Source organism: Hymenobacter sediminis, from assembly GCF_003231285.1.
GTDB classification, from domain to species: domain Bacteria; phylum Bacteroidota; class Bacteroidia; order Cytophagales; family Hymenobacteraceae; genus Hymenobacter; species Hymenobacter sediminis.
Genome location: NZ_QKNS01000012.1, coordinates 1 through 55155 on the forward strand (window position 1 = coordinate 1; position 55155 = coordinate 55155).

General features: G+C 61.0%; 56 protein-coding genes and 1 pseudogene (1 of these 57 only partly in view). 25 read left to right on the plus strand and 32 right to left on the minus strand.

Annotated features, from left to right (window positions below):
* Nucleotides 1–120 (minus strand): annotated as a pseudogene (locus DNI29_RS22635) (molybdopterin cofactor-binding domain-containing protein); the annotation flags it as partial.
* 273 nt (nt 121–393) lie between these two features.
* Between DNI29_RS22635 and DNI29_RS22640 the strand changes: the two are divergent.
* Entirely contained in the window at nt 394–1134 is a 741-nt protein-coding gene (locus DNI29_RS22640; RefSeq protein ID WP_110980431.1) for an SDR family oxidoreductase, read from the plus strand.
* Between the two features lie 142 nt (nt 1135–1276).
* Here DNI29_RS22640 and DNI29_RS25195 read toward each other — a convergent pair whose 3' ends face one another.
* The 3 genes from DNI29_RS25195 to DNI29_RS24340 form a co-directional block, all read right to left on the minus strand.
* Nucleotides 1277–1405, minus strand: a complete 129-nt coding sequence (locus DNI29_RS25195) for a hypothetical protein (protein ID WP_262490745.1) — start codon at nt 1403–1405, stop codon at nt 1277–1279.
* Between the two features lie 575 nt (nt 1406–1980).
* Nucleotides 1981–2361, minus strand: coding sequence for a hypothetical protein (locus tag DNI29_RS22650; RefSeq protein WP_110980432.1), 381 nt, complete (start codon nt 2359–2361; stop codon nt 1981–1983).
* Nucleotides 2362–2489: 128 nt separating this feature from the next.
* Nucleotides 2490–3107 (minus strand): peptidase associated/transthyretin-like domain-containing protein, encoded by a 618-nt coding sequence (locus DNI29_RS24340; RefSeq protein WP_123823393.1) that lies wholly within the window; start codon nt 3105–3107, stop codon nt 2490–2492.
* Between the two features lie 336 nt (nt 3108–3443).
* Between DNI29_RS24340 and DNI29_RS24635 the strand changes: the two genes are divergently transcribed.
* The 7 genes from DNI29_RS24635 to DNI29_RS22685 all read left to right on the plus strand — a co-directional run bounded on the left by DNI29_RS24635 (nt 3444) and on the right by DNI29_RS22685 (nt 7299).
* Entirely contained in the window at nt 3444–3590 is a 147-nt protein-coding gene (locus tag DNI29_RS24635) for a calponin homology domain-containing protein (protein ID WP_162303725.1), read from the plus strand.
* 234 nt (nt 3591–3824) lie between these two features.
* Nucleotides 3825–4184, plus strand: a complete 360-nt coding sequence (locus DNI29_RS22655; protein WP_110980433.1) for a DDE-type integrase/transposase/recombinase — start codon at nt 3825–3827, stop codon at nt 4182–4184.
* Between the two features lie 474 nt (nt 4185–4658).
* On the plus strand, nt 4659–4898 hold the full coding sequence (locus DNI29_RS24345) for a hypothetical protein (protein ID WP_123823394.1): 240 nt from the start codon (nt 4659–4661) through the stop codon (nt 4896–4898).
* 200 nt (nt 4899–5098) lie between these two features.
* The gene (locus DNI29_RS22670) at nt 5099–5701 is read left to right on the plus strand and encodes a hypothetical protein (protein ID WP_110980436.1); all 603 of its coding nucleotides are present in this window, start codon (nt 5099–5101) and stop codon (nt 5699–5701) included.
* Nucleotides 5702–5782: 81 nt separating this feature from the next.
* Nucleotides 5783–6049, plus strand: coding sequence for a hypothetical protein (locus DNI29_RS22675; RefSeq protein WP_110980437.1), 267 nt, complete (start codon nt 5783–5785; stop codon nt 6047–6049).
* Nucleotides 6050–6108: 59 nt separating this feature from the next.
* Nucleotides 6109–6411 carry a hypothetical protein gene (locus DNI29_RS22680; protein WP_110980438.1) on the plus strand — a complete coding sequence of 101 codons (303 nt, stop codon included), beginning with the start codon at nt 6109–6111 and terminating at the stop codon, nt 6409–6411.
* 66 nt (nt 6412–6477) lie between these two features.
* Nucleotides 6478–7299, plus strand: a complete 822-nt coding sequence (locus DNI29_RS22685; RefSeq protein WP_110980439.1) for a hypothetical protein — start codon at nt 6478–6480, stop codon at nt 7297–7299.
* Between the two features lie 26 nt (nt 7300–7325).
* Here the strand turns inward: DNI29_RS22685 and DNI29_RS22690 are convergent, their stop codons facing one another.
* The 3 genes from DNI29_RS22690 to DNI29_RS22700 all read right to left on the minus strand — a co-directional run bounded on the left by DNI29_RS22690 (nt 7326) and on the right by DNI29_RS22700 (nt 10396).
* Nucleotides 7326–8270, minus strand: coding sequence for a replication initiation protein (locus tag DNI29_RS22690; RefSeq protein ID WP_227769184.1), 945 nt, complete (start codon nt 8268–8270; stop codon nt 7326–7328).
* 873 nt (nt 8271–9143) lie between these two features.
* Nucleotides 9144–9629, minus strand: coding sequence for a hypothetical protein (locus DNI29_RS22695; protein ID WP_110980440.1), 486 nt, complete (start codon nt 9627–9629; stop codon nt 9144–9146).
* On the minus strand, nt 9629–10396 hold the full coding sequence (locus DNI29_RS22700) for a ParA family protein (protein ID WP_123823395.1): 768 nt from the start codon (nt 10394–10396) through the stop codon (nt 9629–9631). Before DNI29_RS22700 ends, DNI29_RS22695 begins: the two co-directional genes overlap by 1 nt.
* 885 nt (nt 10397–11281) lie before the next feature.
* Here DNI29_RS22700 and DNI29_RS22705 point away from each other — a divergent pair.
* The 5 genes from DNI29_RS22705 to DNI29_RS22725 all read left to right on the plus strand — a co-directional run bounded on the left by DNI29_RS22705 (nt 11282) and on the right by DNI29_RS22725 (nt 16879).
* Nucleotides 11282–11839 (plus strand): BfmA/BtgA family mobilization protein, encoded by a 558-nt coding sequence (locus DNI29_RS22705; RefSeq protein ID WP_110980442.1) that lies wholly within the window; start codon nt 11282–11284, stop codon nt 11837–11839.
* Between the two features lie 7 nt (nt 11840–11846).
* Nucleotides 11847–12881 carry a DUF5712 family protein gene (locus tag DNI29_RS22710; RefSeq protein WP_110980443.1) on the plus strand — a complete coding sequence of 345 codons (1035 nt, stop codon included), beginning with the start codon at nt 11847–11849 and terminating at the stop codon, nt 12879–12881.
* A 26-nt stretch (nt 12882–12907) separates the two neighbouring features.
* Complete coding sequence (locus DNI29_RS25200; protein WP_123823396.1) at nt 12908–15163, plus strand: type IV secretory system conjugative DNA transfer family protein; 2256 nt, start codon at nt 12908–12910, stop codon at nt 15161–15163.
* A 79-nt stretch (nt 15164–15242) separates the two neighbouring features.
* The gene (locus DNI29_RS22720; protein WP_110980445.1) at nt 15243–15515 is read left to right on the plus strand and encodes an antitoxin VbhA family protein; all 273 of its coding nucleotides are present in this window, start codon (nt 15243–15245) and stop codon (nt 15513–15515) included.
* Nucleotides 15515–16879, plus strand: a complete 1365-nt coding sequence (locus DNI29_RS22725; protein WP_110980446.1) for a Fic/DOC family protein — start codon at nt 15515–15517, stop codon at nt 16877–16879. The genes DNI29_RS22720 and DNI29_RS22725 overlap by 1 nt, the downstream gene beginning before the upstream one ends.
* Before the next feature lie 12 nt (nt 16880–16891).
* Here DNI29_RS22725 and DNI29_RS22730 read toward each other — a convergent pair whose 3' ends face one another.
* The 9 genes from DNI29_RS22730 to DNI29_RS22770 all read right to left on the minus strand — a co-directional run bounded on the left by DNI29_RS22730 (nt 16892) and on the right by DNI29_RS22770 (nt 25065).
* A complete protein-coding gene (locus DNI29_RS22730; protein ID WP_110980447.1) occupies nt 16892–17464 on the minus strand; it encodes a hypothetical protein in 573 nt (190 codons plus the stop codon).
* 112 nt (nt 17465–17576) lie between these two features.
* On the minus strand, nt 17577–18788 hold the full coding sequence (locus DNI29_RS22735; protein WP_110980448.1) for an SAVED domain-containing protein: 1212 nt from the start codon (nt 18786–18788) through the stop codon (nt 17577–17579).
* Nucleotides 18785–19255, minus strand: coding sequence for a type II CBASS E2 protein (locus tag DNI29_RS22740; RefSeq protein ID WP_110980449.1), 471 nt, complete (start codon nt 19253–19255; stop codon nt 18785–18787). Before DNI29_RS22740 ends, DNI29_RS22735 begins: the two co-directional genes overlap by 4 nt.
* Complete coding sequence (locus tag DNI29_RS22745; RefSeq protein ID WP_110980450.1) at nt 19255–20481, minus strand: nucleotidyltransferase domain-containing protein; 1227 nt, start codon at nt 20479–20481, stop codon at nt 19255–19257. The genes DNI29_RS22740 and DNI29_RS22745 overlap by 1 nt, the downstream gene beginning before the upstream one ends.
* A gap of 128 nt (nt 20482–20609) precedes the next feature.
* Nucleotides 20610–20831, minus strand: a complete 222-nt coding sequence (locus tag DNI29_RS22750) for a DUF2188 domain-containing protein (RefSeq protein ID WP_202910567.1) — start codon at nt 20829–20831, stop codon at nt 20610–20612.
* 312 nt (nt 20832–21143) lie between these two features.
* On the minus strand, nt 21144–22205 hold the full coding sequence (locus tag DNI29_RS22755; protein WP_162303726.1) for an XRE family transcriptional regulator: 1062 nt from the start codon (nt 22203–22205) through the stop codon (nt 21144–21146).
* 30 nt (nt 22206–22235) lie between these two features.
* A complete protein-coding gene (locus DNI29_RS22760; protein WP_110980453.1) occupies nt 22236–22892 on the minus strand; it encodes a hypothetical protein in 657 nt (218 codons plus the stop codon).
* A 318-nt stretch (nt 22893–23210) separates the two neighbouring features.
* Nucleotides 23211–24215, minus strand: coding sequence for a tyrosine-type recombinase/integrase (locus DNI29_RS22765; RefSeq protein ID WP_110980454.1), 1005 nt, complete (start codon nt 24213–24215; stop codon nt 23211–23213).
* 4 nt (nt 24216–24219) lie between these two features.
* Nucleotides 24220–25065: a hypothetical protein gene (locus DNI29_RS22770; RefSeq protein ID WP_110980455.1), complete on the minus strand. Its 846-nt coding sequence runs from the start codon at nt 25063–25065 to the stop codon at nt 24220–24222.
* A gap of 179 nt (nt 25066–25244) precedes the next feature.
* Here DNI29_RS22770 and DNI29_RS22775 point away from each other — a divergent pair, with 179 nt between their 5' ends.
* Nucleotides 25245–26171 carry a toxin-antitoxin system YwqK family antitoxin gene (locus DNI29_RS22775; RefSeq protein ID WP_110980456.1) on the plus strand — a complete coding sequence of 309 codons (927 nt, stop codon included), beginning with the start codon at nt 25245–25247 and terminating at the stop codon, nt 26169–26171.
* 19 nt (nt 26172–26190) lie between these two features.
* Here the strand turns inward: DNI29_RS22775 and DNI29_RS22780 are convergent, their stop codons facing one another.
* The 15 genes from DNI29_RS22780 to DNI29_RS22845 form a co-directional block, all read right to left on the minus strand.
* Complete coding sequence (locus DNI29_RS22780; protein ID WP_162303727.1) at nt 26191–28680, minus strand: multicopper oxidase domain-containing protein; 2490 nt, start codon at nt 28678–28680, stop codon at nt 26191–26193.
* On the minus strand, nt 28667–29818 hold the full coding sequence (locus tag DNI29_RS22785) for a DUF2231 domain-containing protein (RefSeq protein ID WP_110980458.1): 1152 nt from the start codon (nt 29816–29818) through the stop codon (nt 28667–28669). The genes DNI29_RS22780 and DNI29_RS22785 overlap by 14 nt, the downstream gene beginning before the upstream one ends.
* Before the next feature lie 290 nt (nt 29819–30108).
* The gene (locus DNI29_RS22790) at nt 30109–30318 is read right to left on the minus strand and encodes a heavy-metal-associated domain-containing protein (protein WP_110980459.1); all 210 of its coding nucleotides are present in this window, start codon (nt 30316–30318) and stop codon (nt 30109–30111) included.
* Between the two features lie 187 nt (nt 30319–30505).
* Nucleotides 30506–30847 (minus strand): four-helix bundle copper-binding protein, encoded by a 342-nt coding sequence (locus DNI29_RS22795; protein WP_110980460.1) that lies wholly within the window; start codon nt 30845–30847, stop codon nt 30506–30508.
* 146 nt (nt 30848–30993) lie between these two features.
* The gene (locus DNI29_RS22800) at nt 30994–31614 is read right to left on the minus strand and encodes a helix-turn-helix transcriptional regulator (RefSeq protein ID WP_123823397.1); all 621 of its coding nucleotides are present in this window, start codon (nt 31612–31614) and stop codon (nt 30994–30996) included.
* A gap of 11 nt (nt 31615–31625) precedes the next feature.
* Nucleotides 31626–34853 carry an efflux RND transporter permease subunit gene (locus DNI29_RS22805; protein ID WP_110980462.1) on the minus strand — a complete coding sequence of 1076 codons (3228 nt, stop codon included), beginning with the start codon at nt 34851–34853 and terminating at the stop codon, nt 31626–31628.
* An 81-nt stretch (nt 34854–34934) separates the two neighbouring features.
* Complete coding sequence (locus DNI29_RS22810; protein ID WP_110980463.1) at nt 34935–35423, minus strand: YybH family protein; 489 nt, start codon at nt 35421–35423, stop codon at nt 34935–34937.
* Between the two features lie 16 nt (nt 35424–35439).
* On the minus strand, nt 35440–36585 hold the full coding sequence (locus tag DNI29_RS22815; RefSeq protein ID WP_110980464.1) for an efflux RND transporter periplasmic adaptor subunit: 1146 nt from the start codon (nt 36583–36585) through the stop codon (nt 35440–35442).
* Between the two features lie 13 nt (nt 36586–36598).
* Entirely contained in the window at nt 36599–37222 is a 624-nt protein-coding gene (locus tag DNI29_RS22820) for a hypothetical protein (RefSeq protein WP_110980465.1), read from the minus strand.
* 1 nt (nt 37223) lies between these two features.
* Nucleotides 37224–38474: a TolC family protein gene (locus DNI29_RS22825; protein WP_110980466.1), complete on the minus strand. Its 1251-nt coding sequence runs from the start codon at nt 38472–38474 to the stop codon at nt 37224–37226.
* A gap of 102 nt (nt 38475–38576) precedes the next feature.
* On the minus strand, nt 38577–39122 hold the full coding sequence (locus tag DNI29_RS22830; RefSeq protein WP_110980467.1) for a heavy metal-binding domain-containing protein: 546 nt from the start codon (nt 39120–39122) through the stop codon (nt 38577–38579).
* A 49-nt stretch (nt 39123–39171) separates the two neighbouring features.
* Nucleotides 39172–39882: a DUF305 domain-containing protein gene (locus DNI29_RS22835; RefSeq protein ID WP_110980468.1), complete on the minus strand. Its 711-nt coding sequence runs from the start codon at nt 39880–39882 to the stop codon at nt 39172–39174.
* Nucleotides 39883–39930: 48 nt separating this feature from the next.
* Nucleotides 39931–40896, minus strand: a complete 966-nt coding sequence (locus tag DNI29_RS22840; RefSeq protein ID WP_110980469.1) for a DUF8832 domain-containing protein — start codon at nt 40894–40896, stop codon at nt 39931–39933.
* Nucleotides 40897–40960: 64 nt separating this feature from the next.
* Nucleotides 40961–41092 carry a hypothetical protein gene (locus DNI29_RS25205; protein WP_262510241.1) on the minus strand — a complete coding sequence of 44 codons (132 nt, stop codon included), beginning with the start codon at nt 41090–41092 and terminating at the stop codon, nt 40961–40963.
* A gap of 131 nt (nt 41093–41223) precedes the next feature.
* A complete protein-coding gene (locus DNI29_RS22845) occupies nt 41224–41757 on the minus strand; it encodes a hypothetical protein (protein WP_123823398.1) in 534 nt (177 codons plus the stop codon).
* 362 nt (nt 41758–42119) lie between these two features.
* Here DNI29_RS22845 and DNI29_RS22850 point away from each other — a divergent pair, with 362 nt between their 5' ends.
* The 11 genes from DNI29_RS22850 (at nt 42120) to DNI29_RS22900 (ending at nt 54762) form a co-directional block, all read left to right on the plus strand.
* Entirely contained in the window at nt 42120–44450 is a 2331-nt protein-coding gene (locus DNI29_RS22850) for a heavy metal translocating P-type ATPase (protein WP_317048762.1), read from the plus strand.
* Nucleotides 44451–44490: 40 nt separating this feature from the next.
* Nucleotides 44491–44868 carry a cupredoxin domain-containing protein gene (locus DNI29_RS22855; protein ID WP_110980472.1) on the plus strand — a complete coding sequence of 126 codons (378 nt, stop codon included), beginning with the start codon at nt 44491–44493 and terminating at the stop codon, nt 44866–44868.
* Entirely contained in the window at nt 44865–45500 is a 636-nt protein-coding gene (locus DNI29_RS22860) for a helix-turn-helix domain-containing protein (RefSeq protein ID WP_162303728.1), read from the plus strand. Before DNI29_RS22855 ends, DNI29_RS22860 begins: the two co-directional genes overlap by 4 nt.
* 117 nt (nt 45501–45617) lie before the next feature.
* A complete protein-coding gene (locus tag DNI29_RS22865) occupies nt 45618–46247 on the plus strand; it encodes a DUF305 domain-containing protein (RefSeq protein ID WP_110980474.1) in 630 nt (209 codons plus the stop codon).
* 93 nt (nt 46248–46340) lie between these two features.
* Entirely contained in the window at nt 46341–47348 is a 1008-nt protein-coding gene (locus DNI29_RS22870; protein WP_110980475.1) for a DUF4396 domain-containing protein, read from the plus strand.
* A gap of 137 nt (nt 47349–47485) precedes the next feature.
* Entirely contained in the window at nt 47486–48100 is a 615-nt protein-coding gene (locus DNI29_RS22875) for a DUF305 domain-containing protein (protein WP_110980476.1), read from the plus strand.
* A 384-nt stretch (nt 48101–48484) separates the two neighbouring features.
* Entirely contained in the window at nt 48485–48958 is a 474-nt protein-coding gene (locus tag DNI29_RS22880) for a DUF6122 family protein (protein WP_202910568.1), read from the plus strand.
* Nucleotides 48959–49127: 169 nt separating this feature from the next.
* The gene (locus DNI29_RS22885; protein ID WP_110980477.1) at nt 49128–50378 is read left to right on the plus strand and encodes a type II restriction enzyme NmeDI-related protein; all 1251 of its coding nucleotides are present in this window, start codon (nt 49128–49130) and stop codon (nt 50376–50378) included.
* A 117-nt stretch (nt 50379–50495) separates the two neighbouring features.
* Nucleotides 50496–52268, plus strand: a complete 1773-nt coding sequence (locus DNI29_RS22890; protein ID WP_123823400.1) for a hypothetical protein — start codon at nt 50496–50498, stop codon at nt 52266–52268.
* Between the two features lie 277 nt (nt 52269–52545).
* Complete coding sequence (locus DNI29_RS22895; protein ID WP_110980479.1) at nt 52546–53874, plus strand: ATP-binding protein; 1329 nt, start codon at nt 52546–52548, stop codon at nt 53872–53874.
* 627 nt (nt 53875–54501) lie between these two features.
* Nucleotides 54502–54762 (plus strand): hypothetical protein, encoded by a 261-nt coding sequence (locus DNI29_RS22900; protein ID WP_110980480.1) that lies wholly within the window; start codon nt 54502–54504, stop codon nt 54760–54762.
* A gap of 137 nt (nt 54763–54899) precedes the next feature.
* Here the strand turns inward: DNI29_RS22900 and DNI29_RS22905 are convergent, their stop codons facing one another.
* On the minus strand, nt 54900–55155 hold the 3' portion of the coding sequence (locus tag DNI29_RS22905) for a hypothetical protein (protein WP_110980481.1). The gene runs 134 nt beyond the window's last position; the window shows 256 of its 390 coding nt (coding positions 135–390); its start codon lies off the right edge, out of view; its stop codon occupies nt 54900–54902.

The following is a 55155-nucleotide window of genomic DNA, read 5'->3' on the forward strand; positions in this document are numbered from 1 at the left end:
TTCCAGCGGCAAGCCCAGGGTTTGGGCCGCAATCTGAGTCATGATGGTGTAGGTGCCGGTGCCGATGTCGTTGCTGGCGCTGCTCACCATCAGGTGGCCGGCGGCGGTGAGTACGACTTCTCCGACCACCCCCTGCTGGCCGAAGCCCCGTTTGACATGGACCTGATTGCTACTTGGCAGCCGCCAAGCAAACCGGCGTAGGGCCGAGTCGGAGGTTTTACCCTATTTGTTTAACAACACCCAAAGTTTGGCAATCCATACTGCCCGCATTAAAATCGTTCTCGATAACTACACTCCCACCTTAAATTAGACCACCACCCAAAAAACAACTGCTGTAGCTACCGGTTATCCCCTACATCGCCTTAAGTAAAGCGAGGCCAAACGAGGAACATCATGGAGAATATCGAAAATAAAGTAGTCGTCATCACGGGCGCTAGCAGCGGGCTGGGCGAAACTACGGCTCGCCATTTGGCCAGCAAAGGTGCCGCCGTAGTGCTAGGCGCGCGCCGCCTCGAAAACCTGGAAAAAATTGCTGCCGATATTCGCGCCGCAGGCGGAAAGGTAGAGATTCTGCAAACCGACGTAACCAAAGCCGAAGAAGTAAAAGCCTTGGTTGATAAGGCTGTAGAAGCGTTTAGTCGCCTCGACGTTATCATCAACAACGCCGGCCTGATGGCCATTGCGCCCATGAGTGCCACCAAGGTGGACGAGTGGAACAGCATGATTGACATCAACATCAAAGGCGTGCTCTACGGTATCGCGGCCGCCTTGCCCGTGTTCGAGCAGCAAAAGTCCGGGCACTTTATCAATATCTCGTCGGTGGCGGGCATCAAAGTGTTCAGCCCCGGCGGCACCGTGTACAGCGGCACCAAATACGCCGTGCGGGCCATATCCGACGGGCTGCGCCACGAAGTAGGCGGCAGCATTCGCGTCACCAGCATCGAGCCCGGCGCGGTAGAGTCGGAGCTACAGCACGGCAGCTCGCACGAGGAAAGTGCCAAGGGCGTGGTAGAGTTCTACAAACAGGCTATTCCAGCGTCGTCAGTGGCCCGGGCCATTGCGTTCGCCATCGAGCAGCCCGCCGAGGTAGATATCAACGAAATTGTGCTACGCCCCACGGTGCAGGAGTTTTAAGCACGTCGTCCATATCTGGTAGCTCAAAGCGCCTGTCAGGTTGAGCTGGCGCAGCATCTTCCGTTAGAAATATGATTTCTCACGCGAAAAAATGCTGCGCCAGCTCAGCCTGACAGGCGCTTTAATATAGTAAGTAGGCTGGCTATTTTAGCAGCTCGTGCAGCGCGGTCTGCATCGAGAACGTCCGGTTGCCCGCTTCCTGAATGATAAGTGAGCCCGGCGCATCGAGCACCGCGTCCGAAACTTGGCCTTGGGTAAAAGGTTGGCACAAAAGCTAAACGGGCTGGCCAGTTCGTGCTGAGCATCACCGGCGTGACAAGGCCCGGTCCATACATGTCAGTCATGAGGAGCATTCTCGAGCGCATTCCAGTTCGCGGGTGGCGACGCAGTCTGTTGCGTATCGCTTCGGCAACTGACCTGCTCCCATCAAACTAGACCAAACTAAAGTAGAGAAATCAGGTGGCATGGTAAGATGCAGCTTTCTTAGAATGCCACCTAAGCCCTATTTTCATCAATACTTCATGTTTAACCAACTGGAATCAGCTGGTATATAAAAAACACAGTACAAAAGCGGCTGTGACCAAGTTGCCCGATACCAGTACTCGGGGTCCCACTAGAGTAGGAACGGAAACCAACGCTAAGGAAATCGACGGCAAATTCTCATAAAGTCACCGCCGGCGATGATGGTGAGCCGTTGATTCGTGAGAACAATGAATAAGACAACTTTAACCGTGCATCGGAGGGGTGACCTGGGCCACTTCGGCCGGGCCGAAAAAACGCCCGTTTTCTGAGATACCCCGCCTGCGCCAAAATCCGGCCCGGCGGCCCTAACGGGAATTTCTGTTCTTACTCTTGCGCTACCCCTGTCTGTCCAGTCTCGATTTTTGCTTGTACCCGATCATATAGGTCTGCTGGTGTCGGTAAGGCACTGGTGGACAACGAGGCTTGGTAAAATTGCCAGTACTGCTGTTGCCATTCACTGTAGGTGTTGTTTGGGCTGGAGGCTGTCCCATTAAACGGGTGCGGGTCAGATAGAGGAACGGTTCGGTTCACCAATACTCCTGTCGTGATCCGGCTACCATCCAAGGTGCTGAGAGAGGTAGCTAACTCGGCCACGACATCACCCACGTCTTCTGGATTTGGCTGTGGAGAGGAAACTACTTGCTGCGCCTGGCTGACATAGCTGTAGCCAAGTAAAGTCAGAGAAAAGAATAGTTTTTTCAGCATTTAAATTGAACAAAAGAAAGAAATGGGGGAAAATAAGGCATACAACGCCCTTCCTGTCTGAATAGAAAGGGTATGAGTATTCATCCCTCTGGTAGAAGGATGCTTTAAGAGCAAAGTGCGTTAGGGAACTAGTAGCGAATATCTACACGCATAGTGTCCAGACCGGCCACTCCAGAAGATACCTGATGTGGTGTAGCAGGCTCCGTCCGGCTGCCATTTATCTGCCAAAGCACTAATTGGTTTGGGCTAGCTTTTACTAATCGATAAATGACTGTATCCAATGGTGGTTGTAGAGTAAATGAATCTTGGAATCCCCATACAGCCACATTCACTGCATCCGTGCGGGGAGGAACGTCCAGCAGATGAATACGGACCCACGCCATGGCGGCGACCGGTACTTGTACGCCTTTGTTCTTGCGCCCTCCATTAATTCGTGGCGCGCTTTGGAACTCAGTATCCCCCCGCGAGGAAGATGCTCGCAGGATATAGGCGTTATTTTCCTCCGCTTCGAAGGAGAAGGAGAACTTTCCCTCTCCATCTGTTGGGCGCCAGTCTCCGGCAGGATTGTAGGAGGCGGAGGAGCCACCGCGATGGTTGGCAAATAGACATACCTGTGCATTGGCCACGGCTTGTCCGGTGGCGGAATCGACCACTTGTCCTTCTACAGTAGTTTTTCCGCTCTCCTCAAATAAGGAGCAGCTCGTACAGCCGATAGCAGTAGCCGTCATCAAGTGGACTAGTTTCATGGTCCGGCTAATAAAAAGAGATAAAGCCACCCCACCTCACTTCTAGGCGCGTGAATTAGCTGGGGTATATAGAAAAGATCAAGTATTTCTACGGAAGGGCAGTTAGCCTCCACCGGTCGTGGGGACGTGTAAAAGCCGTGAAATACTCTGTTTGCAGCAACACGAAGACAACTGGTTAAGGTCATCTCAACGAAAGCTTGCGGGCAATAGGGAGATAGTATAGATCGGAACGTGGCGGGAAGATAGGGGAATAGTTCTGCTCTACCAAGATTGAATTGAGGCGGTCTGGTTGACGTGGACAGAGTTCGGACGTACTTTTTCTTTGTTAAGGCAAGTATGCTGCATATCAGTCCGCCAGATAAGCGGCGCAAATTCGACGTGGCATTCAAGGCCGAGCAGGTAGGTATCAGCGAAACGCTGATGCCTACCTGCTGGCGGCGAGCCGAAGCCAAAGCAGCGGCCGGCAGCGCGGCAAAGGCGTAAGACCCCGAGTGGCGAGCGTTGCGGGCCGAGAACCAGCTCTTGGAGCGCAAGGTATCCGTTTTAAAAAAGCCTTGACCATCTTCAGCCGGGAGAGGCCGTGAGACGCTACCGCTCCATCGATCAACACAGTCCCCAAGTGCCGGTGCGCGAGCTGTGCACCCTGCTGCAGGTGCACTCGAACAGTTACTACGCTCGGCGCAACTGGCTTCAGCAGCCGGCCCCAACTAGGTATGGGTGGACGACATTGCGTGCTTGCCCAGGCGGGGCGGAGGCTGGCTCTATTTGGCCAACTGGCTGGACGCCTGCTCGCGCAAAGTCGTGGGTTGGGACGTGCGCGAAACCATGCCAGAAGACCTGGTCAGCGAAGCCTTGCGCCGGGCTTTAGTGGTGCCGCCGCCGGTAGGCCTGATCGTGTGCTCGGATCAAGGCAGCCAGTACACGGCCACGTGCTTCCGCAACCTGCAGGCTAGCAATAGCGCTACGCAGAGCATGAGCCGCCGCGGCAACTGCTACGACAACGCACAAGCCGAACCCTTCTGGAGCCAGCTCAAGACCGAACTACTCGACGGCGGCAGCTTTCCTAGCTTGGAATAGGCACGCCTCGAACTCAGCCATTGCATTGCCTATCACCACGACAAGCGGCGTCACTCCGCCCTTGGCTACCACTCGCCCAAATACTTGAAAATCAACTTGAAACCACGTTCGAAAAGTATCCGACTTAGCAGGAACATCCCACTACCTACTGGACGAGCTGGCAGCCCAGCGTCCGGCGGCTAAGGTACCATTGAGCCAGCTGCAGCCCTACACCGGTACCTACTGGCCGCTAACGATGTACTTAATTGGCAACAAGCTGTTTTGCAAGAATGCTGATGCGGGTAATTTAATTACCGAATTCAGGCCGATTGCTCCCCACCGGTTTGTGTTGGATGATAACGCGCACGTCGAATTTGTGCAAGTCAGCTTCGGCAGATGGTCGCATATCAGCTCTATGTTGGTGACGGCAATGTCTGTGAGGAGCGGCGAAAAGAACGGAACTAATTCATTGGTATTGCCAAACAGAGGTAATGGTTGCGACGCCCGTTTAACTTTTGTACCAAACTTTTAACCAAGGCCGAAGTAGGCTGCGGCAGTGCGCATATCTGGGTGCGGCGCGACGGCGAGCAACAGCGCCTGGCCATCGTGGCCGACCGGCTCACGACGGCTTACCGGGATTGGTTCGAGCCCCTGCCGGATGCGGGAGCCACGAGTCGCACTCCCCGCAAGCAACTGCCTCGTTTGGGGGAGTCGCCTGCTACAGGTCCATCCTGAGCACATCACGAATCAACATAGGAGCCGTTGCCAGAGCCTCCAGTTGCACTTTTTGAGCGCAGTCCCGCAGGGGGCGGTGAGGCAAAGAAGGCTACCTATAAAGAGCAAAAAGATACAAATTATAGGCAAAAAAGAGAACGTGTAGGGCCTGCAATTCGTTTAATAGATAGTAGTAAGATTCAATAAATCAGCCCTGTAGTATGGAACAAGCCCCCTGTTTAATCACCCCTGGACCGCTGTTGTTCAGCCTGCACAATACGGAATTGGTAAAGCCCGTGGGCGCTAGTTTTCCGCTGCCTCCCCGTCTGTTTCTGCGCATTGTCCTCGGTCAGCCGACGCTGATTGTGGCCCTATGCGGCACAACAGGCCAGCTTTTTCCAACGACGACTTACGACCAGGGGCCGTTTCAGGTGGTGGGCGGCCAACTGTACGCCACCCGGCAGGAACTGGGCGTTTACTTCCACAGCCAGCACGCCGGCATGCTGCCGGCCGAGGGAGCCGCCACGCTGCTGGGCGTGGACGGCAGCACGCGCGAGGTGCGCCCCGACAAGGGCCGCAAAAGCTTCGGCTTGGCCCAGCTGCGGGCTGCTTTGGAGGCTGACTACATCGACGTGCACTGCCCCCAGCACGGACCTTACGAGAGGTATATTTTCGTGTTTGATGACGAGGGCAAAAACCGCCGGCTTCCCATCAACCCGCTGGCCACGGCCGCCTGGTACGAAACCTACCCGCTGGAACACTACTCGCCCGTCGATGTGGTAGCTGGCCCGGTGCTGCTGATGAAATCTGACATGCTACGCTAAACCAGCCCGCCGCCCCGGTACCGGGGCGGCGGCCTAGCTGCCAGCTCTTTCTTTCCCTTTTTGCTCCTACTGCTGCTACCCATGTCCGCGAACTTACCTGCACCGGAATCCGCAGCTACTGCCCCGCAGCATGGCCTTGCGGCGTTGCGCGCCGAGCTGCGCTGCATCTTACAGCACCCGGCCATTTCGCCGGAGCGCCGTCAAGCGGCTGAGCCGTTTATTACGCGGTGCACGGAACCGGCCCGGCTGGAAGCGTGGCTGGCCCTGGCCGTAGCCGAGTGCGGCCGCTGGGAGGAGCAAACGCTTACGTCGGAGATTCAAGAGAATTGCCGGCGCCCGAAAGGCTAGACGCTGCGTAAAAGGGTTACCTTACGCACTTTATTCTGTGCCTTTTTAGCCTTTCTCCAATGTCTAAAATACCTGCCCCGACCGTAGCCTTTACCGAGCCCCTGACGAGTCCCCCGCGCGTCCACCACCCCAGCACGTTGGCCGAACTATTGGAAGTGGCTGGCACCCGCAAGCGCATCGTGGAAGCCTGGGGAGTATCGGCCCGCACCTACGACACCCGCAAGCGCAGCCCTGAAACGTGCACCGTGGGAGAACTGCAGCAGCTGGCTCGGGTGCTGGGTGTGGCGGAGGAAGAGTTATTTGCAGTTGTGCGCGCCCAAGCCTCGGCCAGCCAAGCGGGCCAACCGGACGATAAGCAGTAGACTTCTAATTCTTTTAAGCAGTTCTAGTAAGCGGGCATCGCTCGACGCTTAGCCTTTATTGGTAGTATGGAAGCTAACCATGAACTCGATTTTGACCTTTTGCTTAACGGAGCCATCGAAATCGGGAATCGCTTGCAGGGCCAGAAACTGCCCGCTGACATTGCGGGCATCTACTATGCCGAAGGACTGGGCCAAAAAATCATTCACCATTGCCTTTCCGTGCGCCACCTCTTTAAGGGCTACCAGCTACTGACCGCAGAGCAGCTTTATGGCGCCAAAGTGGATTTCGCCTCCATTGCCATCCTGGTAAGAGCCGCCCTTGAGACTTACTTAACCTTGCACCATGTATTCGTGGCCTCACAGGACCCGGAGGAGCTCCGGTTCCGGTTCGCGTGCTGGCATCTCGGCGGCTTTACCGACCGGGCTGAGTTTGACCCTAAGAATCAGTCGCAGGTTGAGTTGAAGAAAAGCGAAGCCAAGGCTATTGCGGATTTGCAGGCGGAAATCAAGGCATCGCCCTACTTTCAAGCGTTGACAGCCAAACAACAAAATATGGTGTTAAAGGGCGAGTGGCGGATTAACAAGGGGTGGGCAGTCCTCGCCGTCAATGCCGGTTTTCAAGAGGCATTTTTTAAGCAGCAGTACAAGTTTCTCTGCGGCTACGCCCACTCCAGTCGCCTCAGCATCATTCAGATTCAGCAGAGCGGCGACCTGCAGCAACAAAAGGAGATGGCTAAGGCCTCGGTTGGCGTGGCCATGGTTGTGCTGGCCAAGTTTATGTTCGACTACATCCACTTGATTCCTGCCTTGCGGGAAGCCAAGCACGAACTGCCCACGTTCCCCATGATTTCCGTTTGGAAAGCATTCGGGGAGGAACTGGCTGCGTAGCGGTTGTCACCGGCTAGGCAGAATGGCTAGCGAAGCCCGCAGATTTTCAGAAACAGGCCCCCGGGGTTCTTGGTGGCTTTCACCTTGTCGGTTTTCAACTGGTAGGTGAATTTGAACAGCTGGTCCAGGTGCTTGGCATCGCCGAGAATGGTGGCCACGAGTTGCGGCTGAGTAATGCCCAGCGCGTCCAGGTGCTGCCGGGCCGCGAAGGCGCGGGCATCCTCCGCCGGCTGCTCGAACGGGATGGGCAGCTGCTGGGGATGTTGGCGGGCGATGGTAAAGCGCACCGCGTCGTAGGCCCTGCCCTTCTTGACCAGCTCGTAGTCAATCTTGAGGTCGGTGTGCTCGCTGACCTGGCGCACGGCAATGTCAAGCACGCGGGCCTTGAGCTGGCTGATATTCTGAAACAGCTCCGGCTCCTTGCCCTTGGGGTCTTTCAGGTGCAGCATCTGCTTGAACTCGTCCAGCGGGTAGGTACGCGTCGAGGTCTTGTCCTTCCACTGGCTCACCAGCTGGTAAATGCGCTTGGCGTACTTGCTGCTCAGCTTCAGGGCCGAGTGCAGCTGGTAGGAAGTAAAGTTTTCCTTGAGGTTGAACAGGTAGGGGCGAATCGGCGCCGCCAGCTGAATCTGCAGGCAGCCTTTGCCCTTAATGTACTCAACCCGCTGAAACATCCACAGCTGCTGGTAGGTGCGCTCGCTTTCCACCTCGAACATCCGCGAGCCCATGTCGGCCGTCGCCTCGCGCAGCTGCTGGTAGTTCCACTGCCGCCCGGTCAGCGCTTCCACGTCCTTCACGTAAATCGTGTATTCTTGGTCGGCCGTGTCGTCCCGGCGTAGCCGGGAGAGCAGGTAGAAGAAGATGTCGAGCTGGCAAGCGGTGTAGTCGTAGCGCGCCTGGGTGATGGCATTGTGCTGGCGAACAACGGGGGTGGGCTCCACCACCACGACGGCAGTTTCTTCGGGCTTCATAGGGTAGCAGATACGGACGCGGGATATGGCAAATGTAAGCCCGCAAAGGATAAAAAACCACAGTGGTAATTGAACGTGGTTTTTGGCTTATAAAACGTGGTCTTTAGGCTTATAAAACGTGAGAATTCGCTTATAAAACGTGGTAATAAAAGGTATAAAAAGTGGTTTTTCGCTTATAAAAAGTGGTTTTATACCTTTATATGCTACTGTGTATCAGCAAGTTATAAGCCCTACAAATAGAACAAGTAATAGCAAATAACTCACAAAGGTTGATGTTACCCCCCTCGATAAGCTTTTAGATGGTCGGCTGCAAACCACCAGCCAAACAAACAAGAAAACAACACAACGAACAGAAGAAAACAGACGTCATTAAGGGATTGCACTTTTTTAAGACGTTAGTTACTGATTCAAAGTTAATCTCACGTTTTATAAGCGACTACAGCTTCTCGAAGCCGAGACGGGAATCGGTGCTCTGCACCACTTTTTATAAGTCATTCCAACTTTTTTCAAGGTCAAACAGATGTTTACTAACTTTTTGCTAACTATTAGCTAACAATGAATTACCACTTTTTATAAGTCCCGGCAGTGCTCCCAGCGGCCAACTAGCACGTTTTATAAGCGCAACCCCAGGCCACTATCCGCAGTAAATGCCCTCTTTTTGCCCTGGGTGCGCGGTTTAGCTCCCTCAGCGGAACACAGCAGTTGCGCCGCCTGCGGGCAAGGGCGGGCTGCCAGACGACCGGCGCTTATAAAAAGTGAGCGCAGCCAGAGGGCATCGCGTGCAGCCTGGCGCCTCCCCTCCCCCACCGCCCAAAAGCAAAGCAGCCCCCGAAGAGGCTGCTTGCACTGAGTCGGCGGAGAGAAGCCCCTCCCCTACTTAACCGGCAGCTTGCCAGACTTACGCAGGTAGGCATCGTAGTGGCGGTGGGCCGCCTCCAAGTAGTTCTTGATGGTAGTCGGGGTGTCCGGACCCGGCGTGGCCAGCAGCAGGCTCATCTTAATCTCCTGCACCACGGATTTGGCGATTTGCACCGTATGCAGGGGCACTTCGGGCTCCGGGGCTGGTGCCGCGGCCGCGGCGGTCTTACGGCCCCGCGTGGAGGCACGCGCCCGAGCGGCTGTCGGTGGTCCTGGTTGCGAGACCGTGGGCTGCGGCGCCATAGCTGCGGGTTCAGGGGCAGGGGCCGCAACTACCGGCGCAGCTGTGGGCGTGGGGGGCGCAATGGGCTCTACCGGCGCCGGCGGCGTGGTGGCCGTGCGGGTGGCCTCCCCTCCCATTCCCGCCCGGGCCTGCTGGCGAGCCTCTTCGGGTACTTCAATGCGGCGGCGCGGCGTGATTTGTGGTTTCTCGAAGCCCATTACTTAGCGGAGGTTGAAGCGGTGGATACGGTGGTAGCCGCGGTAGAACGGCGGTCGGGCAAGCCCAGGCGCTCGATGAGTTCCTCGCACACGCGGCGGATTTCCTCGCTCGTGTCCTTGGAGCCGCCGGCGTAGCGCGACCAGGCCGGGTTAAGCAGGCTGTAAAGCGTCGAGGCCCGGGTGTAGGCCTTGCGGTGGCCTAGGTACGAGTTAAAGCGCGCCAGGCCCAGTCCATCGATATAGTCGTCCATCTCTTTCTCCTCCCGCTGCCCCGCCACGCGCTTGGTGGGCAGGCCGTAGTACTGGAAGTCAATCTGGGCGTCGTCGGCGGCTTTCTTGATGGCCTCCAGGATGGTCATAAATTCGGCCGTAGAAGCCCGGTCCAGGTAATCCGACACCAGGGGCACTATCACCGCGTCGCAGGCCGTCAGGGCGTTGAACACGTCGTCGCCGTCGGCGCGGCCGGGCACGTCGATGATGATGAGGTCGTAGTTGTGCTCGGGATTATCGATGAAGTCAAAAATCTGGCTCAGCTGCCAGGGGTACACGTCGTAGGGATACTGGGCATCGGGGTTGACTTCGCGCAGCTTGGCGAAGTTGGCCGCGTCCACCTGCTCGCGGGTCTTGACAATGCTCTGCTGGTAGTCGCAGTCGAGGACGGCGATGCGCAAGCCGTACTCCGTTGCCAGCGGGGCAGCGAGCACCAGAGCCAGCGTGGATTTACCGGAGCCCCCCTTCTGGGTGGCAAAGCTGATAACCTTGGACATAGTGGGTGTGGGGTTGAGGCGTAGGTAGGTACCGGGGCAACGCGCCGGCAGGACAATAAACCAAAAGTAATAGAAAAGCAGAAAGCCAGAAGCGCAGAACAACACTTTTGCTGAAAAGCAGAAGTGTTTTTAGCCAGAAAAGCATTTCTGCTTTTCTGTCGTCATGCGGTTCTGTCAAGTTGCAGAAAAGTTAAATAACAAAAAAGCAGAATCACACAACAACAGAAAAACAGGTTTGCAGAAGTGTGTTTTTGCAGAACCGCAGCTAGATGGGGCGGGTAGCTAGTGAGTACGTGAATTCAACAGAAATACAAAACAACAGGACAACAGATTTGCACAAAAGCAGAAAGCAGGGAGCCGACGCGTAAGGGCACAGCTGGTAGAACTGTAGAACTACAGAAAAGCAGAATTGCGGCACAAGCGACCAGTTAGAGCTAGCAGGTGCCGTATATCAGCAACAGAAATGCAGAATTGCAGAACTGTTGATTTGAACCCAGCAGCTTAAAACCCGCGTCGGCGTGCCCTTGAGCTGCAATGCGGCATAATTGAATCAAAGCCAGCAACCAGCAATTAGCCAAATCAGGTTTTGGAGGAGCCTGGGTGCATAGTCTGTTGCAACGGGTTTGATTCAGAACCTAGATGGCAAATGAAAGCGAAGTGCCCCGGGAGCTAACACTAATGTTCAAAGCTCCGTACTAGCTTCTTACTAACTTATTGCTAACTGTAGAATGGTCTTAGCAAGAAGAACAACTCAGGCGTAGAGCTAACGTGCTATTCCTGAGTTATTTATAAACCAGCAGAGCTGTTTTAGCGGGCCATCTGAATGTAAGTAATTGGTTTACAGATGTAAATGTGGGCCGCGAGCCTAACAACAACATACATGTCATGAGTACAGCGCTTCGCAAACGGGTTACCCTCGACAGCATTGCCTACCGCAAAGCCGACGCGGCGGCCGCGGAAGTCGGCGCCAGCCTGGGGGCCTACACCAGTGCGGCCGTGGAGTACTTTGCTACCCGAGGGCTCGACCCCCGTGCCACGGAAGCGCGCGAAGGGCAGCTCATCATGCAGCAGATAAAAAAGCTGGGTGACCGGGTCTTCGGCTTCATGCAGGAGCAGGAGCGCACGCTGCTCACGGCCATGCTCGAAGAAATGCTGCGTACCCGCATCACGCTGGAGCGGGTGCTGCGCATGAACGAAATCCTGGTAAGCAACCTAAACGCGCAGCTGGAAACGCTCAGCGAAGCGCAGCTGCAGCGGCAGCAGCAGGCGCTCCAATTGCTGCGCCAGCGCAACGAAGAAGCGGTAGAAAGGCAGGTAAAAGAAGCGCTGCTGACCGCCCGCAAACAGGGCCCGGGAAAGCACCAGGCGCCAGTGGAAAGCCAAGTAAATCCGGGGCAATCGGGAGAAGAAGGAGCTACTTCCAGCGAACTTAAAGCAGGTTAAAAGGCCGATGTACGTCAAACTTATCAACCCCAAAACGCACGGCAAAGCGGCGTATACCAATACCGGCAGCTGCGCGCAAACACTGAATTATCTGCAGCACGAAGCGGTAGGGGAGGGGCAGGAAGCAACGTTTTTTAACGCCGATTCGGACGAGCTCGGCGCTGCGCAGCTGCTGCAACGCATCGACTCCAACGTGAAAGGACTGCGGGCCACGGAGGCCAAATTTTACTCGCTGGTGCTGAGTCCCAGCGAGCAGGAGCTGGCCCACATCGGCAACGACCCCGACAAGCTCAAGGCGTACACCCGGCAGGTCATGGACCAGTACGCGCAGAACTTCCGGCTGCCCGGTGGCCGGCAGCTGGACAGCCAAAGCCTGGTATGGGGGGCCATCCTCCACCAGGACCGCACCCACCGGGGGACGGACCCCGAGGTAGTGGCGGGCACGGCCAAGGCCGGCGCCAAGCGCGCGGGCCTTCAGACGCACGTGCACATCATCGTCAGCGCCCGTGACCGGGAGCAAAAGCTGACCCTCAACCCCGGCGGGCGCCGGCAGCGGTTTGACCTGATGCGCTGGCAAGCGGCGGCCGGCCGGCAGTTTGAGCAGCAGTTCGGCTACGAGGCCCAGGCGCACGAGAAGCTGCGGCCCAAGGCAGCCCGGCCACGCGACCCGGCCTACGATGCCGGCCGGCTGGAGAAGATTGCCGGGCGCGTGGCTGCCATCAACCAGCTGGTGCCCCGGGAGCAGCACCTGGCGCCGGACCGGGTGCAGGCCATTGCCCAGGCCCGGCAGTTTGACAAGACGTTTTACCGGATGCTGCGCCGGGTGGAGGAGCGCGCCCGCGACGGCCGACCCATCGACAACGCCCTGCAGCTGCTGCGCACCGGGCGGGAGCAGGCCCCGGCCCCGCAGCGCCAGGCGGTGACGGCCCTGCACGCGGTCCAACACCTGGTGCGCAACGCCCAAGCTACCCGGGACGAGCGCACCGAGCAGGTGGCCGAGAAGCCCGGGCGCCGCAGCGCCGAGCTGGATATCGAGATGTAAACCCACCCCATCCTATTTCCCCCCCCATGCTAAACCAACCACCCCGGCCCGCGTCCGCTTCACAATCCGTCTTGCTCATCCTGGCCCTGCTGCTGGCGGGCCTGCTGGCCGGCGAGTGGTACGTGCTGCTGCACCCCGCGGAGCTGGCCGCGGCCCGCGCCGCGCAACACCAGGCAGCACAGGCACCCCGGCTGACGCCAGGGCAGCGCCTGGCCGCCCGGCTGGCCGTACTCAACCGGCAGCGGGCCGAAGCGCGGCGCACGCGGCTGCGGCGGCAAGCGGCGCCCGTGGTGGGCAAGCCGGCTGCCGAGCTGGCCACCGCCACGAGTCAGGCCGGTGACCAGGTCGTGCGCACGGGCGGGACGGCGGCCCTGCGCGTGGCCACCGCCGGGCAGGAATTTCAACAGAAGGTACTGGTGAAGGCCGGCCGGTTTTACGACGCGGCCGGCGGGTACCTGCGGGGGCTGCTGCTGCTCGTAGCCCTGGCGCTGGTATTCCTGCAGTCGGCGCCGGCGCGCAAACCGGGGCAGACCCGCCGCAAGCCGTTACGACCCCAGGCCGTGCGCATCGTAGTGGCCAGCTGCGCGGGCCTGGCCCTGCTCAGCGCCTACGTACTGCTCGGCATCACCTCGTACCCGACCGGCTTTATCCGGGTAGGCTACCCCGTGACGGCGGCGTTGGTGCTGGCCAGCGGCTTTGTGGTAGGGCTGCTGCGGGCGCTGACCAAAAGCCCGGACTTTGGGCTGAGCGTGGAGCGCAAGCGGGTGGACACACCCGATGGGTTCAGCCTGCCCACGGAAGGGGGCGGTTGGGTGAACGTACCCAATCCCTACCGGGGCGTGCTGGTGCTGGGCGGTGCCGGCGCAGGCAAAACGTACTCCATCGGGGAGCCCGTGATTGAGCAGCTGGCGGCCAAGAATTTTGCCGGGCTCATCTACGACTTCAAGTTCCCGGTGCTGGCGGAGACGGCGCAGAAGGCGCTGGAGCTGGCCGGGCGCCGGCCGGATGCCGGGCGGCGACTGCCCAACGGGGAGCCCGAGCCGGCGGTGGTGCTGCACGTCATCAACTTCCGCGACCTGACGCGCAGCGAGCGGGTCAACCCCTTGCGAGCCGCGGACATGCCGGTGGTGGCGTTTGCCGAGGAGTACTCCCGGGCCATCATCAACAACTTGAACCCGGCCAGCATCCGCAAGATGGAGTTTTTCGACATCAGCGCCGTGGCCTACCTGACGGGCATCATCTGGTTTTACAAAAAGCATTTCCCGCGCTACTGCACCATCCCCCACGTAGTGGCCACGGCCATCCACAAGGACTTCAAGCACGTGCTCTCGATGCTGGAAACCGACCCCGAGTGCGCCGGCATGGTGCGCAGCATTGTGACGGCCGTGGAGCAGCGGGCCGAAAAGCAGGTAGCCGCCGTGGTGGGCACGCTGCAGGTGATACTGAACCGCATCAACTCCCCGGAAATCGTGTGGGTGCTCACGCCCGACGAGGCGAAAGGGGAGGGGTTCTCGCTGAACCTGAACGACCCCCAGCAGCCGGCGCTGCTCTGCATCGGCAACGACCCGACGCTAAAGGAAACCTTTTCGCCGGTGGTCAGCTGCATCATCACCGTGGCCATCAAGCTCATGAACCAGCAGCACAAGCACCGCAGCTACGTCTTCCTCGACGAGGCCGCCACGGTCTACGTGCCGGGGCTGGAGCTGCTGCCCGCCACGGCCCGCAGCAACAAGGTGGCCACCATCTACATGACCCAGGATTTGGCGCAGATGACCGATGCCTATGGTCCTGAAAAGATGAAGGTTATGGTTTCCAACCTCAACAACCAGTTTTTCGGCAAGGTCAACTCGCTCGACACGGCCAAGTTCATTTCCGAGCTCGTGGGCCGCGAGGACAAGCAGATGCACAGCACCAGCACCGGCAAGAGCCAGGGCGGGGCGGGCAGCCGCGGCAGCCACAGTTCCAACCTGAGCACCAGCTACCAGGAGCGCAACCTGGTGCGGGTGCAGGACGCCATCAGCTTGCAGCAGGGCGAGTTTATCGGGCAGACTGTGGAAACCGAGCGCACCTTCTTCCAGGGCATCATCTCCCGGGCCGATGCCACCCCGGAGCGTTTCCCGCTGCACCCGGTGGCCACGTTCGGCGACAGCGAAGAAGATAGCGCCGCCACGCTCTCGGTGGTGGTGCAGGAGAACTACCGGCGCGTCAGCCAGCAGGTCCGAGAAACCCTGGCCCTGCACGCAAATACCTTAGCAGGAGCCACAAAGAATGAGGTCGAATAGCCTCGAAAACCCAGCAGAGAGGGACGTTAAGCCACTTTTTTCTGTTAAGTAAGTACCCAACACCTAGACTTCCATTCCGATGATGAAGAGCTTTTTTACCCCGGCCCCGGCCGGCCTTGATGCCGAGCAACTCGCGGCTCGCCAGGAGCGGGAGCGCGGCGCCAACAACTCCATTGCCATCCTGATGAGCAACGGCCCGGCGCCGAGCCCGGAGAGTGTGGCCATCATGCAGCGCTACGTGGACGGAGAGTTGAGCATTGACGAGGCCATTGAACTCAACGACGCGCTGCTGCTGGCGCGCTACCAGCCGGGCGCCGCCCCGGCCAGCTCCGAGGACCAAGCCACCCGCTGATGGTAGCCGGCGACCGATTCAGCGACGAAAATGGAGTACGGATAAACCGGCTGGGCATTACCGACCCCCAGCAGCTGGCCCAGGCCGAAACCGACTCCTCGCTGCTGCGCCTGCAGCGGCTCAACCTGCAGGGCGGCATCCCCGGCGGGCGCTACGACCACGCCCACCTCAAACAGGTGCACCAGAAGCTGTTTGAGGGCGTTTACCCCTGGGCCGGCGAAACCCGGGCTGACCGGGAATTTCAGGGCCACAAGCCCACGTACGTTACCGGCTTCAAGGAAACGATGACCTATGCGCCATACAAGGAGATTGAGCAGCGGCTAAACGCCATCGGCGCGCAGCTGGGCCAGGAGAACTACCTAAAAGGGCTGTCGGAGGAAAAGTTTGCCGAGCGCGCGGCTTACTACCTCGACCAGTACAACCACACCCACGCCTTTCGCGACGGCAATGGCCGCACGCTGCAGGCCACGTTTGTGCAACTGGGCCAGGAAGCCGGCTACCAGGTGGACTTTGCCCGCATCGACCCGGCCACGCTCAACCGGGCCCGCGACCTGGCCATCGTGCGCCCGCACGCACCCGAAGAGGCAGCAAAGAACCTGCAGGCCTTGAAAGCCATGTTCGAGCAGGTCATCAGCCCGGCGCCCGGCCTCGAAGCCGAGCAGCGGCGCGACCCAAGTCAGGCGCGTCCCCTAGCCGCTTTGTCCCCGGAGATGAGAGCCATGGATGCCCGACGCGAACTGGAGGTAACGGGCTACCGGGTGATGGACATCGTGGCCAACATGCCCGGCGCTGGCAATTACGAGAAGGGCGTGGCGGTAGGGAAGGGGGTAGAGGCGACGAACCTAAATCCCGCGGCGATTCAGACCCATTTGGCGCAGTTTCAGCAGGCCGCGGAGAAGATTAGCAAGCATCCCGCGCTGCAGGGGCCTGATGCCCGGCAGGACCGGACGGATGCCAGTCGGTTTCGGGTGGCAGCTGAGCAGGTTCAGGCATTAACCGTGCTGAAAGAATCTAATGTTGGGAAGGTGCTCGGGCTGCCCAAAACTCACGATGAGGCTCAGGCCGTTTTCAAGCGGGCTGCTGAGCAAGTAGCACTAGGCCTGCGCGAGCACGGGAAAGGATTGGACGCGGCTAGACTTCAGGAAGTAGCCCGGCACGTTGAGCGCACACCCTTTATCGGTGGGTTGAACCGGGAAAATGTTGGTAAGTCCATCGACGCGGCTGACCGGATTCCGGCACTGAGGGGTAGTAGTCAACTGAGCGAACTAAAAAGAGCGGTGAGCCTAATGGAGAGGGCTCCCTTGGCCCAGGAACGTAGTGCGGCCAGCGGTTCCGCACTCCATGTGGGCGGCATCGAGCGCTAGACATGCTAATATTTACTGCGAAGACCTTGGTTGTCGTAGCACCCATACCTCGTGCGTTGCCATTAATTCTGCCTTCCCATGTTGGGCCATTCCAGCCATGGCGTGCAGGTATCCAAGTCGATTGTGGCCTTCAATTAACTGGTGTGGCGTCACCAACTCTTTTCCCAAGGGCAACGCACCTAATGAGGTCACGTCCAACACAACTGGCGGGGTTCGCCAAGTGCCTTGCTCTTTCCAATTAGCTAAGTCCCTTTTAGTGCAGCAAAACTCATCAAAGTCCTGGCAGCGTGCCCGGGTCTCAACGCAATCCCGGTATGATTCGACCACGTACAGGTTCAGCAACTCCTGAGTCGGCCACTGCTCCAAGCTAAAATTCAGGTGGTCGTAATCCAACCAAGCATAGTTTCGGCGTGTAACATACTCGCCCTGGAGCCCATGAATCCACTGTTTTAACACATGCTTTGGAACATTGGGCACAAGGGCGTGAACACGCTGGTAATACGCGTCAAAGTCCCACATTGTCCGCTCCTTCGGCAAAGCCGCTAGGCGCATCCACGAATGAGAGAAGTTAGCAGTTTCTTCCATCTGGGTTTGCTGAGAAATAGCCGAAAGCTAGGATTAGGCAACTGGTGTAGTGTGAGTAAATGTGATTCTGAGGACGCTGATTTTAGATTGCCCCGAAGAGGCATGCCGCTAGCTAATTCACTGACAGCGCCGCGGTGAACTTACGGGGCATCCGGTCATAAACTAGTAGTGTTGGCTGCGCATGTGGCATTAGGTCGAGCCCGCACGCAACAGCTACCGCAGTTGGGGCAGCGAGAAACAGATGAACTTGATCTACCGACTTGTGTTTGCTTTCTAAGTAGGCCATAAGCTGCCGGTAGGTCTGACGGAACTGGTCAAGAGATTCTACGGTCAGAACCGCATCGGCGTGTGGGTCAATGCCGGTTGGCTTCAGTAAAAATATGTTAAACGTATCATCAATGTTATCCGGGAGTTCCCATCTGTGAATGCACCCTGTGACGTTGATAATCAAGGCAACCTTTTCCACTTGTGGCGAGCGTTGAATAAGCTCCCACTCAAATGGCTGTACGGGTGCCTCCCGCAGCCAGTGCCAGTGCTTGGCATCAACTCGCCGCCGTTGAAATAAAGTAGTGCCAACCTTGTTCCCCAACTGAAACCCTAGGTAGACCAGGGCTGGAATACGGGCAAAGCCAAACACAGATAGGTGGGCTATTTCGCCCCGCTCTACTCCTTGCCGGATAAGTTGTATTTCCCGGTCAATTAAAAGCTGGGCCGTTTGATAATAAGTCGGGTTTTCTTCCGGCTCACCCAGCATCGTGATGTCAATTTCCACCCCCTGCCGGTGATAGTCGAGGGCAAAATTGGCAAACCGGGCTGGGTGGTGATGCAGCGTCGCGCTGTTGCATTCCGGCCGCGTAACCTGCACTATATTCCCCCTGATGCGGCCCACCAGTCGGACGATGCAGGTATGGTGGTTCTGCGGAATCCCCGTCACATGCTTAATATGTGCTTCCCGCTCACGCTTTAGCTCGCGTAACAGCTCCACCGTGAAATTGCCCTCTTCGATGGCTTTGTCAATAGTTTGGTGGTCCCTGGCGCAAAGCAACATGAGATTCTCGACATCATCCCGTAGTTCTTTAGCCAGCGGGAAGTCACTACGAGGCGAAGTAGCATTAAGGCTCTGCCCCACAATATGAGCCATTTCGCCCCGATTGAACTCGTAGTAGCCTAATTCATCACTCTCTAATAGGTAGTCCTGACAGAGCTGGCAGCGGCCACCAGCCCGCACGTACAGCAGCTGCTTGACTTTTGGGCTTAGAGCCTTACGTTGCGCCTCCTTGGAAGCGCCGGCTTGTTTTGGCTGTTTGGAGGGGCTGGAATTCATCGGAGGCTTCTCAGAAAAGGTGCGCTGTAAGTAGAAATGCTACGCGGAGCAGGATGGTCAGTGCCACCGCCCTGCCATTCACCGGTAGCCAGCCAGTCTTCGAAATAGTAGAGCCACAACTCTGCCCACGGCAAAATGCTGTGTGAAATGCGCATCTGCCCAGTCCACTCGTAGAACTTGGGGGTGAATAGGCACAGTTCACCCTTCTTTTGAGCGTACATGTGGGGAATTTTCCGCCCACCTGCCAACTCATCTAAGCAGGGCGACAACACCTGGGTAATGGGTAGATGCTGCGGCGATTGGTAAGAAACCCGGGTCACGTAAGTTCGACTGAATACCGAAGGAACCAGCGGCCCAGTCCACGTCAGGCCGTGCTGGGTGAGGCGCGTTTCACCCTCCGGCCAATTAGCGCGGAGGGTGGCCAGCTGATGTGGCAGGGAGAGCGACTTCGTGCGCAGATGCCCCATTACTTGCCGAAAAAGTTGTTTCGTGGCACTGGCAGCGCTGCTGCCGCGCTAGCCATACCCGTCCGAGCTGCAGCTGGGATATTCAGCGTTTGCTGCTGACGGGCTTGGTTGATGCTCTGCGTTTGTAAGCCAAACACGCGGTCGGTTTCGGTACCACCCAGCGAATTGCGAAGTGATTTTTGGATTTCATCACGTCCCCGCAGCGACTCTAGATTGCGCAGGTCGTGCTTTGCTGCCTGGTGCCACGCCGTAAATACCTCGTAATATTTGGGGTCGCTCCATTTATCCGCGAAGTTTTCGCCATCGGTGGTTGGATTCAATACGGTGTAAATCCGCTTGTTCGCCCAGTCCTGCTCGATGCCAATAAAGCGCGGCATCAGGTCAATAACGGCGTTCATCACGTCGAACTCCGAATCGTACTCTCCCAAACTAACCGCCAGCTGGTAGGCGTGGGCAGCCAACGTGGTAATGATGATGGAAATCGGTGCGTAGTCCGCGTGCGTAGGGTACTGCTCGCGGTAAGTGTCCCGGTGCCGCTTCATGAACTGTACGGCCCGCCGCAGAATGCCACGGGGTACTTGCTGCTCGGGGAGCTTCTCAGTACTGCCCAAGGCTACATGCCGGCCCTCTATGGCCTTCTCCAGCATTTTGAGTCGGGGCTTCAGGGCCGCGATGGGGGTAAACCATTCCACGTAGCCTTTAGGGTGCGATGCCTTCCAGATGACGAGCTTACGGTCTGGCACATACAGGCCGCCCCGATTGCAATAGGGGTTGCGAACGGCGGGGGTAATATCAAGGTGGAACTTATCGGCGTAGCGAATCCGAACGCACCGATTTTTCAATTCAACCATGGAGCTGTACACGCCGTGGCCAGCTAGCCGCTTATGGAGATAATCATACACTTGCCGCTGGGTGTGCTGCAAGTGATGCGCTTTTTGGAGGTAGCAAATAAAATCCAAGTCATACTCGTCCCCATGCAGAGGCCGTACCGTGGTACCCAGCGCAAAAGACCCTTGGGCAAAAACGTGCGGGTCGTACTGGCTAAGTGTGGGGCAGCCGTGTAGTACCTCGCTGACAGCAACGTACTTCTCTTCCGCTTCTTTGTAGCGACCAGGAGGAATTTCCAGCTCTTGGCCGAGGCGGTCGAGTAGGGTGTAAAGCTCTTGTTTGCGCGCAAACTGCTGCGCAGGCGTGTCCGCCGGGGGGGCGTAGTTTGGGTAAGCCATAAGGAGGTGTGATTAGGACGTGATGAGCCGAAGCACGGGCCAGCGACGGACGCGCCAGCCTATGCCAGACGAATACCAAAAGGCGTTGCTCAACTGCTAAATCAGCAGTTGAGCAACGCCTTTTGGTATTACCCTTTGCTGGACTCAGGGTCGTTCCCGTAGCTGTTGCGGGCACGGATTTGCCCATTGGTGCCGTGGATGAGCATCTCGCTGCCACGGCCAATGGCCATTTGCCGAGCCACCGCAATGGCTTCCGATTGAGTAGGAACGATGGTGGCCGCGCGACTTGCGCCAGCCGTCTTGACGGCCCAGCCAGTAGAGCGGGGCACGACGTGCAGATTCTTCGCCATGATTATTAGGGCTTAGAATGATTATCCACGGAGCTAATTCAGTGGTGGACATTGCACTGGGCCAAGCACAAAGGGCATACGCGTCCCAGATAGTGAATTTTCACTACCTTTGCACCCTTGTAAATCTCACGGTAGGATTGCGCGGCCGGGGGACTACTCCCGGCACCAGTAAGTCAGGCGCCAACCAATTTTACTGCAACTATACCCTGCCGACTGTCACTGACCTGTGACAGTCGGTTTGCGTTTTAAAGAAGTTTGTAGTCAGGTAATTGGGTTTTTAAAAGTGACATGAGGGTGACAGCAGCCTGCTGGTTAGAGCCGGTGGGAAACAAACATCCCGCCGGAGCCTAAGCCCAACATCAGCATGAGCTTGCTAAAGTCACCGTCATTGAGGTGGAGCATATTTCTGACTTGAGTAGGTGACATCTCTACCTCATCCAAGTGGTACTGCATCATCAGGCTTAGCAACTGCGGTTTTTCAACGAAGCCGTGCTTGGCCAAATCCACCGGCTCTTTCTTGCGGTATGGCGATAAGCCGATTAGCAAGCTCTTATACCGGTCCTCGCTGAGCAGGCCAAGCTGCTTACCCCGCTGAACCAAGGCTGCCATCGAGCAGCCCCAGCGGGCTTTTAAGGCCATCAATCCTTCCAAGCGAAGGTTGATTAGTTGGTCGTGGATTTCGTGGCCCGGCATCAAAAACTCGGCGGCGAAGCGGTGCGCCTCCTTCTCCCGCTCGGCATCGGGCAGGCAGTCGGAATGCATCACCAAGTGACCGAGTTCATGGGCGATATTGAATCGCAAACGGTCTAGGTCTACTTCCCGGTTGACGTAGATGACGGGCATGCCAGAAGTCGTGTGGAAGCTGTAGCCGTCCACATTTTCGTTGAACAGCCAAGTTTTAGCCACCACGATTTTGTGGTTTTCAAGCAGAGTCGTCAGACTGCGAATGGGACCATTCGGTACCCGCCACTTCGCCCGTAGTTGCCGGGCTAAATCTTCCGGCGAAGCATCAGCTGACATGTCATCCAAAAAGTCGGGGCTGGCAATTCCATCCTCAACTTCTATGGCATCCTGCAGCTTGTTTACCCAGCCTCCCAACAGACGGAAGTGCGATTCTAGCTGCGTCCGTGATACGGCCTTCAGCGCGGCTTTTTTACGGTAGTGGCCTTGCACAGGCGGCAAGTACACATCGATTTCCTGTTGATAGAAAAAGCTTGTTGGGTAATCAAGCGCTGCTGAAAGCAGGGCAATATCTTCTTCGTTAGGTTCGCGCAAATTGTGCTCCCATTGGGAAACGGCGGCTTGTGTCCGATTGAGCAGCGTTGCCAGTTCCTTCTGGGTGATTCCGCGTGATGACCGGGCTAATTCCAGCATCTGGTAATTGAACCGAGCCTCCATAATACTTTATCCTTTCGCTTGTTGTGCTTGAATGGGTTTGCGCTTTTGTGGGGTGGCCGATGCCGTTTTATCTTTCTTCTTAAAGCGGATAGTCAAACCCGGTACCACCTCCTCGACGTACTCTTGTTTCGGGGAGATAGACAGGTCGGACTGCTGAGCCGAAAGCTGATGGAGAATATCAAAGTCCTCTACCAGTTTGCCTCGAACAAAAAACAAGGCATGAAAGCCAACTAGTTGGGAGTTCATTCGGTCAGAAAAGTGCTGAAGAATCACGCTTGGCAATTCTTCTAAGTCACCGTACAACTCGCCTTGAACAATCGCTTTCTGCCGCTTTGAAGTGGCCTTGAAAGCAGCGTTAGCACTGCCTTTGTAAAAGTGAAACTGACACACACCCTTCTTGATGAGCGTGAATGTCATGCGGCTTTTCTTAACTTCCCACGAGTCCTCGCCCGCGAATACTTCTTCTAGCTTCCCCCAGATGCGAGGAAACAAGCACGAAGAGTATATTGCACGGAAGTGAGGAATGAACGGGTCGACACCTTCAATGTCCATGGTCATTTGCATGGCATTCTCCACCGCCTTAATGATAACCTGAAGTTCAGTTGCAGGAATCTGACTCTTGAAGTCAGTAAGGTTGATGGCAGGTCGGAGGGTCTTGTTCATTGGATTAGTTTTTCATGACACTCAAAAGTATCACGAAAAATATAACAGACGAAATAACAATGCTAACTCTATGAGCAAGTGGTTGACCGTTAGGTATATAATTTTTCTGCACCTGGAACTTTTAGCTATTTTTGATAGCAAGTTGGCCTACCTAAAGTGATAGAACACCCGCACGGAAGTCACACCAGGGCCAGCACATGGCAGAAACGGCGCTCCAAAAATGGCTGTGGTAACATGACCGGCTGGTTGCTGCTGATGAAAGGGCGAGCTAATGTCCAGAGAGGAAGCAGGCCTTGCTTTTAGTAAGGATACAAGGAGCTACAAACCCAAAGACTGCGCCGCATTGTAGGATATTACGTCCGAGAGCCTGGTGTATCGGCTAATGATTGCGTCCGTTTTCTGCTTCGTCTGGTTTTTGATGAACTCGTTGGATTGGCCGTTGAGCTTGGCCGTCGTGATGAAGGAAGCCCGCAACGAGTGCGCGGAGTACTGTTCCCCTAGGTGCTGCTTGACCAAGCGGTTTACGCGCACATCAGAAAGGCGCTTAAGCGAGGGCTTGCTTTCGCCGGCTTTTTGGCCGCGCACCAACGAAACAAACACCGGCCCGGACGTGCGGCCCAGCATTCGTTGCCAGTCCATAAACGCTCGCACGGGGCAGTAGCGTGGGTTGGCCGCGTAGAACAGGGCCTTATCTTCCGTTTCCCCGGCCTGGTTGGTTTTGCTGGACTGAAGGTGGACGACCAACGCGGCGTCGGTCATTTCGATTTGCTCCAAATCGAGGGCTACCAGCTCGGAGCGCCGAAACGCGCCGGCAAATCCCATCAGCAACAGGGCCCGGTCCCGCAAGCCGGCGGCCGTCTCCAGGTCCAGCGCGTTGAGGGCCTGCTTCAGCTGGGCTACGGTGAAGGCCGGGGCCTGTTTTTGCCGCTTGCCGAGTTCGCGGGCCACACCCTTGAGCAGAACGTTCAACGCCGGCGCGTCCACTGCGGACGGCAACCCCATCAATTGGTGCTTCTTCGCAATGGCGGCCAGATGCCGGTGGATGGTCGCCAACTTGCGAGGCTTGTCGGCCAAGTAGGTAACATAGCCGGCCAGCGTCGTCACGGAGGCTGGGTACGGCTCCAATTGTTGCTCATTGCAGTACGCCTCAAACGATGCCAAGTCCGTTGCGTAGGCTAGGCGGGTGTTATCGGCGCCTTCGAGCCCGCGCACCAAGTAGCGGGCAACTTCCGGCGCGACCTGGCCTGACAGGTCAGCTAGTGTCAGTGCGGGTACCGAGTCCGCGGCAACTGGGAGGTTCGCTTTTTTTCCCTTTTGTTTCATGGAATCATGCCTTATTGTTAGAGGCGGCAGTTAAGCGATGGTACTCGGCAAGTAAATAGGAGATGTAGCTGGTAATGAGGTTGCAGTACAGCCGAGCTTCGCCTTCTGATGTGGCCACACCTTCTTTCAGGTCCATTCCGTGGCGGATGCCTCCGCCAGCTGGCGCAGAAAGGTATCCGTGCAGTGTTTTCAGCCAGCCAAAGATTTGGTCTAGTGCTGTGCCCTGATTCTTCTTGCGCAACTCGTCGACAATGGTATTGAAGTACTTGCCCCGGATAGAGCTATTTTCGCTAGTACTCACTCCCTGGAAGGCAGTCGACACGGTTTCCAGTAGCCAGAGGATTTCCTGCACGGCGGGCCGGAACCGGCCTTCTGCTAGCAGCCGCTGTGACTCCGCGAAGGACTCATGTATCAGGTCCTGCGCCTGTTGAGCCAATGACGCAGGCACTTCCGGTCTGGTGACTGGTTGGCCCGATTCGAGACGAATTAGGTTAGGGAGGTCAATTCGGTACGGCTCTTCGTGCCTCGCAAGGATGCGGTTGAGCAACTCATGGCTGGGAACTGGTACGTCTTTCAGCTCTTGGCAAGCAGTGTAAAACGCGTTAATGCACAGGGGCGCATTCTTAGCTGCTTCATCAAGAGCGTACTGCAGGTCAGTGTATGCCCAACTCGCATTGGAGCTCTGTGATGCAACAGAACCATAGGCCGAAGCAAAGTACCTTTTGAAGTGTTCAAACACTTGCTGCTTGCCCAGGGCTAGTTTGCCAATGATTTCAAGGAACTCCTGGACAACCGGAGGAGTCAATGGACCGGATGACTCGAATCGCCACGCACTATCGAAATGAAGCATGCTGGGTAATGGTTTTACGGCAGCAAATGTAGCACAAGTTTAGGTACGATAATGAAGCCTTATCGTACCTAAAGATAAAAAAAGAACAAGCGAAGAAAGGCCGGATTCCGGTTCAGCTTCGTCAAACTTCGCATTACATTTACCTACCGCATTCCCGTTCATCTCAGCTGCTTTATCCTATGGCCAAAAACTACCCGCTGCTTTTTCTACTCCTTATTATAAGTGTCTCCGCGGCGGCCCAGCGGCCCAAGCCGGCGGCAGTGAGCTTGCCCCCAGCCGATACCGTTTACTTTGACCGTGACTGGGAGCGTACCGAAACACTGGAGGAAGTGGCTTACGCCCGCATTGCCCGCCACGACGCGGCCGGCAAAACCATCGGCACCGTGCGCGACTACTACTATCCGTCGTGGAAAAAGCAGTGGGAAGGCAAACTGGCGTCGGAGAATCCGGATAAACCTACGGGCCTGTGCTGCGGCTGGCACGAGAACGGCCAGGTCAGCTTTCGCGGCACCTACGTGAACGGCGCGCAGCAAGCCGACTTTCGGAGCTGGCACGACGACGGGCGCGAAATCAAGTGCGCCTCCGTCATGCAGGACGCGCTGCCGCTGAGCAACGCCACCATTCACTGCAGCAACTGCATGCACTCCAGCCGAAAGGTGTTCACCGTCGAGCTGCCCGTGGGCACGGTGGGTATTGTCTACAAGCTCGACGTACGCGACGAAGGCCAGCCGCCCATTTCCTGGTCGACGGCGCTGGCGGTGGCCGCCGTGGCCGGCAGCGGCGGCGCGGCCGCCCCGGCGCTGCTGAGCACTGCCGCCACGGCCCTCACCAAGCAGGGCAACAATGCCCCGCCCACAGTCAGTACCAAGTGCCATTGGTACATCACCCCCGATGAAAATGCCGCCCAGCAGTTTCTGGCTACCAAAGGCACCATCAGCCGGGACAAGCTGTGCTTTCGGGCGGCGGAAAACACGCCCCAGGAAACCCGGCCCCTGGCGGTGCCGGCGGGTACGCGTCGGCTGTACGTGTGCGTAAACAACGACAACTACACCACCGACGCTATGGCTACGCTGAGCGTAAGTGCCCTGGTGCAGGATTGTAAGTAAGCCAGCCAGTAAACCGGCATTAGTAGTGGAACGTCAACCCGGCGCCCCAGCCGTATTGGTTGTCGTAGTTGGTGCTCAAGGAGGCGTACTTGCTGACCATGTAGCGAAAGCCCAGGGTGAACTCGCGGTCGGTGTTGGCGCTGATGTCCATGAACACGTTGTTGCTCAGCGGTAAATCGCGCCGCTCCAGGCGCAGGCGCACTTGGCCGGTCAGGTCCGTGCGCAGCTCGGCGCGCACGAGCATGGGCAGCAGGTAGTACACGCCGACTTCCGCCTGCCGGCGAAAGTTGCGGTTGTTTTCCGAGGTGCGGCGGTTGCCTCCTTCGGCATCTTTGGTCGAACGCAGGGTTTTGTTATCGCGGAAATCATAGCCGACGAAGCCCGCAAGAAACTGACGCTTGTCGAGGTAGCGCAGCAGGTGGGTTTCGGTTTCGTAGTTGCCCTGGTAATTGACGCGGCCCTCGAATTCGAGCGCGTTGCGGTTGTTGGAGAGGTTGCCTTCCAGGTACGCCCCTTGGGAATGCACCGATAAGTCAAACCACGGGTACACGGCGTTGTCCTCCCGCTTGAGCATGTTGTAGTTCTCGCGGGCAAACTCGTTCTGCGGGCTGGCCTCGTAGCTGATGATGCGGGCCATGCCGGCCATCATGTGGTAGAGGATGTGGCAGTGGAAAAACCAGTCCTGCTGCTCGTTGGCGTCAAATTCGATGGTCACCGTGCCCATGGCCGGCACGTCGAAGGTGTGCTTCATGGGCGAGTAGGCGCCCTGGGCGTTGACCAGGCGGAAAAAGTGTCCGTGCAGGTGCAGCGGGTGGCGCATCATGGTCAGGTTGGTGAAGGTCATGCGCACGTTTTCGCCCCGGCGGATGGGGATTTTGTCGGCTTCCGACAAGGTTTTGTTGTCGAACGACCAGACGTAGCGCAGCATGTTGCCGGTGAGCGTGAGCTTGATGTCGCGCCATTGCCGGGTGGAGTCCAGCGTGGTCGGGTTCAGGGCGCGCAGCTGGTTGTAGTTGAAGTCGCCGCCCGCGCCGCCCATGTTCATGCCGCTCATCCCGCTCATGTTCATCCCCGCCATGCCCCCCATATCCTGCATGGTGCCCATGCTCTTGCCGCTCTTTTCCTGCATGTTCATGGGCCGGTTTTGGGGAGAGGGGGCCGTGCTGGCGGGCATGGTTCCGTTTTTCATATCCATCCCTTTCATGGTAGGGTCCGAGGGCTGCGTGGATTGCCGGCCGGCCGGCATGTTCATGCCTTTCATCTCCCCACTGCCCCCTTTCATGTCCATCCCCTTCATCCCGCCGCCGTTGGGGTCCATCTGGCCGTTGCCGCCCATGTCCATGCCGGTCATGCTGCCCATGCTGCCCATTTCCCGCATCATCTGGAAGTAGTTGATGCGGGGCAGGTCGGGGGCTTTCAGCGGCTCGCCCGCGCCGAAGTAGCTGGACGAGTAGCCCGTGATGTCGTTGGCCGTGGCCCGCAGCTCGGCCGCGCCCGCGGCCGGTACCTGCACCAGCAGGTCGTAGGTCTCGGCCGTGGCAATTTCCAGCTTCGACACCGGAAAGGGCTCCACGTTGATGCCGTCGGCGGCGATGACCTGCATGGGCCCGCCGGCGTACTGCAGGTAGAAGTAGGACGAGGCGCTGCCGTTGATGACGCGCAGGCGCACCACTTCCCCGGGCTTGGCGTCGGGGTAGTAGCTCTGCTCGCGGCCGTTGGTGAGAAACTTGTTGTAGTAGATGTCCGTCAGGTCCATGGCCGGCATGCGGCCCCACTCCTGCCGCACCTTGTCCTTGAAATAGCCGGCGGCAATGGCCTCGCCGTAGCTCTGGGTGGCGCCCTTCTGCACGGCAAACCATTCGCCGGCCCGCTTGAGGTAGCGCAGCACTTCCTTGGGCGGGTGGTCGGTCCAGTCGGAGAGCACCAGCACGTACTCCTTCAGCTCGTACTTCACTTGCCTGGGCTGAATGACGATGGAGCCGTATAGTCCGTTCTGCTCCTGCAGCATGGTGTGCGAGTGGTACCAGTAGGTACCGCTCTGAATCAGGGGAAACGTGAAGGTGTGGGTGCCGCCGGGCTCGATGGGGGCCGTGTTGAGGTAGGGCACCCCGTCCTGGTCGTTGGGCAGCAGCAGGCCGTGCCAGTGGATGCTGGTTTCGACGCTCATCTGGTTGTGCACCCGGATGACGGCCGTGTCGCCTTCCGTGAAGCGCAGCGTGGGGGCCGGAATCTGGCCGTTGATGGCAATGGCCAGCCGGGTGCGGCCCGTGAAGTTGACCTTGCGCTCGTCCACGTACAGGTCGTACTCGACGCGGTGGCCGGCGTGGGTGGTGCGGGGCGCCACCACGTGGCCGCGCAGCTCCGCGTCCGGGGGCGCCGAGGCCGTGGCGTTGGCGTCTTTTCCCTTGGGCATGGCCTGGTGCTGCGGCGTCTGGGCCGCCAGCGGCAGCGTGGCCAGCCACCAGAGGAACAGGGCGACGACTCGCCCCACTACGCTAGTGCTTCTCATTCTTGTTCGCATGCTGGGGGGTGTTGCGGGCCGGGTTGTTGTCTTCAAAGCGGTACTTATCCAGCGGACTGGCGGGCATGTCCATGCCCGGCATCGTGCCGGTCGCGGGCATAGGCATTCCCTTCTCCATGCCGGGCATGTTGCGCATGTCGCCCATCGCAGGCGCGGTCGGCTTTGCGTGCGTGGCCGCCGGGACCTGCATCCCGGGCATGTTGCCCATGCCGCTCATGTCGTCCATGCTGCCGGTGGTGGGGCTGGCCTTGGCTGGGCTTTTCCTTGCGGAGGATGGCCGCCGCATGCCGGGCATGTTGTCCATTCCCGGCATGGCGCCCATGGGTTGTTGGCCAGTTGCCCCGCCCATTTCCATGCCCGGGGCCATGCGTGACGAACCCTTGGCGGCGGGCATGTTCATGCCCGGCATGGCCCCTGGGCGGGTGGCAGCCCGCGGCTTTTCGGCGGGCCGGGCACCGGACATATCCATGGTGCCCAATTCGTTGCCGGCCGAAGCCGGGGCGTTGCCGCGGTCAGGGGTGGCCTGGCCCCGCATGTCCATGCCGGGCATTTCGGGAGCGTTGGCCGCCGCGGACGGGCTGGTCTGGGCGGGGGCAGTTGGGGAAGCAGCATTGCCCGGGTGCTCATCCGCGCCCATCTCCATGCCGGGCATGGCGCTTTCCCCGTCGTGGCCATGACTTTTGTCGAGCAGACGCCCCTGGGGCCCAACCCCTTCCACGTACACGAGCTGCGCGCCCCGGTGCCCGGCCACGGAGAGCACGCCCGCCGTGGCCACTGCCGCCACCAGCACCAGGATTTCGTAGGGCCGGCCCTGCACCTTGAAAAACACGCCGATGCCCGCCAGCAGCAGGGTGATGCCCGAGAGCCACAGGGTGTAGCCCGCAAACTTCTCGTGGGCCTCGAACACGGCCGCCGCCCGGGGCGACAGCCCCAGGGGCATGGCGTGGAACACCGTGCTGGCGGCTACGGCTCCGAGAAAGCCGCCGGCCAGTACCCCGATGGTAATCCACTTGACCGGGGGCCAGTCCCGGTACACGCGCAATGCCTGCAAGGCGGCGCCGAGCAGGAGCAGTACGATGGGCAAGTGCACCACCAGCGGGTGCAGGTTGGGAAAATCTGAAAACATAGCAGCGGGTGCGAATCGGCGGGCGGAAGCGCCAACAGCGCCGAATTCCTTCTTCTGGAACGCGGCGGGCTGAGGGTTTCCCGATAGCAAGGGCCCTGCCCGCTTCGGTGCCGAGGCAGCGGAGCCGGCAGATTACGGGCCGTACGGTGCTCTACGCGCGCCGGGTGCTGAAATGTTTGCTGCGATTACGCGCGGGGCCTACATAATTTCCATGGTCCAGCGCGCCAGTTAGGGGCACCAACAAAAACGCCCGGCGGGGCCGGGCGTTTCGCAGGAATGCAAGGGAGAACCTACGCGGCCTCAATCTTGAAGCCGGCCTGTTCGACGGCTTGCACCACTTGCTCCGCGGTGAGTTTGTCGGTGGTGACGGTCAAAATCTTGTCGGGGTTGGCCGTGTCCACCTGCCAGTTGCCGGCGCCGGCTTCCTGGTTCAGGGTGGGGGTTACGGCTTTGATGCAGCCGCCGCAGTTGATATTGGTCTTAAACTGAAGGGTTTTCATGGGAGTGACACTTAGGTGAGCCGACCGGGTCGGGTTCAGGTGTAGAACGCACAAAGCTAGCCCTACGTGCGCCGCTGGGGGTACAGGATTGTGCCGGGCGCTTACATGATTCGTATAACGCCGCCGGGCTAATAAGCCAAAAAGCCAGCTTGCGCGAAACAAGCTGGCTTCTTTCGAAAAAGCTGAACTACGCCGTGACGCTCACGGCCTGGCGGCAGGCCTCTTCGCAGCGGCGGCAGGCTTCGGCGCACTCGCGGCAATGCTCCATGTGGGCGGCGTGCTTTTCGCACTCGTCGCCGCAGGCTTTGCAGACCTCGGCGCACTCGCGCAGCAGGTGTTGGGCGTGCTCGGAGCCGCGGGCCAGCAGGCGGGCCGTGAGGGCACAGATGTCGGCGCAGTCGCGGTCGAGCTGAATACAGCGGGCCATCATCTGCACGTTCGGCTCCTGCAGGCAGGCCGTGGCGCAGTGTTCGCACGAGGCGATGCAGGCATTGAGGGCGTCGAGCAGGCTTTGGTTTTGTGCGTGCATGGGAACGGAGGGTTAAGTGAAAGATGCTACCCTGGCTGTACTCGGCCCCGGAGTCGCTGGTTTTGCACGATTGCCCGGGATGCCCTGCATAATTCAACTGCTCCTTCATTTATTGCCAGACCGGCTACTGCTTACCCGCGCCTGGTTTACAGCGGCAGCTCACCAGGCCTGGGCACGGGACTCGCTGGCAGCGGGGGCGCGGACGGGTCGGCTTCTTCCCGGCACCGGCGCCGGTAGTCGCGGGGGGAGATGCCCGTTTCGCGCTGAAACTGCCGCGACAGGTGCCCCAGGTTGCTGTAGCCCAGCTGGCGCGCCACCCGGCCCACGGGCAGGGTGCCGTCCCGCAGCAGCAACCGGGCGGCTTCCACCCGCTGGCGTATCACGTACTGTTCCAGGCTCAGGCCTTCGGTGGCCGAAAACACGTCGCTCAGGTAGGCAAAGCGCCTATCCAGCCGCGCGCTCAGCCGCCGCGAGAAGTGGCCGCTGCGCAGCGCGGCCGGCTCGTCGCGCAGCAGCTCGGCAATCACTTCCTTGACGTGGGCGACCAGGCGCTGCTGCGGGGAAAGCTGGTCCAGCAGGGCGAAGCCTTCCGCTTCCAGGGCCTGGCGCAGCCGGTCCCACTCCACGGCAGCGGCTTCGCCCAGCAACTCGACCTCCCCTAGCTCCACGCGCAGCGGCACCAGCCCCAGGTCCACCAGGAGCTCGCGCACCACCAAGATGCACTTCGCGCAGACCATGTGCCGGATGTAAAGAAGCGTGGAGGCCATGAGCTAGGGGCTTACAGGGCCGGAGATGGAGACAAGGTGTCCTGGTCTGACGGGGGCGTGAGCGGCTGGGCGTCGAGCTCTTGCGGGTGCTCGTCGAGGCCGACTTCCCGGTGCGCGGCGAAATACTGGGCCAGGGCCTTTTCCCCGACCAGCCAGAACACCACCGGCGTCACGATGATGTCGAGGAACGTGGAGGAGAGCAGCCCGCCCAGGATGACGGTGGCCACGGGGTAGAGGATTTCTTTGCCCGGCGCGTCTTTGGCCAGCGTCAGCGGCACCAGGGCCAGCGCGGCCACCAGGGCCGTCATCAGCACCGGCACCAGGCGCTCCAGCGAGCCGCGAATAATCATCTGCTTGCCGAACTGCTCGCCCTCGTGCTCCACCAGGTGGATGTAGTGGGAAATCATCATGATGCCGTTGCGCGAGGCGATGCCGGTGAGCGTGATGAAGCCCACCAGCGAGGCAATGCTGAAGGTGCCGCCGGTGAGCAGCACCGCCACCACCGAGCCGATGAGGGCCAGCGGAATGTTGAGCATGATTTGCCCCACCATGTAGGTGGACTTGAAGTGCGAGTAGAGCACCAGGAAGATGCCGGCCAGCGAGAACAGGCTTAGCCAGAGTATCTTCTGCGAGGCCGACTGCTGGCTCTCGAACTGCCCGCCGTAGGTCAGGTAGTAGCCCGGGGGCAGCTTCACCCGCTGCCCGATGTTGGCTTGAATCTCCTTCACCGTGGAGCCCAGGTCGCGCCCGGCCACGTTGAGCGAGATGGTGATGCGGCGCTGGGTGTTTTCGTGGTTGACGGTGTTGGGGCCCGGTTCGTAGCTGATGTCGGCCACCTGGCTCACCGGAATCATGGCCCCGGAAGGGGTTTCGATGCGGGTCTGGCCGATGGCGGCGATGTCGTTGCGCTGGTCTTCGGGCAGCTTCACCACCAGGTCAAAGCGCTTCTGCCCGTCGAGCATCTGCGACACGACCGTGCCCTGAAACAGCGTTTCCAGGTCCTTTACTACCTCGCCGCGGGCCATGCCGTACGCCTGCAGGGCCTGGTCGCGCGGGCGGATGAGCAGCTGCGGAATCTGCACCTGCTTTTCCACCTGCAGGTCCACCACCCCGGGCACGGCGCCAGCGGCGGCGCGGATTTCGTTGGCGTAGCGGCGCAGCTCCAGCAAGTCGTTGCCGAAGACCTTGATGGCCACCTGGGCCCGCACGCCCGACAAGAGGTGGTCGAGGCGGTGCGAGATGGGCTGGCCGATGTTCACGTTTACCCCCGTAATCAAGCTGAGCTTCTGGCGCATGTCAGCCAGAATCTCCTCGCGGCTGCGCATCTGCTTGCCCTCCTTTTCCAACTCCTGCTCGGTCTTAAAGGCTACTTCGATTTCCGAGTTGTTGACCGACTCGGCGTGCTCGTCCAGCTCGGCGCGGCCGGTGCGGCGGGCCGTGTAAGCCACTTCCGGAATCTTGAGCATCTGCTCTTCGCCCAGCGTGCCCAGCTTGTTGGACTCGGCCAGTGAGGTGCCGGCGGGCGCCGAGAAGTTGACCGTCAGCGAACCTTCGTTGAAGGGCGGCAGGAACTCGGTGCCAAAGAAGGGCACCATGGCCGCGGCCATCGCGAACAGCAGGGCCGTGGAAGCCAGAATCAGCTTGGGGTGGGTCAGGCCCCAGTTCAGCAGGCGCGTATCCTTCTTTTTCAGCCAGCGCACCAGCCCGCCATCGGTCTCGGGGTGGTCCATCTGCTTCATCTTGGGCAGCAGGTAGTAGCAGAGCACCGGCGTGACCGTCAGCGAGACGAAGAGCGAGGCTACGATGCTGATGATGTAGGCAATGCCGAGCGGGGCGAAAATGCGGCCTTCCATGCCTTCCAGCGCAAACAGCGGCAAAAACACCAGCACCACGATGATGGTGGCGTACACAATGGAGTTGCGCACTTCCGAGGAGGCCGCGTAAATGACTTTGAGCACCGGCTGCGGGTTGGCCCGCTGCTTGTTCTCGCGCAGGCGCCGGTACACGTTCTCTACGTCCACGATGGCGTCGTCCACGAGCTCCCCGATGGCAATGGCCAAGCCGCCCAGCGTCATGGTGTTGATGCTGATGCCGGCGAAGCGGAACACCAGCGCGGTGACCAGCAACGACAGCGGAATGGCCACCAGCGAAATGAAGGTGGTGCGCACGTTCAGCAGGAAGGCAAACAGCACGATGACCACCAGAATAGCCCCGTCGCGCAGGGCTTCTTCCACGTTGGTAATCGAAGACTCGATGAACTCCGACTGCTTGAACAGGCGGGTGTTCACCTGCACGTCCTTGGGCAGGGAGGGCTTGAGCTCCACCAGGGCCTTTTCCACGGCTTCGGTCAGGCCTACCGTGGCCGCGCCGGGCTGCTTTTCGATGCTCAGAATCACGGCCGGCTGGCCGTTCACGCTGCCGTCGCCGCGCTTGAAGCGGGCCCCGAACTCGACCTTGGCAATGTCGGCCACCCGAATGGGGGACTGCTCCCGGTAGCCCACGATGATGTTCTCGATGTCGGCCACCGAGCGCAGGCGGCCCAGGTTGCGAATCAGCACCTCCGAGCCGTTGCGGTCAAAGAAGTTGCCGGTGGTGTTCAGGTTGGACTGGCGCAGGGCCTCTTCGACCTGGTTCACCGTTAGCCCGGTGGCGTTGAGCCGGGGCATGTCCAGCAGCACCTGGTACTGCAGGTTGTCGCCGCCGATGGGAATGACCTGCGCCACGCCGGGAATGGACAAGAGGCGCTGCCGCACGGTGTAGTTGGCCAGCGTGCGCAAGTCGGCCGCGTTGGTCTGCGGCCCGCCCGACAGCCCGACGAGCATAATCTGGCCCATGACCGAGGAAATGGGGCCCAGCACCGGGGTGATACCGGTAGGCAACTGCTCCCCGGTGGTCTGCAGCTTCTCGCTCACAATCTGGCGGGCCGTGAAGATGTCGGTGCCGTAGTCGAACTCCACGAACACCATGCCCAGGCCGATGGCCGAGTTGGAGCGCACGGCCGCCACCCCGGTGGCCCCGTTCAGGGCCGTTTCCACGGGCAGCGTTACCAGGGCCTCTACTTCCTCGGGGGCCATACCGGGCGCTTCCAGGAACACGGTCACGCGGGGCCGGTCCAGGTCGGGCAGCACGTCCACCGGGAGCTGGCGCGCGGTGTAGGTGCCGGCAATGAGCAGGCCCACGGCAAAGGCCAGCATCAGCAGCCGGTTCTGCAGGGCAAAGCGAATTATCTTGTCAAGCATGGTTGAAAAAGCAAAGTCGGGCCGGGCGCCTCGGCGGCGCCGGGTCGGGTAAGGGGTAGCCCCAGGGGGCCGGGGCCGGCGCTACTTGCGCGCCGAGGAGTGGGTGACCACGAACTGCCACTGGCCGGCCGCGTTTTTGCGCAGCACGCTGGTGGCCACCCCGCGCCGCTTGATGGGCACCGGCGCGGCAGCCTCTTTGGGGCCTTTCTTGAGCCCGATGGTGTAGGTGTAGCTTTCCGTGGCGAAGGCGTAGGGCCCGTCCACCGTCACGTCGGCTTGGTAGTCGCTGAACGTGAACGAGCTGAACTCCTTGAGCTCCGGCCCGAGGTGGTGGTCCCGGTAGTGGGCGTAGGTACCTTCCCGACTGCCCGATTCCACGACCACGGAGGTGGGCACGAACAGCCGGGTGGTGCCGGTGGTATCGAGCCGCTGCACCGCCCGCTGGTATTGCTGCAGCACGGCCCGCACGGCCGCTTCGTCCGCCGAAGGCGTCGCCGCCGCCGGTGGCGTGGTCTGGGCCAGGGCCGGCAGAGCCGGCGCGGCAAACAGGGCAAGGAGGAAACCGCGCATGGCAGGCAGAAAGACGTTACTGGTTGAGGTAGATGGATTTAAGCTGGTAAGTGCCGCTGGTTACCACCCGGTCGTTTTCGTTGACCTGGCCCTGGGCCAGCACGGTCTGCTGACCACTGGCGGCGCCGGGCTGCACGTAGCGAATCTTGAAGTGCTCGGGCTCGGTGTGCACGAACACCACGGGCTTGCCGTTCAGGTCGGTCACGGCCGAGGTGGGCACCACCAGCTGCTTCTGCCCGCTGCCGCTCTGGCCCAGCACCTGCACGTTCACGGCCTGGCCGGTCCGGTAGGCGCTGCCGGCGGGGGCGTCCAGCTCCAGGATAAGCTGGCGCGCCTGGTTCACCGGGTTCACCACGTTGGAAAACACCACCAGCCGGGCGGGCACCCCGGCCTGGCCCTGCAGGCCTTCCACCCGAAACTGGGCGCCGGGCGTGACCTTGGGCAGGTCCTGGGCAAACACCTGCGCTTCCACGCGCAGCTTGCCGGGGTTGATGACGCGCAGCAACTCGTCGCCCTGGTTGACCTGCTGGCCCACGGCCAGGTTGAACACGTCCACCGTCCCGCTCACGGGCGCGGTGATGGGCACGCGGCGCTGCCGGGCCTGCCCGTTGAGGATGGCCGCGTTTTGCCGGGCCTGGCGCAGGCGCAGCTCGGCGGCCACCACGTCCTTGCGGGCGGCGATATCGGCGATGCTCTGCAGGCGGGCGTAGTCCTGCTGGGCCGCGCGCAGTTCGGCCTGGGCGTTGGCCCGCTCGGTGCTGAGCCCAATCTGCTGGGTGGCGTCGAGGGTTTGCTCCAGCACGGCCAGGGTCTGCCCGGCCCGCACGGCCTGGCCTACCTGGGCCGTGAGGCTCACGATGCGCCCGGTTTGGGGCACCACGATGCGGCCCTCGCCGCCAGCGGCGGCCGACACAGTGCCGTAGAGCGTGGCGCGGCTGTAGGTCGAGGAGTAGCTGGCCAGGCTGGTGCGCACCTCAAACAGGAACTGGCTTTCCTTGGGCAGCAGCACCTCGTCGGTCAGCGCCACGCCGGTGCTGGCCTTGGCCTCCCCCCCGTGGTCTTCGCCGCCGTGCCCGAGCACCGGGGCCGGTGGGGGAAGCAATACCGTCAGAACCAGCCCGGCGGCGGCCGTGGCCGCCAGTAGCTTATGCTTGGTTTTCATACAACAAGAGGGCTTAGGTGAGGGGCGTGCGGCGGGTGGCGGTCAGCGCCTGCTCCGAGGTGTGGGAAAGGGCAGGCTCGCGCCGCCGGCGCATGAGCAGGGCCGTCAGGCCGATGCCGAGCAGAAAGGCGCCGACCAGGGCCAGCACGGTTTTCCAGGAGGAGAAGAGCCCGGGCGCCGCGGCCGCGGGCACCGCCGCCACCGGCAGCTTCTCCCCCACCTTGATGCCTTCCAGCAGCAGCAGGTCGGCTTGCTCGCCCGCCACGACGTTGAGGGCGAAGCTGTAGGCCTTGTTGGCCGGAAACTGGCCTTCGACCAGGTATTCGCCCGGCCCTTTTTCCGTCACCGCCCACTTTAGCGACGCATCTTCGGGATTGGTCAGGGTGAGCTTGGCGCCTTTGATGGGCGCATTGGTGGCGTAGTCGGAGAGGAACAGGCGCAGGTCGGCGGGCTGGCCCCCTTCCAGCGGTTCGTAGCGCAGCAGCACCTCGAACTGCTCCGAGAGCGCCGCCACCGAGAAGGACGTGGCGCCGGCCGGGGCCGAGGCCTTGGCGCCGTCGCCGTGGTCTTCGCCCCCGTGGGCGGCGGCCGCCCCCGCGAGCAGCAGGCCCAGCAGCAGAATCAGGAGTTGTTTCATGTTATTCACCCCGCAGGTAGTTGAGTTCGATGAGGGCCTGACGGTAATCGCGGATGGTGGTCAGGTAAGTGTTCTGGATGGTAAAGGCCTGATTGAGGCTTTGAATCAGCACCAGATAGCTGATTTCGCCCGCCTTGAAAAGTCGTTGGGATTGGCTGATGATGGCCCGCGACTGGGGCACACCGGTCTGCTCGTAGTAGCCCAGCGAGGCCGAGAACTTGCGCGTGTCGGCCAGGGCCTGCTGGTATTGGGTGCCCAGCTCCAGGCGCTGGGTTTGCAGCTGGTAGCCGGCCGCCTGGCTGCGGGCCGTGGCGGCCTGCAGCTGGGAGCGGTAGGTCCAGAACCAGATGGGCACGGACACGCCGAACTGAAAGCGGTACTTGATTTGGGAATTCTCAAACGCCTGGTTCTGATACCCCAGCGTTAGCGCGGGCGTGCGCCGGGCGCGCACCAGGCTAATGCCCGATTGGCTCAGGGCTACGTTCTGCTGGGCGGCGGCCAGCGTGGGGCTGCGCACCAGGGCGGCGCTGTCGGCCGCGGGCAAGCTGCCCAGCAGGGTCCCGCCCGCCTGGGCCAGCTCCGGGCCGCTGCGGCGCAGGTCGGTGCTGGTGGCCAGGGCCTCGTCGGGGCGGCCCAGCAGCAAGCCCAGGCGGCGCTGGGCGGCGCGCTGGTCTTCCGTGGCCTGCTGCAGCTGCACGGTGACCTGCCGGGCCTCGGCATCGGTGCTGATGCGTTGCAGGGAGGTGACTTCGCCGGCGGCAAACAGGCGCTCGGTGGCCAGCCGCAGGGCCCGGAACAAACTGTCCTGGTAGGTGAGCTGCCGCACCTGCGCCTCGGCGAATTGCAGGTTCAGGTAGGCCAGGCGGGTGTCGCGCAGCACCGTGGCCCGGCTTACCTCCCGGTTGCGTTCGGCCAAGCTCACGCCGGCCTGGGCCACCTGGCGCTGGCGCCGGTACACGTTGGGCAGGTCAATGGTTTGCACCACGCCCGGGGCCCACCTTTCCCCCGTGGGGGCCGAAAACAGAAAGTCCGGGTTGGCGGGCGCGAACGAACCGCGCTTGAGGGCGCGTTGCTCCTCAATTTCCCGCTCCGCCTGCCGCAGCCTTGGGTGGCGGCGCAGGCTCTGGGCTTCGGCGCTGTCGAGGCGGATGGGGGTTTGCGCGCGCGCTGCTTCCCGGCCCGGCCCCAGCAGGAGGAGCCAGGCCAGCACCAGCACGCTACTCACCGCGCTTCTCATGGTCAGATACTTCATAGGTTCAGGTTAGGGCCCGTCAGGGGGCCGCCCGCCGTGGCAGCGGCGGACGGCCCGGACGGAGAGGGCCCGGACGCCGGGCGTCCGAAAAACAGGCTCCGCCTACGCTTTTTTCACCAGGGCCATGCCGCACGTGGGGCAGGAGCCGGGCTTGTCGCTGGCGCTGCCCGCGCACTTCATGGGGCACTCGTAGGCCGCGGCTTTGGCTTTGGCGCTCGTGCTGGCCAGCTTGTCGAAGCGGGCACTGATGGTTTCGCCGCCGCGGCGCAGCGTAATAATGGCCGTGGTGGGCGTCGCCCCGGCCGGCAGTGCGCCGCGCAGCTGGTCATCGCCGTACGCCGCCAACGGAACGGTGGTGGTTTTGCCGCCCTGCTGGACCATGGCCGTGCCCGTCAGGCCCTTGTTGGCTTGGGTCTGCTCCTTGCCGTCGAGCAGGTACACGGTCATCTGCCCGCCTTGGAGCACCAGTTCCACGTGGTACTTGCCCGCCGTGCGCACGATGCCCCCGTGCGGGGCCGTGTGGGCGTGGGTTTCGCCGGCGGCGTTGTGGCCGTGGCCTGCGGCACCGGGCTTGTGCGCGTGCTGGGCAGAAAGAGAAAGGGGAGCGGCCAGCAACAGGGTGGCCGCCAGCAAATGCAACAACTTCATGGGAAGGAGTAAAAGAGGGGTAATGGGAAAGTGGAAGCGGTAGCCGGGGCTACATTTTGTCGGCGTTCTGCTCGTGCCAGGCCTTGAAGTCGGCGATTTCCTTCTGCTGGGCGTCAATCATCTTCTGAGCCATCTCTTTGAGCTTGGTGTCCTTGCCGTGGTCCAGCTCGGCCTGGGCCATGTCCACCGCGCTTTGGTGGTGCACCGTCATCATCATGTTGAAGTTCATGTCCGGGTTGGCCACCATCGGGGGCATGTTTTTCATCATGGCGTCCATCGACGCCTTCATCTTGCTGGTGAAGGGGTCGGCCGGGTCCTGGGGCTTGTAATTGGTGGGCGCGCTGTCGAGGCGTTCGGCAATGGGCTCCAGCTCGCCGATTTCCTTTTGCTGGTCGGCCTTAATCTTCTCGGCCATCTGGCGCATGGTGGCGTCCTTGCCGTCGCGCAACTCGATGTCGGCCATGGCAATGGCGCCGCGGTGGTGCTCCATCATGTGGTGGGCAAAGTCGTGGTCGGTGTTGCCCTTCATCTTCATGGCGTGCATCTTGGCCATCATGTCGTTCATGGCCGTCACCATGGGCGAGTCGCCGGTGGCGGCCGCGTCGTGGTTCATGCCGGCCATGTCGCCGGAGGCTCCGGCGTCCGTCGACGTGGTTTCCGTGGTCGTGGCCGTCGAGTCAGCGGATTTGTCGCTGTTGCAGCTGCCCAGCAGCAGGGTGCCCACGCTGAGGGCGGCGAGGAAAAAAGCAGGCTTTTTCATGGGGTTGGTTTGGTTGAGGGGTTGGAAAAGGACTGGTGAACTGTTTGCTTAGCTGGCGGCCGGGCCCTTCACGTTGATGGTGAAGTCACCGGTGTGAATCTGGCCGCCGTGGTTGAACTGCAGGAAGACGCGGTACAGGCCGGGGGCCTCGAAGTTGGTGTTGAAGCCGATGGCCGGGCCCTTGTCGGCCTGGTCGTTGGGGTGCACGTGCAGGTAGCGCTCGGTGTCTTCGCTGATGACCACCACGTGGCCCAGCGCGCCGAGGTAGTTGTCGAGGTCCGTCACCGGCTGCCCGTCTTTGGTGATGTTGATTTTCATGCCCAGCAGTTGGCCGGTCTGCAGGGGCTTGTCAAAGCTGAGCGTGGCCTGGTAGCCGTCGCCGGCCCACTGCATGTCGTCGTTTTTGAACTTTACCGGGGCATAAGCTGGCCCCTTCACCGTGAGGGGCTGGCGGCCCAGCTGGTGGCCGGCACCGGTGGGCGTGTAGTCCTGAAACAGCACGTAGTCGCCGCCCTTGGGGAAGGTGTAGTTGACTTTGTAGTTGCCCTCGGCCGTGTACTCGGGGTGCTCGTGGTAGAACTGGCCCAGGTCCTTGCTGACGATGATGAGGTGAATCTTCTTCTCGTGCACCACGGCCAGGGGCACGGGCGCGGCCTCGTTGCCCACTTCCTGGGGGGTGAACAGCAGCTGCGCGGGCTGGCCGGCCGTGGGCGGGGCGGGCGCCGCCGCAAACTGCATGGCGTAGGTCTTGCCGTTGCCGGCCGCTTGGTCGTTGTGTTCGAGCTTCATGCCGCACTTGGGGCACTTCTCGCCCGCCTTGGTGCTGGTGACTTCCGGGTGCATGGGGCAGGCGTAGGTGTGGCCGCCGCTGTGCTCGGCTGTGCCTTCGGCCGGCCCCTCGGTCGGCGTGGTCACGGTGTTGGTGGCGCTACTCGAAGCGGAGTCGGAGGAGCAGCCGGCGGTGATGGTCAGGGCGCTGGCTACGGCCAGCAGGGTAACGGGTACGCGAAACATGGTGTGGGAAATGAGTGATACACATCGGGGCCGTAACAGGACGGCGGGGGGCTCTCGCGTGCGCTTAGGCCTGCCACTGTTGCCAGAGCACGAAGCCCAGGGCGGCGGCCAGCACGGCGTAGAGCAGGTAAGCGAGCAGGCGGCGGCCCGGCCCACGCGGGGGCGGCGCACCGGCTTCTTCGCAACAACTCTTCATTGCTGGGAGATGAAAACCAGGAAAAGGGGGGGGAGGTGGGGGGCCGGGAAACCGGCGCGACGGGCAAACGAAAAGGCCCGCCCCGGACACAGCAAAGCCGTGCCGGCGCGAGCCGTAGCGCGTCGGAGCAATCAGACCGTCAGGGACCGAATGAAAATGCGGATGTCGGGTATTTTGGGCTTCAGGTGCCGGCGGGCCACCAGCAGCACGGGCTGCGTGCGGTCCCACTGCTGAAAGCGAACCACCACGCCCTGGGGGGCCGGCGGCAAGGCCACCGGCATGAAGGTCATCTTTTCAATGCCGGCCTTGGGCGGGTGGCCCAGCGCGGCCCACACGGCCGCGGCGTCGTCCTGGCAGCAGGCGCCCTTGGGGCCGTGCTGGTGCGAGCCCGGGGCTTTATCGTCGTGGTGGTGCGTGCTGGCCGCGTCGTGGCCCTTGCCGTGCGCGTCGGGCGCCGAATGCTGGTGCCCGTGGTCGTGCTTATGTCCGTTCTCGTGCCCATGCTGATGGGCCGGGGTGCCGGCCGGGTGCTGGTGGGCGGCGACCGGTGCCGGGGCGGCCGGCATCGCCAGCGCGCACACGACTTGCCCAAAGAACACGTTGAGGAAGACCACCAGCAAGGAGGCCGCCACAGCGCGTCTAGAATGGGTCTTGAGTCGGAACATTGGTCTGAAGCAACGGCAAAATTATTCGAAAGGTTTAAATAGTACTTCACCGCGACGCGGGGCCGGCTTGCGGCCTCTGCTACCTCCTTTCGCTTCACTTTCCCGAAAAAGGGGGCTGCGTGGCGTTTACGCGCCGAATAAGGCGTACACCTATGCCTGCGGAGCCGGTTCGTCGGCTGGCCGGCGTGGAAATTATGTAAGCCCCGGGCAGAATTGTACACGTGCGAGGCGTCAGGCCCCGGGCAAGTACAAATGTTGCAAGCGCAAAGCGCAATTCTGCACATCCAATGGGTACCGAACCGAGTTTACTTCGTGTTCCCATTGCAAGCGGCGGCACCGCCGCCCGTTTAACGCGACATCCCGTGGATACCATACCCCATCACCACCCCGCGCCGGCGGAGCCGGCCCAGCCCGCGGCCCCCACCGGCGGGACCCAGACGGCTACCCTCAACATCGAGGGCATGACCTGCGCTTCCTGCTCCAACTTCGTGGAGAAGGCCCTCAACCGCACGCCCGGCGTGCAGCGGGCCACCGTCAACCTGGCCAGCGAAAAGGCCACGGTGGAGTACCTGCCGGGCCAGATTGACCGCGCGGGCCTCAAGGCCGCCGTGGAGCAGGCCGGCTACGGCGTGCACGAGCCCGTGGCCCCGGCGTCGCCCAATGTGCTGGCCTCCGACCAGGAGCTGGACGCGCGCAAAGCCCAGGCCTACCAGAAGCTGAAGCGCCGCTTTCAGGTGGCCGTGGCGCTGGCCGTGGTCATCATGCCGCTGAGCATGCTCATGCTCTGGCCGGCGCTGATGAGCCGCATCTCCATGCCCCTGCTGAACTACGTGCTGCTGGCCCTGACCCTGCCGGTGCTCTTCTACAGCGGTCGCGAGTTTTACGTGTCGGCCTGGAACGGCTTCAAGCACCGCACCGCCAGCATGGACACGCTCATTGCCGTGGGCACGGGCGCGGCCTTTGGCTACAGCCTGGCCGCCACGCTGATTCCGCACTGGTTTATGCAGCACGGCATTATGCCCGAGGTCTACTACGACACCACGGCCACCATCATTGCCCTGATTCTGCTGGGCAAGGTGCTGGAGAGCCGGGCCAAGACCAAGACGTCGGCGGCTATTAAAGCCCTGATGGGCCTGCAGGCCAAGACGGCCCGCGTGGTGCGAGGCGGTCAGGAAGTGGACGTGCCGATTGAAGACGTGGTGATTGGCGACGAAGTGCTGGTGCGGCCCGGCGAGAAGGTGGCCACCGACGGCGTGCTGCTCGCCGGCCACTCGGCCGTGGACGAGAGCATGCTCACGGGCGAGAGCCTGCCGGTGGAGAAAAAAGAAGGTGACACCGTGTTCGGGGCCACGCTCAACAAAACCGGCTCCTTCCGCTTCCGCGTCAGCAAGGTGGGCTCGGAAACGATGCTGGCCCAGATTGTGAAGCTGGTGGAGGAAGCCCAGGGCAGCCGGGCCCCCATCCAGCAGCTGGCCGACAAGGTCAGCGCCGTGTTTGTGCCGGTGGTCATCATGATTGCCATCAGCACGTTTATCCTCTGGTTTGATTTCGCCCCCGACGCCTCGCGCCTGCCGCTGGCGCTGGTCAACTTCGTGGCCGTGCTCATCATTGCCTGCCCCTGCGCGCTGGGCCTGGCCACGCCCACGGCCATCATGGTGGGCACCGGCAAGGGCGCCGAGCACGGCGTGCTGATTCGCAACGCTGAAGCGCTGGAAAAAGCCGAGAAGGTAACCACCGTGCTGCTCGACAAAACCGGCACCATTACCCGCGGCGAGCCCAGCGTCACCGATTTCCTGCCCACCGCCGGCGCCAACCCGGCCCAGCTGCTGCCGCGGCTGGCCGCCGTGGAGCGGCAGAGCGAGCACCCGCTGGCCGAAGCCGTGGTGCGCTACGCCGACGCGCAGGGCGCCGCGCCGCTCCCAGCCACGGGCTTCCGCGCGTTCGAGGGACGGGGCGCCGGCGCCACCGTGGACGGCCAGGCCTACCTGCTGGGCAACCGCCGCTTGCTCGACGAGCACCAGGTAGCCGTATCGGCCGCCACCGAGCAGGCCGCTACCCGGCTGCTCAGCGAGGCCAAGACGGTGCTCTACGCCGCCACCGGCGGGCAGGTCGTGGCCCTGATTGGGGTGGCCGACACCGTGCGCGAGTCCAGCCGGGCCGCCATCCAGGCCCTGCAGGCCGAGGGCATCGAGGTGGTGATGATGACCGGCGACAACCCGCAGACGGCCGCCAAGGTGGCCGAGCAGGTGGGCATCACGCGCTACTTCGCCGAGGTGCTGCCCGCCGACAAGGCCGGCAAGGTGAAGCAGCTGCAGGCCGAGGGCCGCACCGTGGCCATGGTGGGCGACGGCATCAACGACGCCCCGGCGCTGGCCCAGGCCGACATTGGCCTGGCGATGGGCGGCGGAACGGACGTGGCCATGGAAGCGGCCGGCATCACCCTGATGCGCTCCGACCTGCAGGGCGTGGTCACGGCCATGGACCTCTCGCGCCAAACCATGCGCACCATCAAGCAGAACCTGTTCTTTGCCTTCATCTACAACACGCTGGGCATTCCGATCGCGGCCGGCTTGCTGTACCCGCTCACCGGCTGGTTGCTCTCGCCCATGCTGGCCGCCGGCGCCATGGCCCTGAGCTCGGTGTCGGTGCTGACCAACTCCTTGCGCCTGCGCGGCTACAAGCGGACGGCCTAGGGCCGGCGGTAATGTTCTTTCCCTTTTGTTTCTTCTTCTGATGGATACGACGCAGATAATCGTGACGCTGGTGGGCGTGGGCCTGCTGGGCTTCGTGGGCTGGTTTTTCTTTCTGGCTCCGCACCGGGTGGCCGCGGCGGTTTCCAGCTCGGCCGGCATTCAGCAGGTCGACATCGTGGTGAAGGGCGGCTACTCGCCCAACGTTATTGAGGTGGAGCACGGCAAGCCCGTGCAGCTCAACTTCTACCGCGACGAGGAAAACTCCTGCTCCGAGGAGCTGCTGCTGCCCGACTTCAACATCCGGCGCGAGCTGGCGCCGTTTAAAACCACGGCCATTGAGTTTTTGCCCCAGCAAGCGGGTACCTTTGAGTTTACCTGCGGCATGCACATGCTGCGGGGCAGCCTGGTCGTAAAATGATGATGATGCCGCAGTCCGCCACGTCCGTGTTGCCCGCTCCCGCGGCCGGGGGCGTGCGCCTGTCCATCCGGAACATGGTGTGCCCCCGCTGCCTGCGCGTGGTGCAGCGCGAGCTGGAAAAGGCCGGGCTGCTGGTGGACGCCGTGGCCCTGGGCGCGGCCAACGTGCGCACCGCCGACGGTAGCCCCGTGGACGAGCAGCGGGTGCAGGAGGCGCTGCAGGCGTACGGCTTTGCCCTGGTCGAAGACCCGCGCGACCAGCTCATCGAGCAGGTAAAAGCCGTGGTGGTGGAGCTGGTGCACTACACGCCGGCCGAGCAGCAGCCGTTTCACACCTACTCGCACTACATCAGCGAGCGGGTGGGCCGCTCGTACGCGTACCTGTCGCACCAGTTCTCCGTGCGCGAGGGGCTCACGCTGGAGAAATACATCATCCGCCAAAAAGTGGAGCGGGCCAAGGAGTTGCTCAGCTACCAGGACGAAAACGTGGCCAGCGTGGCCAAGCGGCTCGGCTACAGCAGCGCGGCCCACCTGACGAACCAGTTTCGGCAGGTCACGGGCATGTCGCCCTCGGATTACCAGCGGCTGGGGCCGGGCAGCGCTGGGCGCCTGAGCCTGGCCGAGCTCACGTAGGGCCCTGCGCTGGAAACTTTGCAAGGGTTTCGGGCCAATCGTGCGCAAACGGACACTGTACTCCGCCGTTTAGCCTGGGTAACGTTTTTGTTGCCGACGCTTTAAACCCCCGTTGCTATGCTTCGCTCCCTTCGCCTCCCCCTGCTGGCTTGCCTGCTGGCCTTCACTACCCTGACCGCGTGTAACAAGGACGATTCCGACGGCCTGAAAGTGCAGGCCCACGACGACAACGTCTTCATGCGCATGATGCACGACATGATGACGCAGATGATGGCCATGACCAAGACCCAGGACCCGGACAACGACTTCGCCATGATGATGAAGATGCACCACCAGGGCGCCATCACCATGAGCCAGGAGGAGCTGCGCAGCGGCAAGGACGCCGACATGAAGCAGATGGCCCAGACCATCATCACCAAGCAGCAGGCCGAAATCCAGCAGCTCGACGCGTTTCTCAGCAGCCACCCCGCCCACGCCCCGGCCGTGCCCGAGTTCGACATGAAGCAAATGGAGAGCATGGAGCGCATGATGCAGGCCAACGACTTGCGGCCGCTCACCGGCGACATTGACTACGACTTTGCCCAGCTCATGGTCGACCACCACCGCAGCGCCATGGAAAACTCCCAGGCGGAAATCGAGTACGGCCGCGAGAATGCCATGAAAACGCTGGCCCACAACATCATCGACGACCAGGAAATGGAAATCAAGGACTTGCAGGCCTGGCTGCTGGCTCACAAGAAGTTCTAACCGTTTTCCTTCCCCACTAGCTAAGAGCGGCTTTGAGAAAAGCCGCTCTTTTCCTGTTCCCGCCATTTCCCTTTCTACCCTACTGCCCCGCTGATGCACGCCATGAATACGCCCCTGTTTCCCGAGTACCTGCTGTGGGTGTGGTTTGCCCTGACGGCCCTGTCCGTGGCCTACGTGGCCTGGGACCTGTTTACCAGCACCCCGGAGATGAAGGTGATGAAGTACGGCTGGGTGCTGGTGACGCTCTACACCGGCCCTGTGGGGCTGCTGATTTACTGGTTTTCCTGCCGGGAGCCGGCGCCCGGTACACACGAGCAGTTCGTGGCCCCCATGTGGAAGCAGGCGGTGGGCTCCACCATTCACTGCGCGGCCGGCGACGCCACGGGCATCATCGTGGCCGCGGCCATCACCGGCTACTTCCGGCTGCGCATGGGCATGGACATCTGGGTGGAGTACCTGGCCGGCTTCGTCTTCGGCTTGTTCATCTTCCAGGCCCTGTTCATGAAGGACATGATGCGCATGAGCTACGGCCAGGCCTTGCGCGAATCCTTTCTGCCGGAGTGGATGTCGATGAACGCCATGATGGCCGGCATGCTGCCCACGATGGTCATCCTGATGAGCCGCGACATGCGGGCCATGGAAGCCACCTCGCCCTGGTTCTGGGCGGTGATGTCGGCCGCGACGCTGGTGGGCGTGGTCGTGTCGTACCCGGTGAACTACTGGCTGGTTAAAAACCGGCTCAAGCACGGCATGGGCACCGAGCGGGCCTTGGGCAAAGGCGGGGCCTCCCGGGAAGAGGTAAGTCCGGCTGCGCCTGCAGGGCGTCCAATGGCCGGTATGCACCACGCGGCGCCCGCTGATCCAGCCGCTTCCCTTCACGCCGGGCACACGATGGCCGCGTCCGCCCACGATATGCCGGGTATGGCGATGGGCGGTGGGCAACAAGTGTCCAGCGGGCGCAAGGCCGTGGTCACGGTGCTTACCCTGCTGATGCTGGCGGTGGGCTACTGGCTGGCGGCGCGCTACGGCGACTTGTCCATGCGCCCCGGCGAGCCCATGATGGACATGCCCGGTATGGCGATGCCCGGGCACCGGATGTGACGGTGCCGCGGCGGCCCGCCAGCTCCCCTGGCTAGCGTTACACCGGAAATTATGCAAGCCAATGGCGGTTTTGATGTAGAACCAAGCGGGCTAAGCTCGACGTTTCTGAGGTGTTGTTTCCACCTCGTACCCTCCCCATGACCCGTTACCTACGCCTGCCCCTGCTGTGTCTTCTCGCGCTGGGACTCTTCTTGACCGCCTGCAAGAAGGACCACGACATGGACGACATGAACCACGAGAGTCCCTACATGAAAATCATGATGGACATGATGACGCAGATGGACGCGCAGGCCAAGACCCAGGACCCGGACCACGACTTTGCCGCGCAGATGGTGCTGCACCACGAGGCCGCCATCCAGATGGCCCAGGAAGAGCTGCGCACCGGCTCGAACCAGGAAATGAAAACCCTTGCCCAGGACATCATCACCAAGCAGCAGGGAGAGATTGGGCAGTTCAACGCCTTTCTGGGCAGCCACCAGCCGCAAACGCCGCTGGTGCCGCAGTTCACCCAGCTGCAGAAAACCAACATGGACCGCATGATGGCCGCCAGTGACGCGCGCACGATGATGGGCCGGCCGGATTACGACTTCGCCCAGCTCATGGTCGACCACCACCAGGCGGCCATTGACAACTCCGAAGCCTTGCTGCAGCACGGCCGCCAGAGCACGACCCGCGCCCTGGCCCAGGCCATCATTACCGACCAGCGCCAGGAAATTGCAACCCTGCAGAATTGGCTAACCCGCAACCGGTAGGCGCCGGCCGCTTTGGGGAAAGGCAGCTCCGCCCGAGCTGCCTTTTTCGTTTTCGTCCTCTTGTACTGCGCCCCCATGTATCCTTTCCCCGTGCTTTGCCTGCTCCGGTGTATCGCCGCCGGCCTGGCCCTGCTACTCGGTGGGTGCCGTTCTGCCGCACTCGTGCCCCGGTTTGCCGGCGCGGTCGGAGCCGCCCCGCCGCGGTCGGCGCCGCGCCCGGACTCGGCACGGGTGGTCGGCCCTGCGTTGCCTGCCAGCGCACCACGCTCGGTAGCGGTGCCAGTGCGGCCCCAGCCCCGGGTTGCGGACACGGAGAACTTTCGTCCCTCTACCCGGAAGCAGCAGGCGAGCCGGGTAGCCGAAAGGCCGTCTGACACCAGCACGGTGGCCGGCGATACCGCCACCCGGGCGGCGGCGTTGCGCGAGCCCCATCAGCCACCCGCCCGTCGGTTTTTCCGGGCGCAAACGCTGGTGCACTACAGCTTGCACTTTCTGTTTCCGGCGGTGCTGGCGCTGGTGCTGTTCCCCGCGATGTGGCCCGGCGCCTACTTCATCCTGCTGGCCACCATGCTCATCGACCTGGACCACCTGCTGGCCACCCCCGTCTTCGACCCCTTGCGCTGCAGTGTGGGGTATCATCCGCTGCACTCGTTTTATGCCATCCCGGTGTATGCGCTGCTGCTGCTGCTGCCCCCGCCGGTGAATATTATCGGCGTGGGCGTGCTCTTTCACTTGTTCACGGATACGGTGGACTGCTTGTGGACTTTTCGCTACTGCCGCGCGTGCTACCTCAACGCCCGCATTCGGCCCGCGGTCGACTGGGTGCGGAAGCTGCTGGGCCGTAAGCAGGACGGATGACGCCGCTTTGGCAGCCGCGCCGCGACTTTGCGTCCGGAAGCGCCCCTGCCGGGGCTACGGGCACCGTTTTGTTAAGCGTTAAGGTGCCTGAATAGCTGGGTTTTTGGTCTCTGGTTGGGCGGTACGCAGGTTCTGTCCATCTTAGGGTTTTAATTCACCGTTCCGCGTTATGTCCGCTGCGCTACCGTCCCTTATTCAGCAATACAAGGCCGATTCCGAGTCCGTTTACAACACCTGGTTCATCAACAACGAGGAGCGCCTGAAGGCTTTCCGCTCCATCCGGCGCGGGGTGCAGCAGGTGGTCAAGGACATCAAGGCGGGCAGCTTCGGCAACGACTTCAAGGGCACCTCGTTGGAGTTCGTGCTCAGCGTCATCAGCGAGCAGAAGCAGGTGTTTCAGGGCGCGGCCCACCCCTTCTACTGGAAGCCCAAGCTGCGCATTCCCGACATCTACGAGCACGAGGAGAACAAGCGTGCCTTCGGCCAGTTTCTGGAAAGCTGCCTGGCGGCCACCACCGAGCAGCAGCTGCTCAAAGAGATTGACCTGCTCGACCGCCGCAAAATCAAGGGGCTGGGCCCGGCCGTGGCCAGCATCCTGTATTTCCTGCACCCCACCTTGATGCCGCCTTTCAACACGGCCATCGTCAACGGCTTCAACGCCCTGTTCGGGGAGAAAATCAAGCTGGGCTCCTGGTCGGAGTACCTGCGCATGCGCGACCGGCTGCGCGACCTGAACCAGGAGCACCGCCAGCACCTGAGTCTCGATTACGGCGCCCTAAGCGGCCTGCTCTTCGACGTGGGTGTGAAGAAGATGATTGCCGGCGACCAGCAATTTGCCAGCGACGAGGACCGCGACAAGTACCAGCAGCAGGCCCGCAAGCGCCACCAGGAGGTGCAAACCGAGGCCCAGGAGGAAAACCAGCACACCGAGATGCAGCACCACCTGCTGCGCGTGGGCAAGGCCCTGGGCTGCGACGTGACGACGGCCATCAACGACCGCAACCGGATATGCGCCGGCCAGAAGCTCTCGTTTTTGTGCCTCGACCAGCACCCCGAGCTGCCCGTATCGGCCGAGGTGGCCACCACCATCCGCCTGATTGACGTGGTGTGGTTTGCGCCCGGCACCAATCGCGTGGTAGCCGCTTTCGAAGTGGAGAAAAGCACCAGCATCTACAGCGGTATTCTACGCCTGACGGATCTAGCCTTTTCCATGCCCGAGCACGAGACGGCCCTCTACCTGGTCGTACCCGACGCCCGCGAAAAGGAAGTGCAGGCGCAACTCTCGCGCCCGGCCATCCGCGCGGCTGGGGCCACCATTCGCTACATCCTGTTCTCGGAGCTGCGCCAGCACTGCGAGGCGCTGTGCAAGTTTGGCCATTCGCCGGAGGCCATGCTCAAGATTGCCCGGGCGGTGGCGTAGCGTAGTGAAACAGCTTCACCCATGAAGCCGAACGCTAACGGCGAAGGTCATTGTTTTGTTGAAGGGGGTAGAAGTTGTTGATACCAATAGACCCTTCGACACAATTTACTTTACGCAATGACCAGACGACTGATTGTTGGATTTAACGACCTTTTTGATAGCGCTACCCCTCCTACTTTAGCTGATTTGCTTCGCGGGGTCAGTCGTTTCTGGCTTTTACGATGCGTCACGCAACTGCTTGGCTATCAGAACCGCGTGCCGGCTGCCGAGCGTACCCTAAAAATGGACTTTGAGCGCATTTTCGGAGAGCGTGGACTCGTCGAAAAGCCCTTTGCGCAGCGCGCCTATGCCCACGTCTTAAGCTTTGGCCAGCAGTACGGAAAAGACGCCCTGAATGTGCTTCATCCCAAGCCCTTGCTGCAACTGTTTGAATATGCCTTCGAGCGACCGGACGAGCCGCATACAGTAAGTGACGAGGAACTGGAAGCCAGTCTCTTTCTGGCCTGCCTACTAGTTAACACGCCTTATATCGACCAACAGAGTGCCGCCAGCGCCGCCGCTAAACAGCTGCTGCCTACACCGACTGTACCGCGCTTCGCGCTCACGAGTATGTTCTCGGACTTTGAGCTGATAAATCAGCAACCGGTGCAGGTGTTGTGGGCGCAGCTCATCAAGTCGGCGCGTTTTTTTGAATTTTTGGAGTCAGATGAGAGATTCAGTCCTTTACTTCAGTCTTTCCTGACTTATTACGGGTGTACCACTTGGCAGGAGTACACCCGTCAAATTGCTGGGCTGGTCAAGCCGGTAATCTATGCAGACAAGCCGGGCCGTATCAGCGTTGCGGTTGCACCCGGGCCAGAATTTGAAGCCAGTCGAGCGTTTCTTAACCATTTTGCGCTGCAGCCCGGCCAGGAGCTGGACAAGGAGGATTTCACGAGTTTGCGGGAAACGCCCTTGTATGAGGAAGAGCCGGGAGTTTTCGTGCTCATCTACCCCGTGTTGGTGGTGGAAATGCTGCACAAGGGACTGTACTTTCAATTCAATAGGCTCAATAAGTTGCTCCCGGAGGCGGAGCAGGTAAGCGATTGGCGTTCGGTTTACTGCGACTTCTTCTCGGAGCAGCACCTGCTCTACGGTTTGCTTGATGCCGCTTTTCAAGGCCGTGGCTTAGCCCTTACTGGCACCGTCATCAAGGAAAGCAAGACATTAAAAGGTCAGGGTGAACCGGACTACTATTTCCGCAACGGACAGCGTGCTATTCTATTCGAATCAAAAGATGTCTTGGTGCCGAAGAACGCAAAGGCCGGAACTGATTTTACGGCCTACTTTGAAGAGGTGCGCAAGCGGTTTGATTACGAAACCAACAAAAAAGGCAGACTCGTAGACAAGGCCGCTCGGCAGCTGCTGCGCAACGTAGCCCGGCTGTTGGAAAAAGAGTTTCCACTGGATACCGACTACGACCCGGCAGAGCTGGTCATCTACCCGGTGTTGGTACTTCATGACCGCCTCTACAACGTGCCCGGCCTGAACGTGTTGGTTAACGATTGGTTCCAAGAGCAGTTGGCGTTGCGCGCCGAAAAAGGCTTGCCTGTGCACAACGTGCGTCCGCTGGTGATGGTGGACGTTGACACGGTTTTGGCCTTTCATGAGCATTTCCGGGACCAGCAACTTGCATTTGAAGACGTTCTGGAGGAGTACTATAGCTACATACATCCCGACCTCAGCGTGGTGAAAAACGATGCGGAAGCCGAGAAGCTGATGATGCAGCAGGCTCATCCTTTTGCTTTGTTCTTGGAAAATTACGCGAGCGAAAGAGGGATGGCGCCGCTCCCAATGCAAAGTCTTTATGGATTGTTGCCCATTATCAACAAAGGGGCAACGGATGAATAACAAGGGTACGCGCCTGTTTAGCGTTTTCTCCAAAACCTTTCCGAACGGCTAAAGCTCCTTAGCACTTGGTCCTGTTGAAGTTATTCTCTGCAAGCTTCTGCCACCGCCTGCTGAGCCGGTCCAAGCCAACTAGCCCCTGGTTAAGATAGTGGGCTTCCTGCGGCAGCTGCAGGGCCACTAACGCCGGGCTGTTTCGTGCTTTTTGCCGCCTTGGAATTGGGTAACTTGCCCACCTATTAGCCAGCCTGTTCCTGTACCCGTCGCCTCTCCTTTATCCATGAGCACCACCCGCGAGCAGCAAAACATCGAGTGGAAGGAATCGTGGCGGCCGGAGTACTTTCAGTGGATTTGCGGCTTTGCCAATGCCCAAGGGGGCCGCATCTTCATCGGCAAAAACGACGACGGGCAGGTGGTGGGCCTGCCGGGCATCCGCAAACTGCTGGAAGATTTGCCCAACCAGGTGCGCGATTTGATGGGCATCCTGGTGGAAGTCAACCGCCACGAGGAAGGCGGGCTGGAGTTTCTGGAAATTGTCGTTGAGCCGTACCCCTACCCCATCAGCTACCGCGGTCAGTACCATTTCCGCAGCGGCAGCACCAAGCAGGAGCTGCGTGGGCCGGCGCTGAGCGCGTTTCTGCTGCAGAAGCAGGGCAAGCGCTGGGACGGCGTACCGGTGCCGGGCGTCGCGGCGGCGGAGTTGTCGGCGGAAGCATTTGACTTGTTTCGCCAGCGCGCCGCCAAAAGCGGGCGCGTGGACGAGCAGGTGCTGCACGACGGTAACGAAGCCCTGCTCGACAACCTGAACCTCATCGACGGGGAGTACCTGAAGCGGGCCGCCGTGCTGCTGTTTCACCCCACGCCCGAGCGGTTCATCACCGGTGCCTACGTCAAGATTGGCTTCTTTGCCACGGACGACGATTTGCGCTACCAGGACGAGGTGCACGGGCCGCTGCTGGTGCAGGTGGAGCGCACGCTGGATTTGTTGCAAACCAAATACGCCCGGGCCCAGGTGCGCTACGAAGGCGCCGGCCGGGTGGAAGAGCCGCCCTTTCCGGCGGCGGCCCTGCGCGAGGCACTGCTCAACGCGCTTGCCCACAAAGATTACAGCGGCGGCACGCCCGTGCAGATTAGCGTGTACCAGGACCGCCTGCAGTTCTGGAACGAGGGCCACCTGCCCGACAGCTGGACGGTGGAAAACCTGCTGCGCAAGCACCCGTCCAAACCCTTCAACCCGGACGTGGCCAACACCCTGTTCCGGGCCGGCTACATCGAATCCTGGGGCCGCGGCACCATCAAGATGTTGAACGAGTGCCGCGCGGCGCACCTGCCGGCCCCGCGCTTCTACTTCGAGGCCTCGGGGTTCGTGGTGGCGTTTGCCGCCTACTCGGTGGCCTACTGGCAGGCCCAGGGCGTGCGCGCCGACCTGGCGCCGGTGCTCCTCTACGCCGCGCAGCACGGCAGCATCACCAACACCGTGGTGCAGCAGCAGCTGGGCGTAAGCAAGCCCACCGCCACCCGCTACCTGAGCGAGTTAGAAAAGGGCGGCTGGCTGCAGAAGTCCGGCAAAACAGGGGTGGGCACGCAGTACACGCTCACCGAATCCTAAAGGGCTCACAAAGGGCTCACCACTCGCGGGTAGGAATTGCTAAAAGTGCCCAGGAAGCGTATAAACGCCGTTTTTGGCAGATTTATGTGCCATCGCAATGGGCTCAGCATGGGCTCACGGGGCCACCCGTAGGCAGCAGCTAGTAAAAAAAGCGGCGCGGCGCTGCCGAATCTGTGCTACAGGCGTGCGACGGGCGCGCAAGCTCGGCTGCACACGAGTAAGGCACCGGCCGTGACGAGCCCCGGCCATCCTCATGGCACCTTTAGGACCCGGTTACTAACAATTTTGCAGGCCAGAATGCCAAAACCACGTCCGGTTTGGGCGTAATGGCTAGTTTTGCCTGACAAACTGATTGCCGAGTATGCTGGCTTTGAAATCCTACGCTTTGCCTAGTAGCCCCTCGTCAGCAGGCCTTGCCGCAGACTGGCTGAGCTGGGCTCGCCGTCAGCCGCTGCCCATCCAGCAGCGGCCCGCCCTGTTTGTGGGCTCCCTCGCGTAACGCTTCCCCGTCGCAGCTCTGCCCCGCGCCCTACTCGGTAGTCGGGTGGTTGCTGTCCCACCTCCCGCCCGGCCCCCAAGTTGGCCGCGGGCGAGGCGTTTTCATTCCTTTTCGTTGACGTTACTGCTATGGCCGCGAGCCCCTATCGCCGCTTTTCCAGCCTCTGCCCGACCGTGCAGGCGCTGGTGATTCGGCTTATCCAAGAAGAATTCACCCCATTGCTACCCCTTTCCGCGGAAGTGCCCGCGGCTGCCTGGACCCGGGCCGTGGCGCTGGCCGACCCCACCTTGCTGTATTGCACCGCCCAGGAGCCAGTCATTCGGCTGTGCCCGGAATCCTACGAGCAGCTACGGGCATGCCTGCAGCGCGAGCTGGTCGGAGTGGGGTAATTAACTCCAACAACAAAGGCCGACCAAGAAACCTAGTCGGCCTTTATGAGGACCATTAAGAACGGACAGCCGCACCAACGGCACGAGGCCGGCAGCGCCCGGGGCCGCCTGTGGGCAGGACGAAATGCATTTCTTCCCTACTGCCCAATCACGTACACCGGCAAGGCCTGGGCATCGGCGCCGCGGCCGGTTTCCTTTTTCACTTCCTTCCCGTCGAGCAGAATGGCAGCCGTGATTTCCGAGGCGGCCGTGCCCCCGTCGAGGCTGGCCAGCAGGCTGAGGTGGTCCCCCTGCTTCATGGTGCGCTTGAAGCGGTAGGTTGCTGGCAGCGGCACGTTGTTGACGGTAGTCGTGCCGCCGCTTTCGTTGTCGTAGCTGATGTAGTCCGACACC

Excerpts from the sequence above, each read along its gene's own strand:
- DNI29_RS22700 (WP_123823395.1), bottom strand. The coding sequence starts at position 10,396 with ATGTCCAAGGTTATCAGCTTTGCCACCCAGAAGGGGGGCTCCGGTAAA.
- DNI29_RS22720 (WP_110980445.1), top strand. The coding sequence starts at position 15,243 with ATGATGAAGAGCTTTTTTACCCCGGCCCCGGCCGGCCTTGATGCCGAG.
- DNI29_RS22640 (WP_110980431.1), top strand. The coding sequence starts at position 394 with ATGGAGAATATCGAAAATAAAGTAGTCGTCATCACGGGCGCTAGCAGC.
- DNI29_RS22775 (WP_110980456.1), top strand. The coding sequence starts at position 25,245 with ATGGCCAAAAACTACCCGCTGCTTTTTCTACTCCTTATTATAAGTGTC.
- DNI29_RS22875 (WP_110980476.1), top strand. The coding sequence starts at position 47,486 with ATGACCCGTTACCTACGCCTGCCCCTGCTGTGTCTTCTCGCGCTGGGA.
- DNI29_RS22810 (WP_110980463.1), bottom strand. The coding sequence starts at position 35,423 with ATGCGCGGTTTCCTCCTTGCCCTGTTTGCCGCGCCGGCTCTGCCGGCC.
- DNI29_RS22680 (WP_110980438.1), top strand. The coding sequence starts at position 6,109 with ATGTCTAAAATACCTGCCCCGACCGTAGCCTTTACCGAGCCCCTGACG.
- DNI29_RS22865 (WP_110980474.1), top strand. The coding sequence starts at position 45,618 with ATGCTTCGCTCCCTTCGCCTCCCCCTGCTGGCTTGCCTGCTGGCCTTC.
- DNI29_RS22840 (WP_110980469.1), bottom strand. The coding sequence starts at position 40,896 with ATGTTTCGCGTACCCGTTACCCTGCTGGCCGTAGCCAGCGCCCTGACC.
- DNI29_RS22830 (WP_110980467.1), bottom strand. The coding sequence starts at position 39,122 with ATGAAGTTGTTGCATTTGCTGGCGGCCACCCTGTTGCTGGCCGCTCCC.
- DNI29_RS22685 (WP_110980439.1), top strand. The coding sequence starts at position 6,478 with ATGGAAGCTAACCATGAACTCGATTTTGACCTTTTGCTTAACGGAGCC.
- DNI29_RS22825 (WP_110980466.1), bottom strand. The coding sequence starts at position 38,474 with ATGAAGTATCTGACCATGAGAAGCGCGGTGAGTAGCGTGCTGGTGCTG.
- DNI29_RS22725 (WP_110980446.1), top strand. The coding sequence starts at position 15,515 with ATGGTAGCCGGCGACCGATTCAGCGACGAAAATGGAGTACGGATAAAC.
- DNI29_RS22815 (WP_110980464.1), bottom strand. The coding sequence starts at position 36,585 with ATGAAAACCAAGCATAAGCTACTGGCGGCCACGGCCGCCGCCGGGCTG.
- DNI29_RS22820 (WP_110980465.1), bottom strand. The coding sequence starts at position 37,222 with ATGAAACAACTCCTGATTCTGCTGCTGGGCCTGCTGCTCGCGGGGGCG.
- DNI29_RS22900 (WP_110980480.1), top strand. The coding sequence starts at position 54,502 with ATGGCCGCGAGCCCCTATCGCCGCTTTTCCAGCCTCTGCCCGACCGTG.
- DNI29_RS22780 (WP_162303727.1), bottom strand. The coding sequence starts at position 28,680 with ATGAGAAGCACTAGCGTAGTGGGGCGAGTCGTCGCCCTGTTCCTCTGG.
- DNI29_RS22760 (WP_110980453.1), bottom strand. The coding sequence starts at position 22,892 with ATGAACAAGACCCTCCGACCTGCCATCAACCTTACTGACTTCAAGAGT.
- DNI29_RS22750 (WP_202910567.1), bottom strand. The coding sequence starts at position 20,831 with ATGGCGAAGAATCTGCACGTCGTGCCCCGCTCTACTGGCTGGGCCGTC.
- DNI29_RS22765 (WP_110980454.1), bottom strand. The coding sequence starts at position 24,215 with ATGAAACAAAAGGGAAAAAAAGCGAACCTCCCAGTTGCCGCGGACTCG.
- DNI29_RS22800 (WP_123823397.1), bottom strand. The coding sequence starts at position 31,614 with ATGGCCTCCACGCTTCTTTACATCCGGCACATGGTCTGCGCGAAGTGC.
- DNI29_RS22845 (WP_123823398.1), bottom strand. The coding sequence starts at position 41,757 with ATGTTCCGACTCAAGACCCATTCTAGACGCGCTGTGGCGGCCTCCTTG.
- DNI29_RS22835 (WP_110980468.1), bottom strand. The coding sequence starts at position 39,882 with ATGAAAAAGCCTGCTTTTTTCCTCGCCGCCCTCAGCGTGGGCACCCTG.
- DNI29_RS22705 (WP_110980442.1), top strand. The coding sequence starts at position 11,282 with ATGAGTACAGCGCTTCGCAAACGGGTTACCCTCGACAGCATTGCCTAC.
- DNI29_RS22650 (WP_110980432.1), bottom strand. The coding sequence starts at position 2,361 with ATGCTGAAAAAACTATTCTTTTCTCTGACTTTACTTGGCTACAGCTAT.
- DNI29_RS22755 (WP_162303726.1), bottom strand. The coding sequence starts at position 22,205 with ATGCTGGAATTAGCCCGGTCATCACGCGGAATCACCCAGAAGGAACTG.
- DNI29_RS22790 (WP_110980459.1), bottom strand. The coding sequence starts at position 30,318 with ATGAAAACCCTTCAGTTTAAGACCAATATCAACTGCGGCGGCTGCATC.
- DNI29_RS24635 (WP_162303725.1), top strand. The coding sequence starts at position 3,444 with ATGCTGCATATCAGTCCGCCAGATAAGCGGCGCAAATTCGACGTGGCA.
- DNI29_RS25200 (WP_123823396.1), top strand. The coding sequence starts at position 12,908 with ATGCTAAACCAACCACCCCGGCCCGCGTCCGCTTCACAATCCGTCTTG.
- DNI29_RS22710 (WP_110980443.1), top strand. The coding sequence starts at position 11,847 with ATGTACGTCAAACTTATCAACCCCAAAACGCACGGCAAAGCGGCGTAT.
- DNI29_RS22745 (WP_110980450.1), bottom strand. The coding sequence starts at position 20,481 with ATGGCTTACCCAAACTACGCCCCCCCGGCGGACACGCCTGCGCAGCAG.
- DNI29_RS22895 (WP_110980479.1), top strand. The coding sequence starts at position 52,546 with ATGAGCACCACCCGCGAGCAGCAAAACATCGAGTGGAAGGAATCGTGG.
- DNI29_RS22690 (WP_227769184.1), bottom strand. The coding sequence starts at position 8,270 with ATGAAGCCCGAAGAAACTGCCGTCGTGGTGGTGGAGCCCACCCCCGTT.
- DNI29_RS24340 (WP_123823393.1), bottom strand. The coding sequence starts at position 3,107 with ATGAAACTAGTCCACTTGATGACGGCTACTGCTATCGGCTGTACGAGC.
- DNI29_RS22855 (WP_110980472.1), top strand. The coding sequence starts at position 44,491 with ATGGATACGACGCAGATAATCGTGACGCTGGTGGGCGTGGGCCTGCTG.
- DNI29_RS22885 (WP_110980477.1), top strand. The coding sequence starts at position 49,128 with ATGTCCGCTGCGCTACCGTCCCTTATTCAGCAATACAAGGCCGATTCC.
- DNI29_RS22770 (WP_110980455.1), bottom strand. The coding sequence starts at position 25,065 with ATGCTTCATTTCGATAGTGCGTGGCGATTCGAGTCATCCGGTCCATTG.
- DNI29_RS25205 (WP_262510241.1), bottom strand. The coding sequence starts at position 41,092 with ATGAAGAGTTGTTGCGAAGAAGCCGGTGCGCCGCCCCCGCGTGGGCCG.
- DNI29_RS22740 (WP_110980449.1), bottom strand. The coding sequence starts at position 19,255 with ATGGGGCATCTGCGCACGAAGTCGCTCTCCCTGCCACATCAGCTGGCC.
- DNI29_RS22675 (WP_110980437.1), top strand. The coding sequence starts at position 5,783 with ATGTCCGCGAACTTACCTGCACCGGAATCCGCAGCTACTGCCCCGCAG.
- DNI29_RS22695 (WP_110980440.1), bottom strand. The coding sequence starts at position 9,629 with ATGGGCTTCGAGAAACCACAAATCACGCCGCGCCGCCGCATTGAAGTA.
- DNI29_RS22735 (WP_110980448.1), bottom strand. The coding sequence starts at position 18,788 with ATGAATTCCAGCCCCTCCAAACAGCCAAAACAAGCCGGCGCTTCCAAG.
- DNI29_RS22730 (WP_110980447.1), bottom strand. The coding sequence starts at position 17,464 with ATGGAAGAAACTGCTAACTTCTCTCATTCGTGGATGCGCCTAGCGGCT.
- DNI29_RS22890 (WP_123823400.1), top strand. The coding sequence starts at position 50,496 with ATGACCAGACGACTGATTGTTGGATTTAACGACCTTTTTGATAGCGCT.
- DNI29_RS22805 (WP_110980462.1), bottom strand. The coding sequence starts at position 34,853 with ATGCTTGACAAGATAATTCGCTTTGCCCTGCAGAACCGGCTGCTGATG.
- DNI29_RS22670 (WP_110980436.1), top strand. The coding sequence starts at position 5,099 with ATGGAACAAGCCCCCTGTTTAATCACCCCTGGACCGCTGTTGTTCAGC.
- DNI29_RS22870 (WP_110980475.1), top strand. The coding sequence starts at position 46,341 with ATGCACGCCATGAATACGCCCCTGTTTCCCGAGTACCTGCTGTGGGTG.
- DNI29_RS22785 (WP_110980458.1), bottom strand. The coding sequence starts at position 29,818 with ATGTTTTCAGATTTTCCCAACCTGCACCCGCTGGTGGTGCACTTGCCC.
- DNI29_RS22860 (WP_162303728.1), top strand. The coding sequence starts at position 44,865 with ATGATGATGATGCCGCAGTCCGCCACGTCCGTGTTGCCCGCTCCCGCG.
- DNI29_RS22795 (WP_110980460.1), bottom strand. The coding sequence starts at position 30,847 with ATGCACGCACAAAACCAAAGCCTGCTCGACGCCCTCAATGCCTGCATC.